Annotated in this window: 57 protein-coding genes (1 of these 57 running past the window's edge); 30 read left to right on the forward strand and 27 right to left on the reverse strand. The window is 39.5% G+C overall.

Annotation, left to right across the window (positions count from 1 at the left end; genetic code table 11):
- Window positions 1-292: 292 nt before the first annotated feature.
- From L1765_RS03590 to L1765_RS03600, 3 genes are all read right to left on the reverse strand, one after another.
- Entirely contained in the window at window positions 293-970 is a 678-nt protein-coding gene (locus tag L1765_RS03590) for a TVP38/TMEM64 family protein (RefSeq protein ID WP_236405088.1), read from the reverse strand.
- Window positions 971-1,150: 180 nt separating this feature from the next.
- On the reverse strand, window positions 1,151-1,447 hold the full coding sequence (locus tag L1765_RS03595) for a DUF1292 domain-containing protein (RefSeq protein ID WP_236405090.1): 297 nt from the start codon (window positions 1,445-1,447) through the stop codon (window positions 1,151-1,153).
- Between the two features lie 84 nt (window positions 1,448-1,531).
- Window positions 1,532-2,689: a cysteine desulfurase family protein gene (locus tag L1765_RS03600; protein WP_236405093.1), complete on the reverse strand. Its 1,158-nt coding sequence runs from the start codon at window positions 2,687-2,689 to the stop codon at window positions 1,532-1,534.
- Between the two features lie 159 nt (window positions 2,690-2,848).
- On the opposite strand from L1765_RS03600, the gene L1765_RS03605 reads away from it, so the two are divergent.
- The 4 genes from L1765_RS03605 to L1765_RS03620 are packed head-to-tail and all read left to right on the forward strand — an operon-like array spanning window position 2,849 to window position 6,913.
- Complete coding sequence (locus L1765_RS03605) at window positions 2,849-4,426, forward strand: L-aspartate oxidase (protein WP_236405095.1); 1,578 nt, start codon at window positions 2,849-2,851, stop codon at window positions 4,424-4,426.
- Window positions 4,380-5,219, forward strand: coding sequence for a carboxylating nicotinate-nucleotide diphosphorylase (gene nadC, locus L1765_RS03610; RefSeq protein ID WP_236405097.1), 840 nt, complete (start codon window positions 4,380-4,382; stop codon window positions 5,217-5,219). Before L1765_RS03605 ends, nadC begins: the two co-directional genes overlap by 47 nt.
- Window positions 5,220-5,247: 28 nt before the next feature.
- The gene (nadA, locus tag L1765_RS03615; RefSeq protein ID WP_236405105.1) at window positions 5,248-6,351 is read left to right on the forward strand and encodes a quinolinate synthase NadA; all 1,104 of its coding nucleotides are present in this window, start codon (window positions 5,248-5,250) and stop codon (window positions 6,349-6,351) included.
- Window positions 6,352-6,406: 55 nt separating this feature from the next.
- Window positions 6,407-6,913 carry a transcription repressor NadR gene (locus L1765_RS03620; protein ID WP_236405122.1) on the forward strand — a complete coding sequence of 169 codons (507 nt, stop codon included), beginning with the start codon at window positions 6,407-6,409 and terminating at the stop codon, window positions 6,911-6,913.
- Window positions 6,914-7,027: 114 nt separating this feature from the next.
- On the opposite strand, the gene leuD is transcribed toward L1765_RS03620, so the two are convergent.
- Window positions 7,028-7,633 carry a 3-isopropylmalate dehydratase small subunit gene (gene leuD, locus L1765_RS03625; RefSeq protein ID WP_236405124.1) on the reverse strand — a complete coding sequence of 202 codons (606 nt, stop codon included), beginning with the start codon at window positions 7,631-7,633 and terminating at the stop codon, window positions 7,028-7,030.
- Between the two features lie 15 nt (window positions 7,634-7,648).
- The gene (gene leuC, locus L1765_RS03630) at window positions 7,649-9,058 is read right to left on the reverse strand and encodes a 3-isopropylmalate dehydratase large subunit (RefSeq protein WP_236405126.1); all 1,410 of its coding nucleotides are present in this window, start codon (window positions 9,056-9,058) and stop codon (window positions 7,649-7,651) included.
- Window positions 9,059-9,259: 201 nt separating this feature from the next.
- Here leuC and L1765_RS03635 point away from each other — a divergent pair, with 201 nt between their 5' ends.
- From L1765_RS03635 to L1765_RS03655, 5 genes are all read left to right on the forward strand, one after another.
- Window positions 9,260-10,156 carry a LysR family transcriptional regulator gene (locus tag L1765_RS03635; RefSeq protein ID WP_236405127.1) on the forward strand — a complete coding sequence of 299 codons (897 nt, stop codon included), beginning with the start codon at window positions 9,260-9,262 and terminating at the stop codon, window positions 10,154-10,156.
- Window positions 10,157-10,464: 308 nt separating this feature from the next.
- Window positions 10,465-10,938: a YugN family protein gene (locus L1765_RS03640; RefSeq protein WP_236405128.1), complete on the forward strand. Its 474-nt coding sequence runs from the start codon at window positions 10,465-10,467 to the stop codon at window positions 10,936-10,938.
- Between the two features lie 197 nt (window positions 10,939-11,135).
- Entirely contained in the window at window positions 11,136-12,626 is a 1,491-nt protein-coding gene (locus L1765_RS03645) for an alkaline phosphatase family protein (RefSeq protein WP_236405129.1), read from the forward strand.
- A 342-nt stretch (window positions 12,627-12,968) separates the two neighbouring features.
- On the forward strand, window positions 12,969-13,262 hold the full coding sequence (locus L1765_RS03650) for an ATPase (RefSeq protein WP_236405130.1): 294 nt from the start codon (window positions 12,969-12,971) through the stop codon (window positions 13,260-13,262).
- A 408-nt stretch (window positions 13,263-13,670) separates the two neighbouring features.
- A complete protein-coding gene (locus L1765_RS03655) occupies window positions 13,671-14,225 on the forward strand; it encodes a hypothetical protein (protein ID WP_236405131.1) in 555 nt (184 codons plus the stop codon).
- 73 nt (window positions 14,226-14,298) lie between these two features.
- On the opposite strand, the gene L1765_RS03660 is transcribed toward L1765_RS03655, so the two are convergent.
- On the reverse strand, window positions 14,299-14,688 hold the full coding sequence (locus L1765_RS03660; protein WP_236405132.1) for an acyl-CoA thioesterase: 390 nt from the start codon (window positions 14,686-14,688) through the stop codon (window positions 14,299-14,301).
- A gap of 697 nt (window positions 14,689-15,385) precedes the next feature.
- Between L1765_RS03660 and L1765_RS03665 the strand changes: the two genes are divergently transcribed.
- Entirely contained in the window at window positions 15,386-15,796 is a 411-nt protein-coding gene (locus L1765_RS03665) for a toprim domain-containing protein (RefSeq protein WP_236405139.1), read from the forward strand.
- Between the two features lie 477 nt (window positions 15,797-16,273).
- Complete coding sequence (locus tag L1765_RS03670; RefSeq protein ID WP_236405141.1) at window positions 16,274-17,299, forward strand: CapA family protein; 1,026 nt, start codon at window positions 16,274-16,276, stop codon at window positions 17,297-17,299.
- A gap of 39 nt (window positions 17,300-17,338) precedes the next feature.
- Here the strand turns inward: L1765_RS03670 and L1765_RS03675 are convergent, their stop codons facing one another.
- Window positions 17,339-18,448, reverse strand: a complete 1,110-nt coding sequence (locus L1765_RS03675; protein WP_236405143.1) for a UDP-N-acetylmuramoyl-tripeptide--D-alanyl-D-alanine ligase — start codon at window positions 18,446-18,448, stop codon at window positions 17,339-17,341.
- Between the two features lie 159 nt (window positions 18,449-18,607).
- Here L1765_RS03675 and L1765_RS03680 point away from each other — a divergent pair, with 159 nt between their 5' ends.
- The 12 genes from L1765_RS03680 to L1765_RS03735 all read left to right on the forward strand — a co-directional run bounded on the left by L1765_RS03680 (window position 18,608) and on the right by L1765_RS03735 (window position 29,712).
- Window positions 18,608-19,693 (forward strand): carbohydrate kinase, encoded by a 1,086-nt coding sequence (locus L1765_RS03680; protein ID WP_236405158.1) that lies wholly within the window; start codon window positions 18,608-18,610, stop codon window positions 19,691-19,693.
- Window positions 19,694-19,710: 17 nt separating this feature from the next.
- On the forward strand, window positions 19,711-20,634 hold the full coding sequence (locus tag L1765_RS03685; RefSeq protein ID WP_236405160.1) for a pseudouridine-5'-phosphate glycosidase: 924 nt from the start codon (window positions 19,711-19,713) through the stop codon (window positions 20,632-20,634).
- A 219-nt stretch (window positions 20,635-20,853) separates the two neighbouring features.
- Window positions 20,854-21,978, forward strand: a complete 1,125-nt coding sequence (gene cobD, locus L1765_RS03690; protein WP_236405178.1) for a threonine-phosphate decarboxylase CobD — start codon at window positions 20,854-20,856, stop codon at window positions 21,976-21,978.
- A complete protein-coding gene (cbiB, locus tag L1765_RS03695) occupies window positions 21,975-22,934 on the forward strand; it encodes an adenosylcobinamide-phosphate synthase CbiB (RefSeq protein WP_236405189.1) in 960 nt (319 codons plus the stop codon). The genes cobD and cbiB overlap by 4 nt, the downstream gene beginning before the upstream one ends.
- A 69-nt stretch (window positions 22,935-23,003) precedes the next feature.
- Window positions 23,004-23,483, forward strand: a complete 480-nt coding sequence (locus L1765_RS03700) for an N-acetyltransferase (protein ID WP_236405197.1) — start codon at window positions 23,004-23,006, stop codon at window positions 23,481-23,483.
- A 413-nt stretch (window positions 23,484-23,896) separates the two neighbouring features.
- Complete coding sequence (locus tag L1765_RS03705; RefSeq protein WP_236405199.1) at window positions 23,897-26,302, forward strand: DUF7408 domain-containing protein; 2,406 nt, start codon at window positions 23,897-23,899, stop codon at window positions 26,300-26,302.
- A complete protein-coding gene (locus tag L1765_RS03710) occupies window positions 26,299-27,234 on the forward strand; it encodes an ABC transporter ATP-binding protein (RefSeq protein ID WP_236405201.1) in 936 nt (311 codons plus the stop codon). Before L1765_RS03705 ends, L1765_RS03710 begins: the two co-directional genes overlap by 4 nt.
- A complete protein-coding gene (locus tag L1765_RS03715; RefSeq protein ID WP_236405222.1) occupies window positions 27,231-28,085 on the forward strand; it encodes an ABC transporter permease in 855 nt (284 codons plus the stop codon). The genes L1765_RS03710 and L1765_RS03715 overlap by 4 nt, the downstream gene beginning before the upstream one ends.
- 47 nt (window positions 28,086-28,132) lie before the next feature.
- Window positions 28,133-28,366, forward strand: coding sequence for a hypothetical protein (locus tag L1765_RS03720; protein ID WP_236405224.1), 234 nt, complete (start codon window positions 28,133-28,135; stop codon window positions 28,364-28,366).
- Between the two features lie 8 nt (window positions 28,367-28,374).
- On the forward strand, window positions 28,375-28,518 hold the full coding sequence (locus L1765_RS03725) for a hypothetical protein (protein WP_236405225.1): 144 nt from the start codon (window positions 28,375-28,377) through the stop codon (window positions 28,516-28,518).
- Window positions 28,515-28,775: a hypothetical protein gene (locus L1765_RS03730; RefSeq protein ID WP_236405226.1), complete on the forward strand. Its 261-nt coding sequence runs from the start codon at window positions 28,515-28,517 to the stop codon at window positions 28,773-28,775. The genes L1765_RS03725 and L1765_RS03730 overlap by 4 nt, the downstream gene beginning before the upstream one ends.
- Before the next feature lie 46 nt (window positions 28,776-28,821).
- Entirely contained in the window at window positions 28,822-29,712 is an 891-nt protein-coding gene (locus tag L1765_RS03735) for a lipoate--protein ligase family protein (protein ID WP_236405227.1), read from the forward strand.
- Between the two features lie 214 nt (window positions 29,713-29,926).
- On the opposite strand, the gene L1765_RS03740 is transcribed toward L1765_RS03735, so the two are convergent.
- Together L1765_RS03740 and L1765_RS03745 are read right to left on the reverse strand one after the other, a co-directional pair.
- Entirely contained in the window at window positions 29,927-31,348 is a 1,422-nt protein-coding gene (locus tag L1765_RS03740; RefSeq protein ID WP_236405229.1) for a DEAD/DEAH box helicase, read from the reverse strand.
- Between the two features lie 148 nt (window positions 31,349-31,496).
- Window positions 31,497-31,694 carry a cold shock domain-containing protein gene (locus tag L1765_RS03745; RefSeq protein ID WP_236405231.1) on the reverse strand — a complete coding sequence of 66 codons (198 nt, stop codon included), beginning with the start codon at window positions 31,692-31,694 and terminating at the stop codon, window positions 31,497-31,499.
- A gap of 259 nt (window positions 31,695-31,953) precedes the next feature.
- On the opposite strand from L1765_RS03745, the gene L1765_RS03750 reads away from it, so the two are divergent.
- The 3 genes from L1765_RS03750 (at window position 31,954) to L1765_RS03760 (ending at window position 35,012) form a co-directional block, all read left to right on the forward strand.
- Window positions 31,954-32,244 carry a GIY-YIG nuclease family protein gene (locus tag L1765_RS03750; protein ID WP_407942193.1) on the forward strand — a complete coding sequence of 97 codons (291 nt, stop codon included), beginning with the start codon at window positions 31,954-31,956 and terminating at the stop codon, window positions 32,242-32,244.
- 50 nt (window positions 32,245-32,294) lie between these two features.
- Window positions 32,295-34,124 (forward strand): translational GTPase TypA, encoded by a 1,830-nt coding sequence (typA, locus tag L1765_RS03755; RefSeq protein WP_236405393.1) that lies wholly within the window; start codon window positions 32,295-32,297, stop codon window positions 34,122-34,124.
- Between the two features lie 84 nt (window positions 34,125-34,208).
- Window positions 34,209-35,012 carry an ABC transporter substrate-binding protein gene (locus tag L1765_RS03760; protein ID WP_236405233.1) on the forward strand — a complete coding sequence of 268 codons (804 nt, stop codon included), beginning with the start codon at window positions 34,209-34,211 and terminating at the stop codon, window positions 35,010-35,012.
- Window positions 35,013-35,170: 158 nt separating this feature from the next.
- Here L1765_RS03760 and L1765_RS03765 read toward each other — a convergent pair whose 3' ends face one another.
- A complete protein-coding gene (locus L1765_RS03765) occupies window positions 35,171-36,520 on the reverse strand; it encodes an aspartate kinase (RefSeq protein ID WP_236405235.1) in 1,350 nt (449 codons plus the stop codon).
- Window positions 36,521-36,741: 221 nt separating this feature from the next.
- Between L1765_RS03765 and L1765_RS03770 the strand changes: the two genes are divergently transcribed.
- Window positions 36,742-37,782, forward strand: coding sequence for a gamma-glutamylcyclotransferase (locus L1765_RS03770; protein ID WP_236405237.1), 1,041 nt, complete (start codon window positions 36,742-36,744; stop codon window positions 37,780-37,782).
- Window positions 37,783-37,948: 166 nt separating this feature from the next.
- Entirely contained in the window at window positions 37,949-38,371 is a 423-nt protein-coding gene (locus tag L1765_RS03775) for a hypothetical protein (protein WP_236405239.1), read from the forward strand.
- A gap of 2 nt (window positions 38,372-38,373) precedes the next feature.
- Here L1765_RS03775 and L1765_RS03780 read toward each other — a convergent pair whose 3' ends face one another.
- The 3 genes from L1765_RS03780 to L1765_RS03790 form a co-directional block, all read right to left on the reverse strand.
- Entirely contained in the window at window positions 38,374-38,559 is a 186-nt protein-coding gene (locus L1765_RS03780) for a DUF896 domain-containing protein (RefSeq protein WP_236405241.1), read from the reverse strand.
- A gap of 218 nt (window positions 38,560-38,777) precedes the next feature.
- Complete coding sequence (locus L1765_RS03785) at window positions 38,778-40,574, reverse strand: nitrite reductase (protein ID WP_236405244.1); 1,797 nt, start codon at window positions 40,572-40,574, stop codon at window positions 38,778-38,780.
- Window positions 40,575-40,859: 285 nt separating this feature from the next.
- On the reverse strand, window positions 40,860-41,156 hold the full coding sequence (locus tag L1765_RS03790) for a LysM peptidoglycan-binding domain-containing protein (RefSeq protein WP_236405247.1): 297 nt from the start codon (window positions 41,154-41,156) through the stop codon (window positions 40,860-40,862).
- 170 nt (window positions 41,157-41,326) lie between these two features.
- Between L1765_RS03790 and lexA the strand changes: the two genes are divergently transcribed.
- Window positions 41,327-41,947: a transcriptional repressor LexA gene (lexA, locus tag L1765_RS03795; protein ID WP_236405249.1), complete on the forward strand. Its 621-nt coding sequence runs from the start codon at window positions 41,327-41,329 to the stop codon at window positions 41,945-41,947.
- A 192-nt stretch (window positions 41,948-42,139) separates the two neighbouring features.
- On the opposite strand, the gene glnA is transcribed toward lexA, so the two are convergent.
- From glnA to spoVK, 4 genes are all read right to left on the reverse strand, one after another.
- Complete coding sequence (gene glnA / locus L1765_RS03800; protein ID WP_236405251.1) at window positions 42,140-43,480, reverse strand: type I glutamate--ammonia ligase; 1,341 nt, start codon at window positions 43,478-43,480, stop codon at window positions 42,140-42,142.
- Between the two features lie 80 nt (window positions 43,481-43,560).
- On the reverse strand, window positions 43,561-43,971 hold the full coding sequence (locus L1765_RS03805) for a MerR family transcriptional regulator (RefSeq protein WP_236405253.1): 411 nt from the start codon (window positions 43,969-43,971) through the stop codon (window positions 43,561-43,563).
- A gap of 78 nt (window positions 43,972-44,049) precedes the next feature.
- Window positions 44,050-45,333 carry a methionine gamma-lyase family protein gene (locus tag L1765_RS03810; RefSeq protein WP_236405254.1) on the reverse strand — a complete coding sequence of 428 codons (1,284 nt, stop codon included), beginning with the start codon at window positions 45,331-45,333 and terminating at the stop codon, window positions 44,050-44,052.
- A gap of 196 nt (window positions 45,334-45,529) precedes the next feature.
- A complete protein-coding gene (spoVK, locus tag L1765_RS03815; RefSeq protein WP_236405256.1) occupies window positions 45,530-46,486 on the reverse strand; it encodes a stage V sporulation protein K in 957 nt (318 codons plus the stop codon).
- Between the two features lie 152 nt (window positions 46,487-46,638).
- On the opposite strand from spoVK, the gene L1765_RS03820 reads away from it, so the two are divergent.
- The gene (locus L1765_RS03820; RefSeq protein ID WP_236405258.1) at window positions 46,639-47,775 is read left to right on the forward strand and encodes a D-alanyl-D-alanine carboxypeptidase family protein; all 1,137 of its coding nucleotides are present in this window, start codon (window positions 46,639-46,641) and stop codon (window positions 47,773-47,775) included.
- Here the strand turns inward: L1765_RS03820 and L1765_RS03825 are convergent.
- The 10 genes from L1765_RS03825 to L1765_RS03870 form a co-directional block, all read right to left on the reverse strand.
- Complete coding sequence (locus L1765_RS03825; RefSeq protein ID WP_268928703.1) at window positions 47,758-48,294, reverse strand: spore maturation protein; 537 nt, start codon at window positions 48,292-48,294, stop codon at window positions 47,758-47,760. The genes L1765_RS03820 and L1765_RS03825 overlap by 18 nt on opposite strands.
- Window positions 48,291-48,890: a nucleoside recognition domain-containing protein gene (locus L1765_RS03830; RefSeq protein ID WP_236405260.1), complete on the reverse strand. Its 600-nt coding sequence runs from the start codon at window positions 48,888-48,890 to the stop codon at window positions 48,291-48,293. The genes L1765_RS03825 and L1765_RS03830 overlap by 4 nt, the downstream gene beginning before the upstream one ends.
- Window positions 48,891-48,903: 13 nt before the next feature.
- Window positions 48,904-50,259: a L,D-transpeptidase gene (locus L1765_RS03835; protein WP_236405262.1), complete on the reverse strand. Its 1,356-nt coding sequence runs from the start codon at window positions 50,257-50,259 to the stop codon at window positions 48,904-48,906.
- 83 nt (window positions 50,260-50,342) lie between these two features.
- Window positions 50,343-51,575: an MFS transporter gene (locus tag L1765_RS03840; RefSeq protein ID WP_236405264.1), complete on the reverse strand. Its 1,233-nt coding sequence runs from the start codon at window positions 51,573-51,575 to the stop codon at window positions 50,343-50,345.
- Between the two features lie 254 nt (window positions 51,576-51,829).
- Window positions 51,830-52,060, reverse strand: a complete 231-nt coding sequence (gene hfq, locus L1765_RS03845) for an RNA chaperone Hfq (RefSeq protein ID WP_236405267.1) — start codon at window positions 52,058-52,060, stop codon at window positions 51,830-51,832.
- 17 nt (window positions 52,061-52,077) lie between these two features.
- Window positions 52,078-53,052 carry a tRNA (adenosine(37)-N6)-dimethylallyltransferase MiaA gene (miaA, locus tag L1765_RS03850; RefSeq protein WP_236405268.1) on the reverse strand — a complete coding sequence of 325 codons (975 nt, stop codon included), beginning with the start codon at window positions 53,050-53,052 and terminating at the stop codon, window positions 52,078-52,080.
- Window positions 53,053-53,061: 9 nt separating this feature from the next.
- Entirely contained in the window at window positions 53,062-53,832 is a 771-nt protein-coding gene (locus L1765_RS03855; protein ID WP_236405395.1) for a class I SAM-dependent methyltransferase, read from the reverse strand.
- 3 nt (window positions 53,833-53,835) lie between these two features.
- The gene (mutL, locus tag L1765_RS03860; RefSeq protein WP_236405270.1) at window positions 53,836-55,677 is read right to left on the reverse strand and encodes a DNA mismatch repair endonuclease MutL; all 1,842 of its coding nucleotides are present in this window, start codon (window positions 55,675-55,677) and stop codon (window positions 53,836-53,838) included.
- Between the two features lie 16 nt (window positions 55,678-55,693).
- Entirely contained in the window at window positions 55,694-56,989 is a 1,296-nt protein-coding gene (locus L1765_RS03865; protein ID WP_236405273.1) for a glycerate kinase, read from the reverse strand.
- Window positions 56,982-57,671, reverse strand: the 3' end of a protein-coding gene (locus L1765_RS03870) for an MDR family MFS transporter (RefSeq protein WP_236405275.1). 798 nt of this gene lie beyond the right edge of the window; the window shows 690 of its 1,488 coding nt (coding positions 799-1,488); its start codon lies beyond the right edge, outside the window; it ends in the stop codon at window positions 56,982-56,984. The genes L1765_RS03865 and L1765_RS03870 overlap by 8 nt, the downstream gene beginning before the upstream one ends.

A 57,671-nucleotide genomic window follows, 5' to 3' on the forward strand; every position in this document is an offset into this window, starting at 1 on the left:
GATCAGAGACAAACAGTAATTTGATATTCGTGCTCGCAGCAACAGGAATTTGTGCTCAATGATCGATGCTGTCCGTTTAGTTCGCGGGGTCTGATATTGCTACCACCATAAAGATTTACGACTTACCATTCCCCTGTTCAATTTCCATTATGAGAAGATGACGATGATACAGTAACTAGGTAACTACTGGATGGAATTATTTTCATGAGAATTTGTGACCCTGCGGGTCATGTATGTTTAGTTCCGTCCATATAAACTTCAGATGGAGAATAAGATTCCACATGAAGTAAGTTCACTTTGCTTTGGAGGGAATGTTAAGTTTTCGTTTAATTACTTTGCTTCCAAAATATAGAACTAGGGTAAAAAGAATTCCAATCAATACGAAGCGAATTTTATTTTCAGCGAAATTGATGGCGTCATAACTGAGCATTGATTCCAGAAAAATAATGGGTGCTTTTCCGATTAAGGTGGCCATTGCGTAGGTTGTGAAGGAGATGGTGGTAACACCGGCCCCCAAATTGACGATCGCAGGCGGAACTACCGGAAATATACGGAATAAAAAGATGATCAGGAAGCCTTTTTTCTTTATCAATTGCTGAATGGTATTCCAGGTGGGGATCTTCGAAAGCTTCTGGTTGGCCCATTCCCTCCCAATGGTTCTGGATGCCCAAAACATGAGGAGAGCCGCAATTACAGCACTTGTCCAATTGATGATAAAACCTGTCCAAAGTCCAAAAATCAGAACATTTGCCGCGGCTAGGAGGATAAAGGGGGAAAAGGGAATAAACGATTGGATGATAATTAGCGAACCTCCCAAAAGAGCCGCCCAATATCCCTTGCTCCTCAGCCAATCCACTAACTGGTCTAAGCTAATTTTTCCAAAAACCGCTTGAAAACCGTAGCGAAACAGAAGATATACGACAACGATCACCATTGGAACAGCAAGCCATTTGACGTATTTTTTCTTCATAAATTAACCTCACTTGCAATTTATCTTTGGAAGGGCTTTTCTGTAAAATCTTTGATATGAAAATACACTTTCATATCAATTTGTGACCCTTTCGGTCATGGATGTTTAGTTCCGTCCTTTTAGTCTATGCATTTCTCAAATAAAAAAAATCCTCCATTTCATAATGGAGGAATCCTATAATTATTCATTGACTTCGCCAAATTCTTCTTCCATAGCCTGGGAAAAGGCAGAAGAAACCTTGCTAAATTCTTCATCGGTTTCAATGTCAATAAAGTCTCCTGACGCTTCATCATAGCGAAGAAAATAAACATCTACATCTACTTCTTCATCTTCATCATCAATATCATCTTCTTCCTGCAGGAATATAACCGCTACATACTCATTTCCATCCACTTCAAGGGTGCTGATGACTTCAACATCCTGTTCTTCATTCTCATCGCTAACTAAAGTAATGATTTCGCCTACTTCAATATCCATGGTATATGCCTCCTTTTATTCACCTTACATGGGTGAATGTCCTATACTAGTATACCGTAAATCTGGAAAAAATAGTGCAATTTTTTAGTTCTTTTTTCTCCAATAATTTACCGATTGAATGATACCTTTGATCAATTTATCTACACTATCCTTCGTCGTTGTCCTTCCCATGGTAATTCTTAAACTTTCCAAGGCATGCTGTCTTGATGGGTTGGTAGCAAGTAAAACATAGGAGGGCTCATGGTCGGTGGAACTGCAGGCAGAACCGCTGGAAGTGGCCAATCCAAGTCGGTCCAATTCCAACATCAGTCCTTGCCCTTCAATATTGTCTACACTGATATTAATCAAATTGGGAAGAGTTTGGGTTGGATGACCATTAATTTTTACGCCAACGATGTTTTTGGTCAGGGTACTGATAAAATGGGAACGAAGCTTAAGTAGGCGTTTTTGCTCATCTTCTAGTTCTTTGGCGGCCAATTCAGCCGCTTTGGCAAATCCAACGATACCAGGAACATTTTGTGTAGCCGGTCTGATGGCGCGCTCCTGTTCACCTCCGAAATATAACGGATCAATTCTGATTCCCTTTTTCATGTAGAGAGCCGCTACACCTTTGGGCCCCCCAATCTTATGGGAATTAATGGAGAGCAAATCCACATGAAGTTCTTGTGCATTTACCGGAATTTTTCCATAACTTTGGACGGCATCCGTGTGAAAAAGAATATTTTTCTCTTTTAAATATCTGCCAATTTCTGAAATAGGTTGTATGGTTCCAATCACATTATTGGCATGCATAATGCTTACCATCAGGGTATCGGTACGGATTGACTTCTTTACTTCATCCAGGTGAACCCTACCATATGGGTCTACCGGAAGATAAGTGACTTCAAAACCTTCCTTTTCTAAATGCTTAAAGGTTTTTAGTACAGATGCATGTTCAATGCCGGTTGTAATTAAATGCTTCCCCTTTTTTAATCGTTGAAGTCTTCTCACGGTTCCCAAAATGGCCAAATTGTTTGCTTCCGTCCCGCTTCCAGTAAAGATGATTTCTCTTGGATTGACGTTGATAGTCCGAGCTACTGTTGCTCTGGCTATTTCAAGGGATTCTTTTGCCTTCAGCCCATATTGATGGAGACTACTAGGATTACCGAAATTTAATGTAAAATATGGCATCATTTCATCAAGAACTTCCTGACGCAGAGGTGTCGTTGACCCATGATCAAAGTAATAACTAGGACTGTACATGATTCTCCCCCTTTTTCTATTAACAATTAACATGACTATTATACATTACATTTGTCTTGACATCATTAACGTTTTTTACCCATAATAGTGATAAGTTTCACATTTTTATAGAACGTTGTTATTTCTGTGGACCCTATTTGTTGAAAGAAGGAATATAGGATGTGGAAAGTTCATAAATCTGATTTGTTGATTATTGGTTCAGGCATTGCTGGCCTTACCCTGAGCTTAATTGCTTCCCAATATGCAAGAGTTACTTTAGTAACCAAATCAAAGCCAGGTGAAGGGAATTCCTACTGGGCTCAAGGTGGAATCGCCGGAGCCTTAGGGAGGGATGATGACCCAAAGTTCCATTATGAGGATACAATAAAAGCAGGAAAAGGCTTATGTGACGAGGAAGCCGTTACAATTCTTGTCGAAGAAGCACCCCATGCCATTCAATTTTTGTTTCAACTGGGAGTTCCCTTCGACACAACCGAAGATGGAGACCTCTCACTGGGGAGGGAAGGTGCTCACAGTCGGAATCGTATTATTCATGCTGGCGGTGATGCCACAGGGAAAAATATTATTGACTCTTTATTAAAGCAGGTTAAGAGCAATCCCAATATTCTTTTGTATGATGGGATACAAATTTTGGATTTGATGATGGCAGATGGGTTCTGTCAAGGGGCCGTTGGATTGTCCCATGGGATGGAAATCCAAGCTTTTCAGGCAAAAATCACAGTATTGGCAAATGGTGGGTTGGGTCATCTTTATCCCTACACAACCAATGCTCATGGGATATTTGGAGAAGGGTACTCAATGGCTTACAGGGCAGGGGCCAGATTAAGGGATTTGGAATTTATTCAATTTCATCCCACTGCCTTGAAAGTGAACCGAAGTCCATTGCCATTAATTTCTGAAGCGGTTCGTGGTGAAGGGGCCGTCTTGGTGAATCAGCTAGGTGAACCTTTTATGGAAAAAATTCATCCATTAAAGGATCTGGCTTCACGGGATATTGTTTCCCAAGCGATTTACCGAGAGATGAAAAAAGGACGGCAAGTATTCTTGGATGCCAGAAATATTAAACAATTTTCAAATCGCTTTCCAACGATATATTCCTCCTGCATGGCTCAAGGGATTGATCCTGAGCAGGATTTAATACCAGTTGTCCCTGCTGCTCATTATGCCATGGGGGGCATTGAGACGGATTTTTATGGCAGGAGCAGTATATCCGGATTATTTGCCCTCGGTGAAGTAAGTTCTACAGGTGTACACGGTGCAAATCGACTTGCCAGTAATTCTCTGCTGGAAGGAATTGTTTTTGCTTTTCGAGCTGCAGAGGCGATCTGGGATTCCCTGACTACCAATTGCCAACCGCATGGAAAAATTTATCTTCCTTATACTATTGAACAATTGCTTCAGGTCAACAGCTTGAACCAGCAAATCTTAGTGAAAGAATTGCAGAATTTGATGTGGGAGTTCGTGGGGATTGTTCGAAACGGTGATGGATTATTAAAAGCAAAACAGCAAATTATTGATTGGTTGAAAGAACAAGGTAATGTTCCCAATTCATATTTGCACCAGCTTACAACCGCCAAATTAGTGATAGAGGCCGCTTTGTGGCGGAAGGAAAGCAGAGGGGCCCATTTCAGAGAAGATTCCCCCGAATCCTTGATCGATTTTAAAAAACATTTTGTTCAGGGGGGGTACCATGAATCCTATAGCCATCAATCGGTTGCTGGAACTAGCACTTCTTGAAGACATCGGACATGGAGATATAACAACCGAAGCCATTTTCTCTCATGTTGATCTGCTGGAGGGCTATCTGATTGCAAAACAGGAAGGGAGGATTGCCGGGCTGGACATTGCCAAACAAACGTTCCAACTTCTTGATCAAGGGATACATTTTACCTTTTATATTGAAGAAGGGGCAGATGTTGAAAAGGGAACCATTATTGCAGAGTTAAAAGGGAAGGCCAGAGCGATATTATCGGGTGAAAGAGTAGCGTTAAATTTATTGCAGCGGATGTCCGGAATCGCTACGGAAACAAGGGATATATGCAAAATTGTTGAAGATCTTCCGGTAAAAATAGCGGACACACGTAAAACTTTGCCTGGATTAAGAATGTTGGATAAGTATGCTGTTTTCATAGGAGGTGGAAGCAATCACCGCTTTGGACTATCTGATGCGGTCATGATTAAAGATAATCATATTTCCGGAGCAGGTTCCATTTCGAAGGCTGTTGAGTTGGTCCGTCAATATGTTGGACACATGGTAAAGATTGAAGTGGAGGCAGAGAATCTTGAGCAGGTGAAGGAAGCCGTTGAAAGTAGGGCAGATGTCATATTGCTGGATAATATGCTTCCTTCCGAGATTAAAGAATCTTTGAAATGGATTAATGGAAGAGCCATCACTGAAGCTTCAGGTGGTATCAATCCGAAAAACATAAGGGAGTATGCATTAACTGGTGTTGACATCATTTCGCTAGGTTGGATCACTCATACTGTCCGGGCTTTGGATATTAGCTTGGAAGTAAAAAATAAAGGATAAAAGAAGGTAAAAGAAAGGGGAGGAAAAAGTGGGTGTAGTGGAAACTGTGGTTTATCAACAAGCATTGCCTGACCGATATCGAAAACTGGACGAAAAGGAGTTAACAAAAGCTATTTGGGAAGCAAAAAAAAGGCTGGGAAATAGTTTAATAATACTGGGACACCATTATCAGAGGGATGATGTGATTCAATTTGCAGATTATAGAGGAGATTCTTTAAAGCTGGCAAGAATCGCTGCCGAACTGAAGCAAACAAAGTATATTGTTTTTTGCGGTGTTCATTTTATGGCAGAAACGGCTGATATTTTAACTACTCCGGAGCAGGTGGTGATTCTTCCCGATTTAAATGCAGGTTGTTCCATGGCAGATATGGCCGAAGTAGATGAAGTGGAAGAGTGTTGGGATATGATTACCCGGGAATTTGGTTCTTCAATCATTCCTGTAACCTACGTCAACTCCTCCGCTGCCATTAAAGCCTTTGTCGGAAAGTACGGGGGACTTACCATGACCTCGTCAAATGCTGATAAAATATTCTCATATGCCCTGCAGGAAAAAGAACGAATTTTGTTCCTACCGGATCAGCACCTTGGACGGAATACCGCCTTTAAGCTAGGTATTCCCTTAAAAGAAATGACTGTGTATGATCCTAAAGAGATGAGTCTGGAGTATCCCCATGGACACGGAAGTTCACGAATCATTCTGTGGAAAGGTCATTGCTCCGTTCATCAGAAATTTGAGCCGTCCCATGTTTGTTACATGAGGGAGACATATCCGGGGATCCGGGTAATCGTCCATCCGGAATGCATGTTTGAAACGGTGCAGCTGGCAGATGAAAATGGTTCAACGGACTACATTATCAAACAGATTGATAATGCACCTGCTGGAACGAAATGGGCCATTGGAACAGAGCACAATCTGGTAAACCGTTTGGCACAGGAACATCCGGACCAAATGATTACCTCCCTCAATCCGATGATATGTCCTTGTTTGACGATGAATCGAATTGATCAGCCCCATTTGTTATGGTCTCTGGAAAGCCTAATCAATCATCAGCCGGTGAATGTAATCCGGGTAGATGATGAGACAGCCAAGTGGGCCAAAACGGCAGTAGACCGAATGCTTGAACTTTCATAGGGAATGTGATATGTAAAAAAAGGAGATTATGGGGAAGGTTATGGAGGTTATTTTTATGGATCGAAAGAAGAAAATTATTGAACTCCTTGAAAAAAGTAACCAGCCCGTGAAAGGTTCAGAGTTGTCCCAAAAATTGAAAGTAAGTAGGCAAACCCTGGTTCAGGATATTGCATGGCTTCGTAAAGATGGCTTCCCCGTTATCAGTACAACCCATGGTTATATCCTTGATTCTGAGTATAAAAAGCATGATCGAGGGGTGCTTGGGATCATCCATACTCCTGAACAATTAAAGCAGGAATTGGAGATTCTAATCGCCCACCACGTAACAGTGGCAGATGTCTTTATTCATCATCCCATCTATGGCCGGATCAGCGGTGAATTAAACATCAGGACTCCCAAGGATATTAAAGTATTCCTCGAGAAAAGGGGACAGTCCACCGTACCCTTATTTTCCGAAGTGACCGGAGGATTACATTATCACACACTGCTGGCAGACGACAAGGAATATATTGATGATGCAAAAGCTGCATTAAGAGATGCAGGCTTTGAGGTTATTGAATAGTAAAACGAATCCTTATCTAATGGAAGCAGCCCTCAAAAACATCCGGGTAATTGTGGCGTTGGAATGTTATTGAGGGCTGATTTCCGTTTGAATAGCCTGTTCCCTTTAGGCTACTTATTTTATCGAGTAATAAGAAGGAATTTGCTCTTCATAGGAACGGATCTCATTCTCATATTTCAAAGAAATTCCAATATCATCCAAACCTCGAAGCAAACATTCTCTCCGATAGGGATCTACTTCAAATGGAATAGACAAACCTTCCGAATCGGTGATCTTGTTTTCTTCTAGATTTACGGTTAATGTATATCCCTCTTTTTGGTACACCTTTTGGAACAGCTGATCAACCAGTTCTTCCGAAAGCTGAATGGGAAGGATGCCATTTTTGAAACAGTTATTATAAAAAATATCAGCAAATGAAGGAGCAATAATCACCTTGAAGCCATAATCCAAAAGTGCCCAAGGGGCATGCTCTCGGGAAGATCCGCATCCAAAATTAGCCCTTGTCAGAAGAATAGATGCTCCTTGGTATCTGGGCTTATTGGGTTCAAAATGTGGATTAACTTCACCGTTTTCATCGAATCTCCACTCATAGAAAAGAAATTGTCCAAAACCAGATCGTTCAATCCTTTTTAGAAATTGTTTTGGAATGATGGCATCAGTATCCACATTGACACGGTCAACTGGGGCGACAATCCCCGATAACTGGGTAAATGGTTCCATAGAAAAGCCCTCCTTTTAGTCGTTATATTTCCATTGTCTTACATCTACAAAATGACCGGCAATTCCAGCTGCGGCGGCCATTGCTGGACTTACAAGATGGGTTCGGCCGCCCCTTCCTTGTCTGCCTTCAAAGTTCCGGTTTGAAGTAGAGGCGCAACGTTCCCCAGGGCTAAGCACATCGGGATTCATAGCCAAACACATGCTGCATCCCGATTCCCTCCATTCAAATCCGGCTTCCAAGAAGATCTTGTCTAATCCTTCCTTTTCGGCTTGAAGCTTTACCTGCTGGGAACCAGGAACAACCATGGCTGAAACATGGGGTGATACTTTATATCCTTTTACCACTTTAGCCGCAGCCCTTAAATCTTCGATACGTCCATTGGTACAGGACCCGATAAATACCCGGTCAATTTTGATTTCTTTGATTGGCGTCCCTGGAGTCAGGCCCATATATTCCAAGGCTTTTTCCGCTGCTTTTCTTGCATTTGCGGTAGGGAGCTTTTCTGGATATGGAATAGCATCAGAAATATTGGCTCCCATTCCTGGACTGGTTCCCCAGGTGACTTGCGGTTCAAGGGTAGATGCATCTAATTCCACACGATGGTCATAAGTTGCATCAGGATCAGTAACCAATTGTTTCCATTCTTCTACTGCTTTATCCCAATCACTTCCTTTTGGTGCATATCTTCTTCCTTTCAGGTAAGCAAAAGTGGTTTCATCTGGTGCAATTAAACCCGCTCTGGCACCCGCTTCAATAGACATGTTACATACGGTCATACGCTCTTCCATCGTCAATTTCTGGATGGCTTCGCCTGTATATTCAATGACGTATCCGGTTCCAAAATCAGTTCCGTATTTGGAGATAATCCCTAAGATAATATCTTTTGCCGTAACTCCCGGCTGTAGTTCCCCTGATACATGTACTTCCATAGTTTTTGGTTTTGACTGCTGAAGACATTGTGTTGCCAGCACGTGTTCTACTTCGCTGGTACCTATGCCAAAGGCCAATGCCCCAAAAGCCCCATGGGTAGACGTATGGCTGTCACCGCATACGATGGTTTTCCCGGGAAGGGTAAGTCCCAATTCCGGACCAATCACGTGTACGATTCCCTGGTCAGGGCTGGATATATCTGCCAATTGTATGTCAAACTCCGCACAGTTTTTCGTTAACGTCTCCATCTGTTGTTTGGAGATGGGATCCTTTACGTCAAAACGATTGGTGGTTGGAATATTATGGTCAACTGTAGCAAATGTAAGGTCTGGCCTTCTAACTTTACGACCATTCATTCTTAATCCTTCAAAGGCCTGTGGTGATGTAACTTCGTGGACAAGATGCAGATCAATATAAAGAAGACTTGGCTTTCCTTCCTCTTGGGAAATCACATGTTTGTCCCAAATTTTTTCAAACATGGTACGCGGTTTCATCCAAAAACCTCCCTTGAATATTCTCTAATCCTGTTTTACCATGTAAAAATCAAAAGATCCAAGATATAATATCTATGAAGATGATAGGTTGTGTCTATAATTATGAATGTATAGATGTGGAACCAAAGATTCACACATCCGTTTGTCGAATTTGTAGTTCCACCCTTATATATTCTTTCTTCAAGAAGGGAGGATGGACAGATGGAGTTTCGGCAAATCCTGTATGCCATAATGGTGGCCGAGGAGAGGAATTTTTCCCGGGCGGCGGAAAAACTGCATATCGCCCAACCCTCGTTAAGTCAGCAAATTGCCAAGTTGGAACAAGAATTGGGAGTCCAGCTATTTGACCGCTCTGTGACTCCGTTAGATATTACCGATGCCGGCAAACGATTTCTCGAAGGAGGAAAAAAAATAATCGATATGATGAATCAGATCAAAAAAGAGATGGAGGACGTAGCCAACCTTAAGAAGAGCAAGCTGTTGGTTGGCAGTCTTCCGATTACCGGTGGTCATATTCTACCGCCAGTATTGTCAAAGTTCCAGGAAATTTACCCCGGGATCGAAGTAGAATTAATGGAAGAGACAACCCTTGAACTGGAAGAACTGACGGCATCGGGAAGTACTGATGTCAGCTTGCTTACCCTGCCGATACAAAATCCGGCATTGGAATGGGAACCATTGCTAGAAGAAGAGATTTTCCTGGCTGTACCGCCCCATCATCCATTGAGTCGAAAAAAGAATATCCATTTAAGGGATGTTCAAGATCAGCCATTTATCTTGTTAAAAAAAGGGCAAGGATTTCGGCAGATCGCATTAAACTTGTGTCATCAGGCGGGATTTCAGCCATCCATCGTCTTTGAAAGCACCAATATTGAAACCGTTCAGTCCTTAGTGGCAGCAGGTATTGGCATTGCTTTTGTACCAAAAATTGTGACTCGCACGAAAAGGACAAATTATAATCCCGTTTATCTATCGATCACTCAACCTAAGGCATCAAGGACAATTGTTATGGCGTATCGGAGAGGCAGGTATTTGTCAAAGGCCGCCCAAGCATTTATACAAACCATGAAAGAAACGGTAAAAGATGAGTTCCAATAGTATTGATTTGATATATATTCATCAGATGAGGCAGATAACCAGTGGAGGGATCTCTTGATTGATCTATGTAAAGATACAACAGAATGGACAATCGAATACATTCCTGTCTGCAGTGATTCGAAACCTATTTCGAATCGTTGATTTTTTACTTCAATTATCTTTTGGGCCGCATCATCAGTTTCTTTCATCCAGAGTGGAAAATACTTTCTACAAACAACCGATGACCAATTCAGTTGGTTGCTCGCCGTTTATATAGAGATTAATGATGAATGGGAGATTGGAGGTAAGGGAAGACTAATATAAGCTAAATGGATCCACTGGTCTTAAAAGATCGAGGTAAGGAGTGCATGGTTATGATTCTCATTCGTTCAGATATTGAGGGGAAAGAAGCGGTTTACAAAGAAATAAAAGAACCCTTTGAAAAGGAGGGATTTTCCCTTGGCGGGGGTTGGGGTTATGAAGGGGGAATGATGGATGCTCCTTTGGGACAGGAAGAAGGCAAAACCATCTATTTGCGAATCCCCATTCAGGTGATTGAAGGAGCATTGGATCATGAAGATGCGAAAATTCGTTTTGGAACGCCGTTTATCGTCAACCATGTTGTTCAAACAGGGACCATGGTTGATCCAACAGAGAACCCTTTTTTCGGTACCGGAGGCATTTCTTCTTTAACCAATCAATTCACAGAACCCCTTGATAAGGATGCCAGGATTGAAAATGAAGGTGAATGGACAACCAAGGCGGAAGAATATCTTTCAAGAATCATCAGACATCTCCAATAAGAAGGAGATGTTTTATTTTTGAAACTTTTTTACGTTTGGATCGGATTTTTTCATTTCTTTTATTATTCTCTGCAACGTCCTGTGGAAAACAAAATTACGTCGAAACCGAGTTTTTCCAAAATATTTTCCAGTTTATTTGGAGAAACTGTTAAGGATGTGAACCATTAAATTTGTAACGATGATATGAGGGAGAACCATTGAAAAAAGTCATTTTTTTATTGATAGATTCTTTTATTCCCCAAGTTTTTGAAAGCTGCCTGAAAAAAGGGAAGGTTCCGGTATTAAAGTTTCTAAAGGAACATGGGAGATATTGGTCCTACTGCGTCACCGCATTTCCAACGATGACCGCTTCGGTGGATGCCTCCTTAATGACAGGAACCTATCCGGATGTCCATAAAGTTCCTGGGTTAATTTGGTATGATCCAGAGGAGGATGAAATCATTAATTATATCAATGGAGGAAAAACGATCTGGAAGACAGGTTTGGTTTCTTGTGCCCGGAATGCATTGTATCGGTTAAATGAAAAACATCTCAATAAGAATCTCACCACCATTTTTGAAGAATTGCATGACAGGGGTTTTTCTTCCGCTTCCATTAATCTAATCCTTCATCGAGGGCGAAATAAACACCTGTTGAGACTACCTTTCTTTTTAAATCTCATGACGGGATTTCAATTGAATGGATCAATTTCAGGACCTGACATATTAACTCTGGGAGCCATGTCTTCCATACCAGAAGCGCGAAAAAATATTGGGAAATTTAAAATGAGATGTTGGAACAATTACGGAATAAACGATACATATGCCGTCGAAACTGCTAAAACCCTTATTCTTTCAGGAAATCAGCCTGATTTTATGATGGTTTATCTACCCGACAATGATCACAGTGTTCATATAACCAATCCCGATCACGCAGAACAGGCCCTGTTAAAAGTGGATCAACAAATCAGAAAGTTATTTGATTCATTTGATACGTGGGAAAAAGCTCTTGAGAAAAATATTTTTATTGTAACGGGGGATCACGGACAAACCCGCATCGGAAATGATCAACAGTATAACATTGATTTGGAGGATATTTTGCAAGAGTTTCATCCTTTAAAGCTGGGAAAAAGGGTTACAGATCAAGTGGGACTCGTCATTTGCAACAATGAGAGAATGGCATATATCTATCCTGTTAAGGATGATCTGGATTCGAAAATCATTTCCCGGTTAAAAAGCGAACAACATATTGATCAAATCGCCTATAAACAGGGAAACCGGATCATTGTTCACTCTGGCGGTACAGAAAAGATGTGCCTATTTGAAAAGGAAGGACCCTACACGGATGTATATGGGAACCGATGGTTTTTCCAGGGGGATCAGTCGATACTTGATATCCAGATTGAAGGAAATTTCATCAAATATGGCGAATATCCCGATGTCCTGTCGCGATTATACGGAGCACTATTTTCTCAGGTTTGCCCGATAATTGTCATTACGGCTGAATCCCGATATGAGTTTAAGACAAAATATTATCCCACCCATCTTGGAGGGGGAAGTCATGGCTCCCTTCATCACTTTGATTCAATCATTCCTTTAATTGTTTCCGGGACTGACCATTTTCTTTCTGAACATCCAAGGATTGTTGACCTGAAAAAATTCATCATTAGTCTATTTGATCAACAGCAAAAGCAGGCAGTCCTATCGTAGTATAATTACGAAGGACTGCTTTTTCTCTTGAAAAAATACATAATGGAAGGGAAATTGCGTATCATCTACAATGAAAGACATCATGCGGGATATTCCTGATTTTCCTGATATGTGATTATTATATCCTTCCATTGAAAAAGCCGTTGGTAAAGTTTCTCATCTATTTGTCATACAAGCCGCAAGGCAAGGAAAGCGATTCGTAGTAGTGCCTGCAAACGGCACATCAGAGATTTTTGAATCAAATGATTTTTATAGAGATATTGATCGCCACTAACATAGTTCTTGACTGGTCTTCACCTCATATGTTAAGAAAATATTAGAGGTGAAAATATGCTTCCACTAATGACTAGAGTGACTATTGTGTCGGATATTCTCAATTTGGGCTTACCGGTAGGAAAAGAAGCGTATATCATTGCACGAGATCGTAGAATTGATGTTGCCTTCCAGTATCTCATCCGTGTTCCAGTAATTAAAAAGGAGTTTTGGGTTGTGGAGAATGATATCAAGCCTTTAACTGAAGCGGATACGGTAGAAGACTATTCCCGTGAAGCGGAAAAAGTAATTATTGATATAGCATTGCAAACCAAGCGCTTTGATATCATAAAGCAATTGAAGGGTGAAAAAAAGGCTGATTGATGGTTGCCAGGCGGTTTTCTTTGTGCTCAAATAGACGTGAAGGGCAAAAAACGAGGGCAAAGATCTTAAATTTTACAGTTCAGTAAATAAATCAAAACGGAAAGGCCCGACTGTAGCTTTGACTACTTCTGAAATTAAAGATTTTGATAGTAAAAGTGATTGAATTAATCGAGTCAGGGGAGGATCCATGGTGAACAGCGACTGTTCATTGTGGATTTTTTTCTGTCAAATCATAGACCGCCAAAGGAAAGTATATCAATTTCTTGAGTTTTAGCTAATTTTTCTAAGTTACAAAGTATTCATATCCCAAGAAAGAGAGCATAAGTTTGAAAACCATGAAGCGATAATTTTTGGAATGCATACATCCAACACAAGGATGACAAAATTCTTACCTCATGGAACGGACTTATGATAGCGGCTCTTTCTTTAGGCGGAAGAATCCTAAGGAACGAAAAATATACGGCAGCAGCAGAAAAAGCCGTACATTTTATCCAAAGAACTCTGGTCAGAGAGGATGGCCGATTATTAGCCAGGTATCGGGATGGATCCGCCGATTATCCAGGATATATTGATGATTATGCCTTTTTGGTATGGGGATTAATTGAACTGTACCAAACTACCTTTAAAACAAAATATCTAAGGGAAGCGGAAAGGTTAAATGAATCAATGATTCGTTTGTTTTGGGACAAAGAAAGAGGCGGTTTTTTCTTCTATGGGGAAGATGGCGAACAATTGATTGCCCGACCCAAAGAAATATATGATGGAGCAACCCCGTCAGGAAATTCGGTGGCCTCATTTAATCTTTTGCGGTTAGCGAAAATGATAGGTAATGAAGATTGGAATCTTCTCGCTGAAAAGCAGTTGAAGGCATTTGCTGGTAAGATTCCAAATTATCCCATTGGTTTTTCCCATTTTCTTATGGCTCTTATGTTTGCCCTCGGTCCAGAAAAAATTCTAATCTAAAGAAGATTCAATCAAGTTCAAGGTTATGTAACAACGAACTCTCCACCGCTTATATTCGGTGGAGAGTTTAACTTTAAAAAAATTTAGTTAATTCTTGAGGAACGGGTACTCCTTTTCTTGTTTTCACATCTATAGTAACACTTGTTACCTGGGCATCAGCCACGACGTTACCATGTTGATTTATAATCTGCTGAAATAAAGTATAGCTAGTCCTTCCCAGTTTTTGGGGTTGTGTATAAATGATTAATTGATCTCCTTGAAATGCCTCTTTTCTGTAATTGATGTTGATATTTACCGTAACCGTCTGCAATCCCATATCTAAAAACGTTTGATAACTAAGATTGGCTTTTTCGTACCATTCTTCGCGGCCCCATTCCAGGTACTCCAGATATTTGGCATTATTTACATGGCCATTCACATCAATTTCTGTAGAACGTACAATGATCGGCAATTCAACTCTCATACATTTTTTCCCTCCATCTTCCATTTTTTTATTTCTTCTTAATCTTAATAGAAAAAATCCGTTTAGAAAACAGAAGAACATTTGGGATGACTAGAAGTTATGACGGTTGAAATAAATCCCCTGTAACAGGGGATTTGGTTAGAAAGATGATTTTTATCCTTTTAACAGGATGAATTTTGGTTGGGAAGTTTATCCTTTTGATATATTGTTAACCCATAGGACAAAATCTCATAAGGACTATATAATTTGAAACCATAAGACGGATCATAATCCAGGGTTAACTGATCATCTACATAGCGCCGGGTGAAACGATCAACAAAAATGGTTGTTTGTTCCTTTTCAATGATTAGGTCATTTTTCCTGGGCTCGTCCAGAGCCAGTTGTATGTCTATAGTAGAACTTCAGCCACCGGTTAATTCAGCATCTATTCGAATACCATAACCTTCTGGGATAGAAAATTGATTCAATTCTTTTAAGGCTGCTTCAGTCACTATTAAGTTCATTGATTACACCTCATTGCGTAAATATAATTTCTAGTTCTATCCTTTATCTTACCTAAAGCCAGGCTGTTCTGTTAAGATAAGAATGTGTTAAAAATTAGAGTGGCATGTAAAGCCTATAACATGCCACTTTTCTGTTTATGGTTTTGAACCATTTTATCCTGAAAGTAAAGCTTATACAATGGGAGAGAATAAAAATGGCCACGAAAAAAGTTATCATTGTTGAAGGAAAAACCGATAAGGAAAGGTTAATGTCTATTCTTAATGAGCCTGTAGAAATTGTTTGCACGTTTGGTACATTAGGTGACGATAAAATTGAGGAAATGATTCTGCCGCTTCAAGAAGAGGAAGTGTATATTTTGGTTGATGCCGATGATTCGGGAAATAAATTAAGAAATCAATTAAAGAGGGAACTGCCAAATGCCCGTCATCTTTATACGAGAAAAATGTATAAAGAGGTAGCAAGAACACCTATTGAGTATTTGGCCAAGCTATTCGCAGAGGCTCATTTTGAAATTAATGAATCCCTGTTAATGGATCTTGGGAGAATTGGAGATCATACTAAAAGAAAAAGTAAAAAAATGACTCCAAAAAAGAAAGGGCAGTAATAAAGAATGATAGCAGGGTTTATAGTTAACATAATATAAATTACGTTAACTTAAAATTATTAAAATTTTGCTCGCGAATGTTTTTTATGTTTCTTTTTTGGAAATGGAGCGAATAAGTGGTTTACCGACCGTGAAAATCTCCTCATTTCAAATTGCTCGAAAGGAATCACATTGTTCCGTTTCACGTGAGGTTTAGATTTTACAGTTAAAGATGTAATCCATGATAAGAAGAGCATGGTGATCACGATCGAAAACAAAATAATAGCGACCCATAGCATACACTTTTCCTCTTTTCAAATATCTTTTATAAATATTTTGGTCATTTGACAGAATAAATATAAGTGGAGTATTTTTTAATCAGCTGGATTTTATTTGTATTTGAGTCTCGATTATTCGAGGCTCTTTTTTATGCTGTTATCGCAGATTAAAGCCTACTTGCATATATTAAAATCATGATAAGGAGGAAAAGAGTATCCTATGACTACAAAGGTTAGAATTGCTGCTGTTGGAGATATTCTCATGTGGCAAAAGCAAATAGACTCCGCACAAATTTCGGGCACGAACCGCTATTCGTTTGATGGTATGTTTAAAGAAGTAGCCTCTTATCTTAGAAAGGCAGACCTTACGATAGGAAATCTGGAAACGACGTTTTCCGGAAGAGAACGATTGTATGAAAGAAAAAATCCTAAAACTCAATATCCCATGTTTAATTGTCCAGATGAATTAGCCGGGTCATTAAAAAGAGTAGGATTTGACGTTTTAACAACGGCAAACAACCATTGTATGGACCGTAGTGAGAGTGGACTTAGAAGAACGTTACAGGTTCTTGATTCAAACGAAATTAAGCATACCGGTACCTTTAGAAGCGTGGAAGAATCTAGAAAACCTTTGATTATAAAAGTAAATGGGATTAAAATTGGCATTTTAGCCTACACTTATGGAACCAATTATTTACCGGTCCCTCAATCGTGGATGGTTAACCGCATTCATGATAAAAAGATGAAAGCAGAAATCTCATATTTGAAATCGAGAGTGGACCTTGTGATTATTGCCCTTCATTTTGGTAGGGAATTCCGCCATTCCCCCGGATATGGACAACGGACATTAGTAGATAATTTATTGGATTGGGGAGCAGATATCATATTGGGGTCACATCCTCATGTGCTTCAGCCCATGTATGTAAAAGATAATAAGAAGTTGGTAATATACTCCTTAGGAAATTTCATTTCTGACAGAATGAGAAATAACATAGATACGGAAAGCAGTATAATTCTATGTATCACAGTAATGAAGGATATTAACGGAAAAGTAAGATTTTCTCGGGTCAGTTATATCCCAACATGGGTTCATCGGTATTACTTAGGTAAAAAGATAAAATTCAGAGTCCTGCCTATTCGATTTTTTTTAAATTATCCCGATAGATATATCACTAAAAAAGACTTGGATACGATGAATAGAGTTTGGGTAAGAACAACCAAACTTATCAAAGGGAGAGCCAAATAAAAATAAAGAAGCCACGCAACATATTTTAATGGCTTCTTTTTACCTTTTCCCCTTTAATCTACGGCTTAAATAGCGCACAATATAATTCATTTTTAATCCGTGGGAACCTTTTACCAGGATTGTTGTATGAGGAATGACCTTTTCTAAAAGATATTTCTGCAATTGTTCCTTGGAGGTAAAATGCTTTACTCTATGGGTAGGAAAACCATTTTTGACGGCACTATCCCCAATCCTTCGGGCTGAGATTCCATAAGTAAAGAGATAATCAACTCTTTTGTTTGCCAAATAATGTCCAACTTCTTGATGTCCTTTTGAGGAATACTTTCCCATTTCTAACATGCTGCCTAAGACGGCAATATTTCTTCCAGTACCGATCTGAGATAAAACATCGATGGCGGCCTTCATCGCATGAGGATTAGCACTAAATGTATCGTCAATAATTTTTATCTTCTTTCTGTAGTGATACACAACCAGACGCTGTTTTGCTTTATGAAAAGTTCTTAATCCAGTTTTTATCTCGAAGGGTGAAAATCCGAGTAGATGGGCAACTGATATTGCGAACAAAGCATTGTAAATATTGTGCTGTCCATAAATCGGAATAAAAAAGTGATGATCTTCACCATCCAGTTTTACTTGAAAGGTCATGCCATGATCTGCATAACGTATATTCTTCGCAATATAATCTCCATTCATTATTCCTACCGTTAGGATTTTCCCTTTAAATCCATCTGTTTCAAGTAACTTTGATTGTTGGTCGTCTGCATTAAGAATCAATATTCCTCGGGAATTCATATGTTTAATCAATTCAGATTTTGCTCTGGCTATTCCTGTGATTTCTCCATTAAAGTTTCCAATATGTGCTGTTCCAACATTAGTGATGATTCCAATGTTGGGTTGGATGGAAAAGCAATGTTTTCTAATGTCTCCTAATCGTTTCATTCCGTATTCCAATACAATGGCTCGATGGGAAGAATTAATTTCTTTCACATACTTCGCTGTATGGGAAAAGTGATTTAAATTCCTTCTTGTTTTAAATATTTTCCATCTTTTGTTGAGAATAGAAGCAATGAATTCCTTCGTTGTTGTTTTTCCGGCACTTCCGGTAACGGCAATAATGGGTGTTCGTAAAATTTTAGCATATTTTCCCAACCACTTCTCTCCCTTCTAAAGAAGATGAATAGTACTTCCACTTTGTTTATTTTATGTTGATCATGGCATTTAGGTGTTAATCAACACGCGATAGTGAGGTTGATTAATTATAAACATTTGTTTATAATAGTAACAAAAGTTTATAAGTTGGGTGAGCTTATGAGTGATAAGGAAAGTCAAATTTTATCATTAATTAAAGAAAATCCGTTTATTTCACAGAAGGATCTGGCTAATAAGCTGGGAATTACCCGTTCAGCAGTAGCAGGTTATATTTCCAAATTAATGAAAGATGGAAAAATTTTAGGCCGTGCCTATGTATTACCAAAGGAAAAACACATTGTGTGTATTGGTGGGGCTAATATTGACCGCAAGATGGAGTCATTAAGTTCTATACAATTTCATACATCTAATCCGGTTCATTCCTCCCAATCCTGTGGAGGGGTTGCAAGAAATGTTGCTGAGAATCTTGGGAGACTAGGGTGCTCCACATCGTTAATTACGGTTGTAGGGAAAGATAGCGAGGGATCATGGTTACTGGATGAAACAAGGAAGCATCATGTCGATATAAGCCAATCCATCACTTTACCTGAACAAAGATCGGGGAATTACACTGCAGTTCTTGATCAAAACGGTGAGATGGTTATTGCTTTGGCTGATATGGAAATCTATGATGCTTTGACTTGGGAAATGATCATGGAGAGGTGGTCCCATATTGCTTCTTCACAAATCATTTTTCTTGATGCCAATCTTCCAATGAATGTCTTATCCAATATGATTCGGAGATGTAAAGAAGAAGGCCTCTTTCTGTGTGTTGATCCTGTATCCATCACAAAAGCGAAGAAACTACCTGATGAACTGGATGGAGTGAACATAATTTTTCCAAATAAAGATGAAGCGGAAATCATGTCAGGAATCAGCATTGAAAGTATTTATGATTGTAAACTGGCCTCCGAGATGATAAGGAAGAGAGGGGTTGAACAAGTCATTCTCACTCTTGGATCAAATGGGATTTATATTGAAGCCGATGGGATTAGTGAGCATGTGGCTGTCCCCAAAATTACTCCCGTGGATGTTACGGGAGCAGGAGACGCGTTAGTAGCGGGTGTCATATTTGGTATTGTTCAAGGGGAATCATTGATTTCGGCTTCACGATTAGGAATAACTGCAGCATCCCTTACGTTACAGACGAAAAACACCGTTTCTAATCTTAATTCGGGAATACTTTATTCCTACTTAAACCAATAGATGCGAGGAGGACAAAAATGAGGCTTGAACAATGGATTGAATATACCGAGGAAGTGAAGGAAGCAAAAAGGTTAGGGAAGCCAATTGTTGCACTGGAATCTACTATTATTTCACATGGTATGCCATACCCTCAAAATGTGAATACGGCTAGGGATGTCGAACAAATCATCAGAGATCACGGGGCTGTCCCGGCTACCATAGGAATTATCAATGGAAAAATTAAAATTGGGTTGACTCGAGATGAATTGGAGTTTTTTGCTGTTAGTCAGGAGATTGAAAAAGTTAGCCGAAGAGACCTTCCATACATCTTGACTATGAATAAAAATGGAGCGACGACGGTTGCTGCTACGATGATCTGCGCAAAAATGGCAGGAATAGATATTTTTGTAACAGGTGGAATCGGAGGCGTACACCTTGAAGGTGAGAATACATTGGATATATCTGCCGACTTGACTGAGTTGGCGCAAACCAACGTAGCGGTGGTTTGTGCCGGGGCAAAATCAATCTTGGATATCGAAAGAACATTGGAATATCTGGAAACCCGCGGAGTTCCAGTAATCGGATATAAAACCGATGATTTTCCAGCATTTTATACTAGGACAAGCGGATTTAAAGTGGATTACAGAATCGACACTCCTAATCAGATGGCAACCCTAATTAAGACAAAATGGGAATTGGGCTTACATGGTGGACTGGTTATCGCAAATCCGGTACCTGAAGAAGACGCTATGGAAGAATCTAAGGTTCAAGAGGCAATTGATACGGCTCTTGAACAGGCAAAGATAAAAGGAATAAAGGGCAAGAAAGTTACACCATTTTTATTGAATAAGGTGAAGGAATTAACAGGTGGAATTAGTCTTCAAACAAATATTGCCTTGGTTAAACACAACGCTGAAGCAGGTGCCAAAATAGCGGTAGCATTAAATAAGTTATCAGGCTAAAGCAACGAATTTTTGATATTTCCCTTCTGATCCATGACTCAGAAGGGTTTTTTGGCTAATAAGAAGTATAAATCTTTTATTTATACTTTCTTATGTCGCATAAGGGTAACTACGCCTTTTTCTTTGCCCATGGGCTCGCCAATCGGCGAGTTTTCTTTATTGACATCTAAAATTATCCTGTTAAATTGTTAATGGAGGGAAAGGAGGAAATTGTTTTTTATGGCTTGGATTGAACAATTTGGACATGGTGGAGATTTGTTTACGGCATCAGAAAAATTTTCTATTGACCCCGATCTATGGATTGATTTCAGTGCCAACATTAATCCTTTGGGTCCACCGCAGGAACTTTTCAGCAGAATTCAGGAGGATTGGAAATGGGTACAGCATTATCCGGATCCGGCCCACCGGAAGTTTACACGTATGTTGTCTGAAAAATTTAAGTTGCCTCAATCTTTCTTTTTAGTGGGAAATGGGGCTGCCGAATGTATGGCTCTAGCTATTCTTGGTTTGGAGCCAAAAACAGTAGGTGTCGTTTATCCGTGTTTTTCAGAATATGAGAAAATGGCAAAAAGCTTTGGAGTCCATGTTATAGGTTGTTTTTCTGACCGTGACACGTTAAGACCCGATTTTAATCAATTATTTAAATTGTTTACGAAATGTGACTTGGTGTTTATAGGAAACCCGAATAATCCAACTGGGGTAACCTATTCCGATGAAGAGTTGAAGCAGATGGCCAAATGGACGGATGAAACCGATACATATCTGGTAATGGATGAAGCTTTTATAGATTTTCTTTCTTCTTCTAAACAATTGGGACTCCTATCGATTTTAGAAATCTACCCCAAGGTGGTCATTATTCGTTCACTAACCAAATTTTATGCCATTCCCGGTTTAAGATTGGGGTTTGCCATTGCATCCCCTGATATGATCAAAAAAATGAAGAATAAACAAATAACCTGGAGTGTTAATCAGCTTGCTCTTGTGGCAGGTGCAGTATGTTTAAACCAAACAGAGTATGAAGAAGAAACCAGATTACTGATCAGGAAAGAAAGAAACTTTTTAATTGAATCGATTAGAAATGATTTAGGATGGCAGGTGTGGCCCAGTGAAGCCAATTTTCTTCTCGTTCGATTGCCTCTCGGATTCACTGCAACTGGTATACAGCAGCAGTTGGGAAGAAAGGGAATATTAATACGCAATTGCTCCATGTATCCTGGGCTGACCTCCCGTGACTTTCGCATTGCGGTCCGTTCACGGGGTGAAAATTGCAAACTATTAAATGCACTAAAAGCCGTGGGTGAGAAGAACGGAATAGTAAAACCTAATAATGGAGGAATGGAATGACATTGGCGTTCATGATTGCAGGGGCATATTTTATAGATATTATCATTGGGGATCCCAGAAATTTCCCCCATCCCGTTGTATATATTGGGAAATCGATTACCTTTTTGGAGAGGATGATCCGGAGAATTTTTAAAAGGGAGGTTTATCTCAAGTATGCGGGAATGCTTTTTCCTATAATTATTGCAGGTGGGAGCTATTTCATTGTATACCTGCTGCTGAAAGCTTTATCCATGGCTCATCCGATCTTATCATGGATTATGGAAATTTGGCTGATTTCAACAACAATCGCCGTTAAGGGACTGAAGGATGTAGGCTTGAAAATCTATGTTTGCCTTCTTAATAAAGATGTAATTGAAGCTCGAAGAACCTTGTCGATGGTGGTAGGTAGAGATACGGAATCATTGGATGAAAAAGAGATTTCCCGCGGTGCGGTGGAGACAGTAGCAGAAAATATGGTGGATGCCATTATTTCTCCTCTTTTTTATGCAATGATTGGGGGAGCACCGCTAGCCATGGCTTACCGGGCGGCTAATACTTTAGATTCTATGGTGGGATACAAAAATGAGCAATATCGAAATTTGGGATGGGCTTCTGCCCGTTTTGATGATGTCTTGAATTTTCTTCCAGCAAGGCTCACTTTTCTTTTGATCGTTTTGGCAAGTTGGATTAAAGGTTATAATTATTCCAATGCATGGAAGATTACTTTAAGGGATGCGAGAAAACATCCCAGTCCCAACAGTGGTTTTCCAGAGGCTGCCGTTGCCGGTGCTTTAGGAATTCAACTTGGCGGAACCAATTATTATCAAGGGATTGCATCCCATCGGGCAAAAATGGGGGATTTACTTCGCACCATTCAACCGGATGATATTGTAAAGTGTGTAAAGCTTATGATTTTGGTTTCGCTGATTTTTATCTTGGTAGTTGTTGTCTTCCTTCTACTTATTTGTAAATTATGAAGAGCAAAATTTACATATTTTCTATTGCAAAAAAATACACTTAAGAGTATTATTATACATTATACTTACATGAAAGGATCGTTGTTAATGCTTACATTTAGAAAGGCGAAAATGAGTGACGTTGAAACAATGCATGAGTTAATCAATCTTTATGCACAAAAAGGATTGATGCTGGCACGGTCCAGAAATTCATTTTATGAAGGATTAAGGGAATTTACCGTTGCTGATTATGATGGCCAAGTGGTGGGAGCAGGCGGTTTGCATTTACTTTGGAGTGATTTGGCCGAAATTAGAGCCTTGGCTATTCATCCTGATTACGCCGGACAAGGTATAGGACGTAAATTAGTCGAAACCCTGGTAAACGAGGCAAAAGAAATGGAACTGCCAAGGGTATTTGCTTTAACTTATCAGCCTGAGTTTTTTTCAAAATGCGGATTTACGGAAGTAGCCATGGATGTGCTGCCGCATAAGGTGTGGCGTGAGTGTATCAATTGCCCCAAGTTTCCCAAGTGTGATGAGCGTGCCTTTGTACTGGATCTTAATGATTAAAGATCCCTTCAATGCAGCGAACCTGTTTAGGGTTTACCGCCACTTACCCATAGATCATATGCGGGAGCATAAGTGGCGGCATCTTTATCGTAATTTTCCGAGTATTTGCTGCTATTCTATTTAACCGTTCAGAAGAAAATGTGTTTGCTCCGTTCACAATAAAATGGATAACTTTCAACCTGTATCTTTTTACAGATACAGGTTTTTTTCTGAAACCCTTCGGTCGTACGATATACTAAGTTTACTACTTGGAAGAAAGTGACTTGATAAAATATAATTTTGTTTCAGGTGTTTTAATCAGGAAATAAATGAAACTTTTATACATTTCCAACCGTCTAATAATAGTAGAGAATAAATAGAGACGGAACTAAAGTTCCACATCTATAGACATACCAAATTCGGGAGGATTTTTGATGAAACAGTGGATCCCTATAGCTGTTATCCTAATATTCATCCTATCTTTTTCACCAGTTGAAGCTGAAGGACTTGTAGATATTAAGGTGGAGATAGGACTTCATGGAAAAATCAAGCAATCCAGATGGGCGCCAATTCATGTGACGATTACCAACCAGGGAGATGAAGTTTCAGGAGACCTGGTTGTTAAGGCTGCCCCTGATGAGCAGTGGTATGGTACTTACACATTTCCAATGAGTTTATCTAAAGGGGGAGTGAAGGAAATCAGTTTATCCCTGCCGGTTGGTTATAACCCCTTTAACCCTAAAAACCTGGAGGTTTCCTTTTATGAAGGAGGATATAAAAAGGGAAAACCTGTGGAATTAGCCAACAAGATACGAATTGTCAGTGATTTCGTTCAACCGGAAGAGCTTTTAATTGGAGCATTAACGAAAGATCCGGATGGGTTAAAATTCTTTTTAACCGTATCAAATCCCATTTCCGGAAGTGCAAGACCGGAAATGGTTTTTCTAAGTGAAAAGGATATACCTGATCATTATCAGAATTTGGATTCATTAGATATTCTGGTTGTTGACCGATTCCCGGCGGATACTTTAACTTCAGTTCAAATGAATGCCATTAAAGAATGGATTCGCTCAGGTGGAGTTATGATTCTTTCTGGAGGTGGATCCTATCGGGAAACAGTCCTGCCTTTTTCAGATATTTCTCCAGTGATCCCTAGAGGAACCAGAGAGAGCAAAGAATTATCATCCTTAAGTTCTTATGCGGAAGAGGAAATCAATTCTCCCCAACCAGTTACGCTGTCTGTCGGTGATCTTGCAGAAGGAAAGGTAATCGTTTCGTTTGAAGAGATCCCCGGGATTACGATTCGTTCATATGGACAGGGTCAAGTCATCTATACGGCCTATGATCTAACGGCGGAACCCTTTTCTTCATGGAAGGGAAATAGCAAATTGTGGAGCAATGTTTTCAAGGAGATAGGTCCGGAATTTTTCTATAAAAAACTGAACTACAGTCGGCTGTTTGATCGGATGTATTCCCTTATGAACGGAGTTGAAAGATTCCCTGATTTAAAGGTTCCATCTGTCAGTCTGCTCATGATTTCCTTTGTCATCTATATTTTGCTTATCACCTTCGGTCTTTATTTGATATTAAAACGATTTGATAAAAGAGAATGGATGTGGGTGATTATTCCATCTGCCGGAGTCCTTTTTTCCTTGATTATTTTTGTAACTGGTGCCTCTGAACGATTGGGCGGTGTACTAAAACATACCCTGGCGGTTGTGGAACTGGATGGAATGGGAAATGGAAAAGGGCGCGCCGCTTCTGCCATTTTTGTCCCCAGAGGAGGGGATTACCGTCTGACTTCTTCGGAACAGATGATTCCCATCAGCAGCAGGTTTATGCAAAATCCGATGGAAAAAGCAAGCTCTATCCTGATCTCCCAAACCCAAAATAAGAGTCAGGTTGAATTCCTAGATGTGGATTACTGGTCAGTACAAAAGGTGTATGCTGATCTCATGCCGGAATCCTATGGTCGGATTGACAGTGATCTTCGCTTGAGCGAGGGAAGGCTGACCGGGATAGTGACCAATGAGACTTCCTTCGATATGAACGATGCCAGAATTCTTGTCGGGCGTAAGTATGTGGAACTTGGGTCGATGAAAAAAGGGGAAAACAAGAAAGTAGATGTTCAAATTGGACTTCAGGGGATTGGCAATCTGTCTCCTGACATGGATCTGGTTTATCAAATGTATAGTCAATATTACAACAGTCCTTACCAGCCCAATGCCAATTATGATTCCCGCAAGGGTTCCCTGTTGGAACAGGTATTAAGAACTAATGATCGAGTAGCCTATGCGACACCGGTAAAGCCTGGAACATTCACGACAAGCCCGAAAGAGAAATTTAACCTGCCAATGATCATTGGTTGGGTGGATCAACCTGTCTTTCAGTATGAAGTAAACGAAAAGGTAAAATCGGATAATCATTTATCTCTTATCTACCAAAACCTGAATGTTTCTATTCAGAATGGAAATACCTTCGCTATTCCCCATGGATATGTCAATCCATCAGTCAATCAATTGACCACTGATTATCAGCCGGAAGGGTTACAAAGGGTATATATGGGTGTGGGAACAGCAGAATTGGAGTTTATGCTGCCAGTCCCTGAAAAGGGAAAAGTGGACCAAATGGAATTGCGTTTGGATAATCCCCCGTTTGTATCATATGACTTGTACAACTGGGGAAAGAACCAATGGGAGAGGATATTTGGCCCAACTGCTAAGTTGGATGATCCACCTTCTTATATCAAGGGAAATCGGGTAAGGATTCGTTTAACGACCACCAGAGACGGTGGGTTTGAAAAGCCTACCATCCAGGTAAAGGGAGTGATTGAGAAATGATTAAAACAGAGGGGTTAACAAAAAAGTATGGAAATTTCACTGCCCTTGACCAATTAAATCTGCAAATCGATAGAGGGGTGGTTTACGGTTTTGTCGGACCAAACGGTGCAGGCAAATCGACGACGATGTCCATTTTGGCCACTCTTTTGGCTCCTACCTCTGGTCGAGCCATGGTTTCCGGATATGACGTGACAACCCATCCCAAACAGGTGAGAAGACATATCGGATACATGCCGGATTTTTTTGGGGTGTATGATCAGTTCAAGGTGTCGGAGTATCTTTATTTTTTTGGGGCCAGTTATGGAATTTCAAGAATAGAGATGAACCAGATGATTCCCCAGCTATTGGAATTGGTAAATCTGTCCCAGAAATCCGATGCTTATGTGGATACCTTGTCCCGGGGAATGAAGCAGAGGCTTTGCCTAGCCAGATGCCTAGTTCATGACCCGGATGTTCTCATTTTGGATGAACCTGCTTCCGGACTGGATCCAAGGGCACGGATTGAGATGAGGAAAATATTAAAGGAGCTTCGCTCCATGGGAAAAACCATCCTGATTAGCTCCCATATTTTACCCGAGTTATCCGAACTTTGTGATCAAATTGGCGTAATTGAAGATGGAAGACTGGTTGCCAGCGGAAAAGTTTCCGAAATTGAGAAACTAAAAGGCAGCCGTTTGCTGCAGATTCGCATCCTTCAACATCTTGAAGCAACCGTCCGGTTCTTTGAAAATCAACCCCTTGTTTCTTCTGTTACTGTAGATGATCAGGATTCTTGCAAAATATTGATTTCATACGAAGGGACGGATGAACAGCAAGCATCCATGCTTTCATTGGCGATTGCACAGAATTTGCCGATTGTCTCATTTTCTGAAGTAAGAACGAATTTAGAAGATATTTTTCTTGAAATTACAAAGGAGGATAGTTCCTCGTGAAATGGGCAAAAATCTGGATTAATCCCGTTCTTGACAAGGAAATTCGGTTGCGTATGCGTTCATTGAAATCTACCCTGGCTATTCTGTTTTATCTCCTGGCCATTGGGTCAGTCGCCTTTGCGTTTATGTATTTAACGATGGATAGGTTCCAAGGAACCTTTAACCCCAATAACAGTAAAGAGTTTTTTATCGTTTTGTCCATCATGCAGATGATTCTGATAGCCTTTGTAACCCCTGGATTAACGGCAGGCGCGATCAGTGGAGAACGGGAGAGGCAGACATTGAACATCTTGCTGACCACCCAACAGTCTTCCACTTCTATCATTTTAAGCAAGCTGTTTTCATCATTGGCCTTTTTGTCGCTGATGATTGTTGCGACTCTGCCCCTCTATAGCATTGTATTTTTATATGGCGGAGTTTCTCCAGGGCAATTGGTGGCCACTTTTGGCATATTTTTGTTTACCATGCTGATCTTGGGAACCTTGGGAATATTCTTTTCAACGTTATTCAAAAAAACCATGGTATCCACGATTGTCACTTATGGGACGGTTCTTTTTATCTTTGCCGGAACATTTTTTCTGGCTATTTTTCTCACTGAATTCTTTAAGGTACCTGGTTCCAGCCAGCAGGCCAACATGATTGCTTTATTTCTCATGGGAGCTAATCCCGGGGCAGCTCTGGTCAGTATATTTGAACCAGATTTTGCTAGGGGAATCGTCAATCGGCAGGTGGATTTTCAACTCTGGCACATATTTTTGGGCTATTACGCCTTGATGATCAGTGCCTTGCTCTTCTTCAGCATTCGAAAGTTGAGACCCAATATGAAACCTTTTCGTATCAAGAAAACTTAATTTAGTGGAGTCGTAAAAGTGAAGATCAAGGTAAAAGGAGTATGATTATGCTACGTCAGAAAGGGTGGAGTGACAAGAGGGAATTGATCTATTTGCTAAAACCCATGAAAAGAAGACTTTGGTTAGAACAGCTCTTTAGAGGGATGCTTTATGCCTCTATTCCGGGTTTTGTTCTGTCATTGCTTTTTGCTGTTATTTCCCGTTTTTATCCCATTATATTTATGAAACAAATCTATCTAGCCATCTGGATGGGGGATTTAAGGAAAAACCGTGGCAGTTAGAATCTATTATGATAGAGGGTAAAACTGTTCAGATTACGATTCAGACCAATGACCTGTTGACCGGGGTAAAGGCCATTATCGATACTCCTGAACTGGTAAAGAAAGAGGTGGAATTGCTTCCGGTGGTGGAGGCAGGTGGGGAAGGGTATTGACCGAACCAGGGGATGTCTTTGATCGTGAAAGCCTGGAAAAGATTAAGGGCTATGAAGATCTTTCCCTGTTTCTTTTACTTTTAGCGTTGCTGCTCTTTCCCCTGGATGTCGCCTTAAGACGGTTCTCCCTTTCGACTCATTGGATAAGAGGGAATAAAAATATAAAAGCAAACCCACTGCCGTCGAAACTGACAGAAGAGAGAATGTCTCGGTTATTGCATGCAAATAACCGAAGGAAAAATAATAGTAAGAATTAAAGTTGCTGTATATATAACAAATCCAGTCTGTGAAGAAGGGTAGATTATGATTGAACATAATGAAATGTTTTTTAGAGACGCGTGGAGAATAATTGATCGTGTGAATCATAACACAAGTGATCTGCCAATACATTCTTTTGCCGTGGATGACACGCTGTGCACATTTGTGGGAAAAAATCTTTCTTCTCCGGTTATTCACATTTGGTCACATGACAACACAGTGGTACTGGGAATTCGAGATGCTCGGCTACCAAGAGTTTATAAAGGAATCAAGTTTTTGCAAGATGCCGGGTACGAAACGATTGTTCGCAATTCTGGAGGAGCCGCTGTTGTATTAGATAAGAATGTATTAAATCTATCTGTTATTTTGCCAGTCAAAGATCCTTTTTCAAATATTAAATACGGTTATGTATTTATGTATCAATTGATTAAGGAAATATTAGAGCCCCTAGGGAAAAGAATTGATGCAGGAGAGATCAAGGGTTCATACTGCCCTGGACGATATGACCTTGGTATTAATGGAATTAAATTTGCCGGTATCGCTCAAAGGCGCCGCCGAGAAGGGGTAGCAGTACAAGCCTTTCTATTGGTATCAGGAAGCGGAATAGAGAGGGCGGAACTTATCAAAAAATATTATGAACTGGCAGGAGAAAGTCACCTTAGCGAAAATCAAATGTCTAATGTGCTTCAAATTGATAGCCATACCATGGGCTCTATAGCTGATTTAACCAATCAGCCTGTAACAGTTTTAGATTTAAAAAATCGGGTGAATGCAATTTTAAAAAAGAACTCTGTTCATTTGACTCTGGATACAGGATTAAAAAAGGATGAGTTAGACGAATACAAAAAAAACTTGCAACTGATGTACGAGAGAAATGAAATACTTAAAGAAAAGGATCAGCCGCATTTATCAGCAGCAGATCCATATCAAGACTAGAGAAAATTAAGTTTTTTATCCGATGACTTTAGATGTGGAATAAAAGATTCGTCGTCCTCTATTCGAGTTCGTCAAGGGAACTGATTCAGGTCCGCTTCAAATCTAAAGAACGGAGCCCTCAAAAACATCTGAGTATCTCAAAGGTGGAGTCAGTTTGAAGGTTAATTCCCGTGCTTTAGCCCCAACGCTAAAGCACGAACTCGAAGGCTGTCCGTTAGTGGCTGAACTGTTTCTTTCTTTTTTTTCCGCCTTGCCGTTGAGAATTTTTTTCTTTTTGTCTGAATGGCCTAAAGTTATTTTTTGACTTTCTGATTCTTAATGGCTCTACTTCAGTTAGGGTGATTGGATCAGTGTTTGGTTGTTTTGTTAACATTTTTAGCGCTGAGGCTAATAGAGTGACTGAGTCATTTTCTTTCAGCAGTTTTTCCGCCAGAGCCTTATATCTGTCAATATTGCCATCTTGTTCTATAAATTGCTCTAATCTTTCCACCGTTAGTCGCTGTTTTCCTTCAATAGCATCATGTAAAGTGGGGACTGGCTTGCGTATTATTTTTCTTTTGGTAAGATGTTCAATGCTTTTGAGATGGTCCATTTCCCGAGGTGTAACCAACGTCGTAGCCAGTCCTGTTTTTCCTGCCCTGCCAGTACGTCCTATCCGATGGATGTAACTCTCGGGGTCCTGCGGAATATCGAAATTATACACATGAGTGACGTCGCTGATATCTAATCCTCTGGCAGCCACATCAGTCGCTACAAGAATATCAATGATTCCTTCCTTAAATTGTCTTAGAACGATTTCTCGTCTGGCCTGGGTAAGATCTCCGTGGAGCCCTTCCGCCAAATAGCCACGCTTGTTAAGTGCTTCTGAAAGTTCATCTACTCTTCGTTTTGTCCTTCCGAAAACAATGGCCAGGTTTGGAGATTGAATATCTATTAGTCGGCAAAGGACATCAAACTTTTGTTTTTCAGGGACTTCAATATAATGTTGTTCAATGGCGGGCAGTGAAACATCTTTTGCCTTAATTTTGATTTGTTTTGGGTTTTTCATAAATTGCTCAGCCAGTTTAGCAATTTGTTCAGGCATCGTTGCGGAGAAAAGGAGAGTTTGTCGATGATCAGGAATTTCCTGAAGGATGGCTTTGATGTCATCTATAAAACCCATATTCATCATTTCATCCGCTTCATCCAAAACGACCATTTTTATCTGGGTAAGACGAATGGTATTTCTTCTCATATGATCCATTATTCTACCAGGAGTCCCGACAATGACAGATGGCTTCTTTTTTAACGATTTAATTTGTCTGTTAATATCTTGCCCTCCATAGATGGGTAGTGTACGCACCCCTCTAAACTCCCCGATCTTGTTTAATTCCTCTGCAACTTGAATGGCTAATTCCCTTGTAGGAGTAATAATTAGTCCCTGAATATGTCCTGACTCAACTTCCATTTTTTCTATTAATGGAATGCCAAATGCAGCAGTCTTTCCCGTTCCGGTCTGTGCTTGACCAATTAAATCTTCTCCTTTTAAAGCGATGGGAATCGTTTGACCTTGTATCGGTGTTGCTTCCTCAAATCCCATGTTGTTGATGGCTCGAATGACAGAATGACTTAATCCGAACTCATAAAATGTTGTCATATTCAAAACTCCTTTAAAAATTACTTACTAATATCTTTTTCCTCAATTTATAAAATTATAATGTTAAGGTATCGATGATGGATAAGATCATAAAAAAAGCACTTTCCGTCATATCGGAAAATGCTTTTTCACATTCTCTGATGATTACTTAAAATCGAACAACATTTGCGGCTTGAGGTCCGCGATTTCCGTCTACAACATCAAACTTTACTTGTTGACCTTCTTCAAGGGTTTTAAAACCCTCTCCTTGTATCGCAGTAAAGTGGACAAAAACATCTCCACCATCTTCCTTTTCAATAAAACCATATCCTTTTTCTGAGTTAAACCATTTTACTTTTCCAATCATTGTATTGGGCCTCCTTAAAAATTATTTTTTGCAAAAAAAGCGGAATACCTATAACAACTTTCGTCCATACCTGTCAAACAAGAGGCCGCAAGATCGTTTAGTTCTTCACATCTTTTTATACTGCTTTACAAGCATATCACAGTTGAAAAAGAAATGCAAATGAATTTAATCGTACTCTAACAGATTTGTTCATTTGCTATTTATCACTAGCTTTGAGAAAATGAAGATTAATGATAAAACAGTGTTGGAGATGATCTTCATGCACTATGTCTATATTTTAAAATGTAAGGATTCAACCCTTTATACCGGATACACCACAAAATTGGCGGAACGAATCCATAAACATAATAAGGGAGAAGGAGCAAAATACACAAGAGGACGTACTCCTGTTAGTTTGGTCCATTTCGAAGTGTTCTTCTCCAAAGAAGAGGCAATGAGACGGGAATATGAAATAAAACAATGGTCCAAGAAGAGGAAAGAAGCATTAATTCAGAAAACATTAAACATACAGTATAATCCGCAAGATCTTTCCTTTCAGAGAAAACTATAGTATATTTTTAGAGTTAAAAATATGGAGAGATAGGAGTACAACTCATGTTTATAAAGAGAGACGATATTAGAAACATTGCGATCATTGCCCATGTTGATCACGGAAAAACCACCCTGGTGGATAAATTGTTGATTCAATCCGGCATTTTCCGTCAAAATGAACAGGTCCGAGAGAGAGCACTCGATTCCAATGATCTGGAGCGTGAACGGGGAATCACGATACTGGCGAAAACAACAGCCATCCAGTATCAAGGGTATAAGATTAATATTTTAGATACCCCTGGCCATGCTGACTTCGGCGGCGAGGTGGAACGGATTATGAAAATGGTGGATGGTGTGTTGCTTATTGTTGATGCCTTTGAAGGTTGTATGCCTCAAACCCGATTTGTACTGAAAAAAGCTCTGGAACAACATCTGACTCCGATTTTGGTCATCAATAAAATGGATAGGGAAAATGCCAGACCAGCTCAGGTGGTTGATGAAGTATATGATCTTTTTATTGATCTTGATGCAACTGAGGAACAGCTGGATTTTCCGGTTATTTATGCTTCTGCAGTAAATGGTGCTGCAAGCAGGGACCCAGAGGATTTGGGGACGAATATGCAGCCCCTTTATGAGGCAATTATTCAAACCATTCCAGCCCCGGAAGTGGAGACAGAGGCTCCTCTGCAAATGCAGGTAACGATGCTTGATTATAATGATTATCTGGGACGGATTGGCATTGGACGGATTCATCGCGGTAGGATTAAAAAAGGGCAGACAGTGGCTCAAATCAAAAGAGACGGGTCAATTAAACAAGTAAGAATTGTCAAACTTTTTGGCTTTGAAGGGTTAAAACGTATTGAAATTGAAGAAGCATCTGCAGGAGACATAATTGCCGTCCCAGGCCTGGAAGATATCCATGTTGGTGAAACTGTGACTGATTTGGAACATCCGGAGCCATTGCCATTGCTAAATATTGATGAACCCACATTAAAGATGACTTTCTTGATTAACAATAGTCCATTTGCCGGCAGAGAGGGAAAATATGTCACATCCCGAAAGTTAAGGGAAAGGCTTATGGCTGAATTGGAAACAGATGTAAGCCTGCGGGTAGAGGAAACAGAAACGGGTGATTCATTTATCGTTTCCGGCCGTGGTGAACTTCATCTTTCCATCCTCATTGAAACGATGCGTCGGGAAGGGTTTGAACTACAGGTGTCCAAACCGGAAGTGATTGTAAAAGAAGTGGAGGGGATCAAGTGTGAACCGTTTGAGTATTTGGTCATTGATGTTCCTGAAGAATATACAGGTGTCGTGATGGAGTCCCTTGGAGAAAGGAAAGCGGAAATGACCAATATGATCAGCAATGGATTCGGGATGACCCGCTTGGAGTATATAATTCCATCCAGAGGACTGATTGGTTACCGGACTGAATTTCTGACTCAAACCAGAGGATATGGGGTCATGAATCACTCATTTGATGGTTATCAGCCGATAACTTCCGGGCAAATTGGAGGAAGACGGGCTGGAGTCCTGGTTTCCATGGAAAATGGGGTTGCAACCACATATGGGTTAATGTCCGTTGAAGATAGAGGAACGATGTTTCTCCACCCTGGAGCAGATGTTTATGAAGGAATGATTGTCGGCGAGCACAATCGGGAAAATGATATTGTGGTAAACATTTGCAAGGAAAAGCATGCAACCAACGTTCGCTCCGCCACAAAGGAAGAAACAACAAAATTGAAAATTCCTCGCATATTGTCTCTGGAAGAGGCCCTTGAGTATATCAACGAAGATGAATATGTGGAAGTGACACCGAAATCCGTTCGGCTTCGCAAAAAATATTTGAATAAGAGTGAACGGGAACGTTATGAGAAGCAACGAAAAGCTTTGATATGAACATATATTTTCATATCAATATGTGACCCGAAGGGTCATGGGCCTTTTGTATGAGAAAATGTAACTTGATGGGAGAGAAAATGTATGGATTATAAAGCTGTGGAGGATCATTTGAATCGAAAAATTTACATTCCCTTTCCACCGAGGAAAATTGTTTCTTTATGTCCGTCTATTACCGAAACATTGTTTGAGCTAAATATTTCCAATGAAATGGTTGGAAGAACGAGATATTGCAAACATCCTTCCGATCAAGTAAAAGAAGTAACCATTGTTGGTGGAACGAAGGAGGTCAAGTTTTCGGTTATCGAAAATTTAAAGCCTGATCTGATCATTGCTGAGAAGGAGGAAAACCCAAAGGAGATTGTAGAAAAATTATCTAGAAAATTTCCCGTATATGTGACAAATGTTGAAAGCTACGATGATGCAATAAAAATGATCAAGGATCTCGGTTCTATAACCGACAGGGAAAAACAAGCCCAGCAGATGATAGAAGCCATATATCATGAGTTTTTGAATTTAGACAAGTTGAACCAAGCCAATAAAATAAAGGCGGCTTATGTGATTTGGCAAAAACCCTATATGGTCGCCGGAAATCATACATTTATCCACTCCATGCTGGAGCAATGCGGTTTGTATAATGTATTTCGGGATTACCCGGTGAGGTATCCTGAAGTGTCACTGGAAGATTTTAAAAAACTTTCTCCAGACCTCATTTTTCTCTCTTCTGAACCATACCCTTTTAAAGAATCTCATAAAGCAAGCTTAGAAAAAATATTTCCTGATACTAAGGTTTTCCTGGTAGATGGAGAAATATTTAGCTGGTATGGTGCTCGCATGATAAAAGCTCCAAAATACCTAAACCAACTGCTGGAGGAAATTACAATTTAATAAGACTTTTGTCATCAAATAAGGATAAACTGGAATGGATAAAACAATAACATTAAAAAAATCTGAGTATCCTATGGCCGAAACAGAACAACTATCGATAATAGAGATGCTGAAACCCAAAATGGGATAGTGATGAGTTATGCAATGTGGATTGAAGTTTATTGATTTTTAAAAAATTCTTCATAGAGGGCAATCACCGCTTTATCGGCATCATTAGCCTTTATACCAAACATAATACTAACTTCGGAAGAGCCTTGATTAATCATTTCAAGATTTACATTTACATTGGCAAGAGCCTTGGCAGCCCTTGCAGTAATACCAACAGAACGTCTCATTCCTTCTCCTACGATCATAACCAGGGCTAAATCATGTTGGATATAAATGTCATCCACTTTTAATTCCGCTTGAATCCGTTCTACGATTCTCTTTTCTGTTTCTTTATCAAATTCTCTTAAGACAACAGAAATATTATCGATTCCTGATGGGGTATGTTCATAAGATAAACCTTCATCTTCCAATATTTGAAGAAGTTTGCGCCCAAAACCAACTTCTCGGTTCATCAGATATTTACTTATATTAATACTGCAAAAACCAACATCGCAAGCGATTCCAGAAACAGGTTGATCAGTTGTCTCCCGTTCAGCTACGATCAAGGTACCCGGTGCGTTGGGATTATTTGTATTTTTGATACAAACAGGGATTTTTGCTTGAAATGCGGGGACCAAAGCTTCATCGTGGAATACAGAAAAGCCGGCATAGGATAACTCTCTCATTTCCGTATATGTTAATTTTTTAATTTCTTTTGGATTCTCCACTATATTTGGATTAACAGAAAAAACGGAGTCTACATCAGTAAAGTTTTCATATAAATCAGCTTTAACTGCTGCAGCCAAAATGGAACCAGTGATATCAGAACCCCCACGGGGGAAAGTGACAAGATCCCCATCGATGGTATATCCGAAGAATCCGGGAAAAATTAATATGCCTGAATAGTTTTTAAGCTTTTTAAGCCTCTCATAGCTTTCCGGTAGAACCTGTCCGTTGCTGTATTCATTACTCACCAGCAAGCCAGCCTCTCGAGGGTTGATATAATGAGCTTCATAACCCATTGTCCGGAGGTACTCGGCTACCAGTTTTGCACAGTTGTCTTCTCCACTCGCTTTTAATGAATCCATAAATTTCTTTTGATTCGTTGTATCCTGAGCAAGACGTTTTTTAAGGTCCTCTTCAATGACATATACTATATGTTCAGGTAATTCCAAACCTTCTGCAATTTCGCGGTATCGCACCACAACATCATTTAACTCTTCCTTTACTTGGCCATCCTTTAGAAATTTACTGGCCAATGCAATTAAAAGATCCGTTACTTTAATATCCTCTTTAAATCTCTTACCTGGTGCAGAAACTACTATGATCTTTCGTTCTGGATCTCCTGTAATAATATGACATACCTTGCGAATCTGATGTGCAGAGGCAAGGGAGGTCCCTCCAAATTTTGCTACTTTCATTCTGTTTTCCCCCACTCACTAGAAGCTCTCTGATTTAAAAAGCCTGATCTTATTAACCAAAAAACCTTTACCTTATATCCTATCTGTTCTATTAAACAGTTGCAAGTCATATTTTATCAATTGGAAAAAGTAAGTATTGTGATGTTAAAATAATTTTTAAAGGGTGATAATACGATGCGGATTTCTAAAAAGATCGTAATCTAAAGTAGTGGCTACAGGAATTGGATAAAACAATAATCATTACTGGGGCGGGCCTGTCATCTGATCTCGTAATTTATGTAAAGGCTGGAGTGATTCTAAAATCCTTTGATTTTGTCCTTGAATTTATCAACATAAATCTATCTACTGAAACGAACCATGTACCTTATGAAAAGGAGGGAAATGTAAAAGTGACAGATCGAGTATTTGTTTATGGAACCCTTTTGAAGGGGGAGTATTACCACCATATAATAAAAGATCAAGTAAAATCTGTGGTACCCGCTACCATTAGGGGATGGATGTTTGATCTTGGTCCATACCCGGCCATCGTGGAAGGCAGCGGATATATCCATGGTCAGATCATCGAACTTCATGATCCAGATAAAGCCTTTCAATCTATGGATTTACTGGAAGGATATCACGATGCTCATTCACCTTTAAATGAGTATGAAAGAGTGTACACTGAAGCATGGACAAATGATCACCAAGTAATGAAATGCCAGGTTTACAGGTATCCAGATGATCGGAAAATTAATTTAATAAAAAAATATCCTTTGATTCTTAATGGCAATTGGAAACAGAGAAAGGTTGAGCCTTGGCATCTTTATTTTGCCTATGGCTCCTGTATGAACCGCCAGTCTTTTTCGCAGAATGTACCGAAGTATAAAGTGGTGGGGAAAGCTGAATTGGAAAATTACCGAGTTGGTTTTACAAGAAGATCGAAGAACTGGAATGATAGGGGAGTAGCTGATATCCTCTATGAAACCGGTTCTGTGACAGAAGGAGTGCTATACTTGATTCCCCATTACCATTTAAAGGATTTGGACATTAGGGAGGGAGCAGGGGAACATCTTATAAATCCTGCATACCGTAGGATCTTGGTAAATATTAAAATTGACAATTTAACTATTCCTGCATACACCTATGAGGTAGTCCAAAGAGAAAAAAATGAAATTCCCCCCAGTGAAGAATATGCCAGAACCATTATTGAAGGAGCGGCTTTATTAAGTAATAGTTATTTAAATCGACTGGTAAAGAAAATTGAAAGGCTGAGGGATTCTTAATCATTCAGGGTTTCCTAAGAGTAGGAGTTTGTTTTGTTGCTTTATTAGTTAACATAATATATATTATCGGACGCAAAAGTTTAAAAAAATTTCCTGCATTTTAAATCTATCTTCTGCTATGATAGATATCATAATCTAACAACTAACTTGCAAGGAGATACGTTAAATGTTTTTGGATAAAATGATGAAACAATGGATAGTTAATAAAACATTAGTAAGACTTTATGTGAATAAAAATAAAAAGAGGATGAACATCCCTTGTCGCATTATTCAGTTCGATGAAAGCAAGGGACACATCCTTATTTATCATGATGATTCGAAATCTACCCAAACCTATTCTTTATCAGAAATTGAAAATATTGAGGATATACACTCCGTTACGAATAATAGCTCTGTAGATTGTAGCATTGAAATTAATAAAAATAATACTTCAGATACTTTCAATGAACTAGCAGTCTTGAAAGAACCAATGATCGACAATCATTCTATGATTGATAGGATTGTCTTTTTAGCCAAACAAATTCAACCTAAAGATTTGGAACCAATCGTGAAAATTATGGAAATCATTGTTAATCAATATCGAAAATAAAATTATGTTTTATCATCAGGATTAATTATTTTTATTGAGTCCAACTGACTTTTTAAACTTTGTCGCATTGTTTTTATGTAAAGTTCTCTTAGTTCTTTCTGTTCTTGTTTTTCTTTTTCAGTAAGACCTTCGGTTTTTGATTTTCTTGCCAGATGATTAATACGCTCAATATGCTCTTTCGTGATCATGTTGAAATCCTCCTACTTATCTACTCCCTTCACTTTACTGAAGTTTTCCTTTAATTTCAACCTCCTTTTCTCCTGTTATCATGTAACATATAGGCGACTTTCACTGTTTAAGCGGTCTTTTAGAACCTGGTGTCAGTTTTAAAAAAAAGAGTCCATATGGAATGTTTCCGAATGGACTCTTTTCATATTATAATTAACGTTCAAGTGTTAATTATTTTTTAAATACCAGGTTCAGCGGCCCGGGCTCCATAGCTGAAAATACCAGTTGGTGTTACAGGTCCATCAATTTTGGTTACAAAATCACCATTAGGTTTAAAAACCAGAACGGCATTTCCTTCCCAAAGAGCTACATATACGAATTTCCCATCTTGTGTATATTCAGGATGGACTGAACGTGTTTTCTGGGGATCAGTGCCTGCGATAGCTGCTGTGTCAATCTCTTTTACCACTTCAAGGGATTCTTTATCAATAACGAAAACCTTATTCCAGTTTGGAGCAAAAGCAATATCTACCCATACATAGTTTTGGGCTTCGCCTTTTCCTTCTATGCCGTTATAGGCGCGAATAAACAAAGATCCGCCGTTCTCTCCTTCTTTACCAAGACGAACTTGCTTGTATACCTCAAAGCCATTTTTTGTTTGTTTCCAGAAAGTTACTAAGTTTTCTCCAATCGCAGGTGTGGCGTAAAGAACTCCATTTTTCTTAGTGTGTATCACTGCACCTGGTCCAGGATGGGGTTTAATTCCGGCAGGTAATTGCGATACCAGTTTACCTTCCTTCATATCAACGATACCCATTAACCCGTTATCAGGTTTTGAAGGATCAAGTAGACTTGGCTTCGTATTATCGCCTTGTGATGCAATCATGAAATAGCGACCGCTATCATCCAAGAATCCATCATGCAGAATACGTCCTACCCTTGGAACATCAACCACAATTGGGAACCCTTTTTCTGCCCCTTCTTTAGATACATCAATCCCCCACACGCGTCCCGCTTCTTTTAATGCAACAACAAACATCTGTTTTCCATCGATGACTGTATCAAGAATTGCCGCAGCACGGCTTTGACTTCCATTCACTCCAACGATTTGTCCATCCGGATCTATACCGTAGGTTGGAAGATATTTAAGCGGGTTTAGATACTTATCAAGTATCATTACGGAGCTTGGCAGATAGTTGCTTATTGCGATGTATTCACCATCGGCGGATACAGCAGTTCCACGAGAATCTAGACCTACACGTACTTTTCTTACGGTTTTAAACGAATACATATCAACTTTAAAGAGCCAACCGTCGCGACCGATTCCATACATATAGCGTCCTTCAGGAGTATCTGCCGGACCAAACTGAATGGTATGTGTACGGTAGGAGCCATCAATCTTTCCAAGAAGCTTATGGTTTTTACCGTCCATTACTGCGTATTTACGGGTTTCACGCTCCATGGCAACCATTAAGTCACCAATTTCAATTTCATTAGGATCCCAGGCGGTTGGTTGTGCTGGTAAGGTTTTTTCATCATTTATAACCTCTAATGAAGCCTTGGCATCTTCTAATGACCAAGTTTGAGCCTCTAATGCAACTGGAGTTTTTAGGTATTCTATCAGTTCCCTAATGGTTGCATCGTCAGAACGGTCCTTTGAAACGGTGTTAAAGGCAGGCATTGGCGTTCCAGGACGTCCTTCTTTTATCACTTTGAAAATATCTTCCTCTTTCATGCCGGAGAAAAGACGCTCAGGCAAAAGGTTTGGCCCGAGGGCCCCAAGTCGGGTTTGTCCATGGCAGCCACCGCAGCTGTCCACATATAGTTTTTCGATATCAGTTCTTTGAACAACCCCTTTTGCTTGTTCACCAGCAACTGGTTCAGACGGCTTGTTAACAGGTTGTTCTGTTGGCTGGGCCTGTTCTTTAGCTGGTTCCGAAGCTTTATCAGATGGAGCAGTGGTCTCAGAAGAACAGGCTGTTAAAATAACGATGAGAGAAAGAAGAAATGCGAATAGTAGACCTCTTTTAAGCATGTAAAAACCTCCTTTTAATCATTTTTTAATCAACTAAACTTACATGACCCGAAGGGTCAAACTGATATGAAAAATATATTTTCATATCAAATAATAGAAAAAGTGCTGGTAAACTTTTACGATCCCCCCTTTATTTTTCCAATCATGTGTAGAAAGTGTGGAGAACCCTTCAACATGGATGCTAGCATGATATGTAACTCTTCAGTGTGATTTATATCACAGAACTAAATTTTAAACAGAAAAAATAAAACCTTGTCACAAAATTGACAAGGTTTTATTTTTGCCTTATGAAATTTCTGGAATCACCAACTGTTGACCCGGATAAATAAGATGATCTTTTAATCCGTTTGTTTTCTTTATGTAATATATCATTTTATATAGATCCACTCCCTTTTTATTCACTTGACTGGCAATTGACCAAAGGGTGTCTCCTTTTTTTACCGTTACGATCAATTGATGAGGTGGTTTTATATGATCAGAGACAGAATTTCCTTCATTTTCAACATAAGCAAAAACATAAGAATAGACACTTCCTAATCCTATGATTAAAACTAGTAAAACAAAAAATATTCCTTTGGACATGTTAATCCCCCCTTAACAATTCCGAAAACAATTCCGAACATTGGTTCTTAAGTCCAATTATATAAGGGAACAAATGTTTTTGCAACTATTTTTCGAACTCATGTTTGAACGATATCACGTTCTGTGTTATGATGAATATAAAGAGTAAATTTAGTATAAGAGGTGATATAATGACGGATTTATCCAATCGACAAAAAGCAATTTTAAATTTTATCAAATCTGAAGTTCGTGAAAAAGGTTATCCCCCATCAGTTCGCGAGATCGGTGAAGCGGTTGGATTAGCTTCCAGTTCAACGGTTCATGGACATCTGGCTCGCTTAGAAAAAAAGGGATATATTAGGCGGGATCCAACCAAACCAAGGGCGATTGAAGTACTCGATCAGGATGACTACGCACCGCATTTAAAAACTGCTTTTACATACGTTCCAGTTGTTGGAAAAGTTACGGCAGGAGAACCCATTACCGCCATAGAAAATGTTGATGAGTACTTTCCTCTCCCCGCCCCGATTGTCGGTGATCAAGAGGTTTTTATGTTAACTGTACAGGGGGACAGTATGATTGAAGCCGGGATATTAGATGGTGATTTTGTCATTGTTAAAAAGCAACAAAGTGCTTCTAACGGGGATATTGTTGTTGCTATGACCGAAGAGGGTGATGCTACGGTAAAGAGGTTTTATAGAGAAAATAATCGCATTCGACTTCAGCCTGAAAACTCGTCTCTTGAGCCTATAATAGTAACAAATGTAGCCATTTTAGGTAAAGTAATTGGGGTATTTAGAACAATTCATTAGTCGCTAAATGTTATGAATTTATAATCTTTCAGAAACCAGCTGATCATGACAAGCTGTATGAATATTTTGGTTCCATTATAAAAGCACCTATCCCTTTAGGAGATAGGTGCTGAACTTTTATGATCAAAAAATTAACGTTTGATATGAAAATACATTTTCATATCAATTTGTAACCCTTCGGGGCATGTAAGTTTAATACAATGAAATATATTGATCTCTTTCCCAATTATGAACTTGGGTACGGAACATATCCCACTCAATTTCCTTTGCTTGAACAAAGTGTTCTAAAGCATGGCCCCCTAGTGCATCACAAATGACCTTATCGGCGAGCAAGCAGTCAATTGCTTCTTTTAATGTGCTTGGGAGGCTTTCGATACCCGCTTCTTTTCTTTCCTGCTCATTCATGATGTAGATATTACGATCAGTTGCAGGCGGCAATTGAAGTTTGTTCTTGATTCCATCCAGACCAGCTTTTAACATAACTGCAAGGGCTAAATACGGGTTAGCAGCAGGGTCAGGGTTTCTTACTTCAATTCTAGTGCTTAATCCTCTTGAAGCAGGAATACGTACTAATGGACTTCTGTTTTTTGCTGACCAGGCCACATAACATGGAGCCTCATAACCAGGAACCAAACGTTTGTAGGAGTTTACGAGCGGATTGGTAATAGCCGCAAAACCGCGTGCATGTTTTAAAATTCCCGCCAAATAATAACGGGCGGTTTCGCTTAATCCTAAACTGTCGGTTTCATCATAGAAAGCATTTCCATCCTTCGTAAATAAGGATTGATGGGTATGCATTCCAGAGCCGTTAATTCCAAAAACGGGTTTGGGCATGAATGTAGCATGTAAGCCATGCTTGCGGGCAATGGTCTTAACCACCAGTTTGAATGTTTGGATATAATCGGCAGCTTGTACGGCATCGGCGTATTTAAAATCTATTTCATGCTGTCCAGGTGCAACCTCATGATGGGATGCCTCCACTTCGAAACCCATTTGATCAAGAACCATCACAATGTCTCGGCGACAGTTCTCACCGAGGTCAACAGGAGCAAAATCAAAGTATCCGCCTTGGTCGTTTAATTCCAACGTCGGTTCTCCTTTTTCATTTGTCTTAAAGAGGAAGAATTCAGGTTCAGGACCAACATTCATTGCAGTAAACCCGAGCTCTTTTGCTTCTGCCAAAACTCTCTTTAGAATTCCTCTTGGGTCTCCTGGGAAAGGTGTTCCATCCGGCATATAAACGTCACAAATTAAACGGGCAACTTTACCTTCTTCAGATCCCCATGGAAAAACAACCCAGGTATTATAATCTGGATAAAGATACATATCGGATTCTTCGATACGTACGAATCCCTCGATAGAGGAACCGTCAAACATCATTTTGTTGTCAAGGGCTTTTTCCAATTGACTTCTTGGAATCTCAACATTCTTGGTAACCCCCAATAAATCTGTAAACATTAATCGAATAAAGCGAACTTCTTCTTCATCAGCCATTTTTAAGATATCTTCCCTGGTATAGTTTCTTCCTGGCACTACAGCACTCTCCTTCCACTTTTCCTTTTAAAAATTTATCTCATATGCAGCCATGGCATGTGAGTTTAATAAGACTAATTTTAGTGAAAAAATCTTGAAAGTTCTCCTTGGATCAAAGATGGGGATGTCCCGGGCCTGTTATGCAGAATTTGGTGCTTTAACATTTGTAATAGTTCGCTTTCGGATAGTTCTTTCCGCTTGCTTTCTGATTTTTTGTCCATCACTGTCAATGGTTCGTTTTGATCTTTATCCTTCGACTGCATCAGCTGCTTTATTCCGGCAATGTTAATTCCCTTCTCAATTAACGATTTAATTTCCAAGAGTCGATCTACATCATTAAAAGAAAATAAACGTTGATTTCCTTTTGTTCGTGCAGGATGAATTAATTCATTTTCTTCGTAATAACGAATCTGTCTTGCTGTTAATTCAGTCAGCTGCATCACAATGCCAATAGGGAAAAGCGCCATGTTTCTACGAATTTGATCGCTCATTTTATCACCTCCAGGCATTCATACCACTATTTTAACTTTCGTAATATTCATTGTCAACGTATGTAATAATAAATTACATTATTTAATCTTTTTTTCTGAAATAATCAATTTTTTTTCCAACATATAATCTAATGCAGTTAATATGCCTATTTTTACATGTGAATAAGTAAGTCCTCCCTGAATAAATCCCAGGTACGGGGGCCTTAATGGTCCGTCAGCGGTCAATTCAATGCTAGCCCCTTGAATAAATGTTCCGGCAGCCATAATGACAGGATCATGATACCCCGGCATAGGGTTGGGCTCAGGAAGAACATTGGAATCAACAGGAGATGCTTTTTGTATCCCTTGACAAAAGGTAATTAAATTTTCCGGTGTATGGAATTGAATTGACTGAATCAGATCTGTTCGCGGTTCATTCCATTTTGGTGATGTAGAAAACCCCAATTCCTCAAGAAGAGCTGATGAAAAAATAGCACCCTTCAATGCTTGTCCAACCACGTGTGGAGCAAGAAAGAAACCTTGAAACATGTCAAGGAGTGTATTTAATGTAGCTCCTCCTTCTGCCCCTATCCCCGGTGCAGCTAAGCGGTAAGAGGCCAATTTAACCAAGTCCCTTTTCCCAACGACATACCCACCAGTTTTGGCTAAACCTCCTCCAGGATTTTTGATCAGAGAACCAGCCATAATATCAACACCTACTTCTGTCGGCTCTCTTTCTTCAGTAAACTCCCCGTAACAGTTATCGGTGAATACGATAAGATCCGATTTGACTTTCTTAACAAAACGAACCATTTCCCCAATTTCTTTAACACAGAAAGAGGGACGATTGTCATATCCCCTAGAGCGCTGAATTCCGATCATCTTTGTTTTAGAAGAAATGGATTTTGACACATTCTCCCAATCGATGTTACCTTCTGAAGTTAATGGGATGGCCTTATACGAAATTCCCCATTCTTTTAACGAACCTTGTCCCTCCCCTCTTTCTCCTATCACTTCCTCCAAAGTGTCATAAGGTTTTCCTGTAATATAAATTAGCTCATCTCCAGGCCTTAAGATCCCAAATAAACAGATGGTAATTGCATGGGTTCCTGAAATGATTTGAGGTCTAACAAGTGCTGATTCTCCCCCAAATACATCGGCATAAACAGATTCAAGTGCAAAACGGCCGGGATCATCATAGCCATAGCCTGTCGATGAAGTAAAGTGAAATTCATTTATTTTATGTTTCTGGAAGGTCTTAAGTACCTTCAGTTGGTTGAAATCCACTAATTGATCTACTTCATTCAAACGTTTTTTAATTTTTTCTTCCACTTTTTTTACGATAGGTTCAAGAAGTGCTCCATGTTGGTAAAACCTAAACATTTTTGCTCTCCAATCTACATAAATTTTATTATGTTAACTATAACAAATTCTGGTCATCTATTATACATTTCCTGATCAATATATTACCTGATCGGAGCAATTTTAAAAAGCTTCATTATGAATAATACGAAATACGGGAACGCTTTTCTGTAAAAGGCATCTTCAATTTCAAGAGAGATTTTTTTACCCCGATCTCTTACATATCAGGATTAATGTCCTGGGGAGTGATCATCATGAGATCTTCCCTGCTTTGGTTTTTTTCCCGAATTAAACGGACAGCTTGGTTTCGAATCGATTTCTCTATTATATTTCGCACAAACCTTGCATTACTGAAATGATGGTAAGAATCATCTATTTCTTTTTGGATCTGTTTTTTTAACATAAACTTTGCTTTCGGTGATAATTTATAGTCCCGCTCATGAAGGATCAAATCTGCAATATCTATTAGCTCATCCACTTTGTAATCCGGAAATGAAATTTGAATTGGGAAACGGGATGGCAATCCAGGATTGGATTGCAGGAATTGATTCATTTCATAGGAATAACCTGCCAAAATCAAAACAAAATCATTTTTGTGGTCCTCCATCGCCTTGACTAAAGTATCGATGGCCTCCCGCCCAAAATCTTTCTCTCCGCCTCTTGCGAGTGAATACGCCTCATCAATGAATAAAATCCCACCAAGTGCTTTCTTTACAAGTTCTCTGGTTTTTAACGCCGTGTGTCCTATATATTCGCCAACCAAATCAGCCCGCTCCACTTCTATCAAATGTCCTTTGCTAAGAACATTCATTTCCTTTAATAACTTTGCCATGATTCGAGCCACTGTTGTTTTTCCTGTACCCGGATTTCCTTTAAAGATCATATGCAATACTTGTGATTCACATTTTAGTCCGATACGCTGCCTGCAATGATTGATAAATAAAAGGGCATAGATTTCATAAATCAGCTTCTTTACTTTTTTTAACCCGATTAATTGATCCAGTTCTTTAATGGCGTGATGCAATGTGTCTTTCGTTGGATACTGTGTGTCTTTTTTTTCTAAATTGTTGATCTTTATTAATTCGGCCAAGGAATCACTTTGGGGCCTTTCGTGGTGAAGTACCACCTGAATTTGACGAGGCGTAGAGGTGGTCAATACTCGCCTGTTACCCATAATATATCACCTCGTTTTATTTGGTCGTGAGATAGTATACGTATGAGCCCAGAAAGAGGTGAAAAAAATATTTCCCCAATTATTCCAGTATCGAAAGCATTTTATTTGAACATCATAAATAAGGTAAATAAAGTAAATTGGGGGCAACAGACGTGTTTTTTAAATCCATTCAACAACTGACGGCAATCTTAACAACAGCTATTTTAATCGGGATTTTGACATTTCCTGCTTCTTCTGTCGCCTTAAGTGCAGAAGCTTCCATTGTAGTGGATGTAGAAAGCGAAAGAGTGTTATACGAGCAAAATGCTGATACTCCCATGCGTATTGCTAGTTTAACAAAAATTATGACTGCTATTGTTGCGATAGAAAATGGAAACCTTGAAGATGTTGTAACCGTCAGTAAAAGGGCCCATGGGGTTGATGGTTCATCCATATATCTTCAATTGGATGAAAAGTTAAAACTTAAACATTTGCTTTACGGAATGATGCTTCGCTCCGGAAATGATGCTGCTACCGCTATAGCCGAACACATAGGTAGCAATGTTGAGGGATTTGTAAAAATGATGAATGAGAAAGCAAAACAATTGAAAATGAAGAATACCAAGTTCATCAATCCCCACGGATTAGACGAGCGAAAAGGGTCCAACTTTTCAACAGCCAGGGATATGGCCAAATTAACAGCCTATGCTTTAAAAGATTCTACCTTCGCCGAGATTGTATCTACAAAATTTTATGAAATTCCATTGAATAATCGTACAAAAGGAAGAAAATTGTATAACAAAAATCGGATGTTGTACTCTTTTGAAGGTGCTGATGGAGTGAAAACGGGATATACGATTTTAGCCAGAAGATGTTTGGCATCTTCTGCAACAAGAGATGGCTGGCAGTTGGCAAGTATTGTTCTTCGTGCCCCAAATTGGTACCAGGATTCTTCCTATTTGCTGAATCAGGCGTTCAAAAAATACCGGAAAGTATGGATCGCAGTAGATCAATCTAATGTTGGGGAAATACCTGTGATTGACGGAAAGAAAGAGCAGGTCACTGCTGTTCTTTCAAGCGGATTTTCATATCCAGTTACTGATGAAGAAGAAAAATATATAAAAAAACAGCTTTTTCTAGAAAAAAAATTATCGGCTCCGGTGGAACAAGGTGAAAAAGTAGGCGAATTACAGATTTATTTTAAAGATCAACTAGTAAAAAAACTAGATGTGGTATCCATTGAGACCGTCGACAGGTTGAACTGGTGGGAAAAAATTCGAAAGAAATGGGTATCACCCTCCAAAAATTAACTTAACGAAGAAAACAGAAGATAAAAATGCCATTACATCTGCGGAAAGTCCAACGATTAGCGCATATCTGATATTTTTTACACCAACGGCACCAAAATATAATGTCATGATATACAATGTGGTATCTGTACTTCCATCAATCGTGGAAGCCATCCTTCCAATGAAGGAATCCGGTCCGTATGTTTCCAACAAATCCATCGTGATTCCAAGGGAAGCTGGTCCCGACAGGGGCCGAACAATCATTAGAGGAAATATCTCTACAGGTATGCCTAATAATTGATAAATCGGGGAAAGAAAAGAAAGAAGGAAAATCAAGGCTCCCGATTCTTTTAGAATACCAAATGCCACATATACGCCAAGGATATACGGAATTAACTTGATGGAAAGGAAAATCCCTTCTTTGGCCCCTTCTACAAAGGTTTCAAATACCTTTACACCTCTGAATTGGCTGATAGTAATGGTAAAAAAAATAAACAGGGGTATGGCCCATTGACTGATAGCAGTGAATACATTAATCATATCGAATGCCCATCCCCTCTTGCACTATTTTTCTTTCGGAAGTAAAAGTCCAACAATACGGCTGTGATCGTAGCAGTGGCCGAGGCTAATAACGTAGTGGATATTATTTCAGCAGGATTTTCCGATCCCAAAGAGAGTCTTATTGCAATGATCGTAGAGGGAATGATTGTTAGACTAGATGTATTCAAAGCTAAAAAGGTACACATCGCCTCAGATGCCGTTTTGGGATCCTGATTTAATTTTTGCAATTCCTCCATCGCCTTTAAACCAAATGGTGTTGCCGCACTTCCCAACCCAAGAATATTGGCACTCATGTTCATCAAAATCGACTGAATGGCAGGATGTCTTGCAGGAATGGAAGGAAAGAGCCAACGGATAAATGGATATAATGCCCTTGCTAATCCCCTTAATATTCCCCCCTTTTCTGCTACCTTCGCCAATCCAAGCCATAAGGTGATAATGCCCATTAACTGAATGATGCGTTCAATGGCTGAGTTTGCAGATTGAATGGCAGCGGTCGTGACAGACTGGATGTTTCCAGTGATGGCAGCTACAACAATACCAAAGGAGATAAGGAAAAAGAATACGTAATTCACCGCAACACCCTCCTTAATCCCGTATGATCACCATCGTTCCCTGCTCCACGATGCTATAAAACCATCTTGCATCTTCTTCGTCAAGCCTAATACATCCGTGACTGGCTGGAAGCCCCAATTTTTTGTGTTCATCTTCTTTGATTTTCCAGTTATCATCCCTGGGAACGGAATGAATCAAGTACTGATCGAACAATCGAACCCAATATGTTGCTCCTTCCTGAAAACGATAGGAGAAAAAACTGGGGCCCTTATCTTTCGTATAAAATACTCCTTTTGGGGTTTCAAGGCCAGGCCGTCCGCCTGATACCAACATTTTTCGCAATAATTTTTTCCCTCGATAAACCGACATCACATGTTTTTCGCCTAGAGAAACATCTACCCATAACCGCTCTCCAATATTTTTGGTTTCAAAAGCAAACTGTAAACTCTCGCTGGGCTCATTAAATTTGCTTATTCCCTGTACCTTTACCAAATACTTGCTGTCAGGAAGAAGAGCATCATCCGGTTTAAATTGAAGGCGATTTTCTACCGCAATGGTTTTACCCAAGATTTCGTAGTTTTCCGTAACATTGAATAATTGAATGATGCCCATTTTCATTTCCTGGTCAAATTGAATATAAATTTGTGAATATACATCTTGATGGGCAGACTGCGGACTTGGAAAAATTTTTATTGGAACAGGTTTGGAAGCGGTCTGAAAAGACCTTACCCTGGTTTCATCCAATGAGTCACCGGTTTTACTGGAAAATCCCTTTGGAAATACAAAGTTGTATACTTTATTATTTTCCAGGGGTTCATTTGCGATAAATTCCCATTCACTTTTATTCAGCACCTTTTTTCCGTTGGGTAAGGTTATGGTGACGGGAGTAAACGTTCCCTTAATGTCAGTCTTGATACTTTTCATACTTGATTCTTCAATCAATGTATTAAATTTAATTCGGACAGGATTTCTTGTTGAAACATTCTTTTCAGGAATAAGGGTGATAGATGAAAGGGAGGCCTTTGGAGTAAAGCTACCTTTTACCGTGATCGGAATAGCGCCAATCCTGGTTTTCTGATTTGAAATGGAAAAATAGATTTTTTGACCTTGAGGCAAATCATTTTGATTCATCCTAATGACCAGGGTTTTCTTATTCTGCCAACTCCCAGTCTTTGAGAAAGACGTTCCTGGGATTTCCGAAATAATGTATATGTCATCTTTTTCTATTTTTTGGTTTTTCATTGGAAAAGGATATTGAATAACCAACAGAAATTCTTTTTCATTCAAGAATTCAACCGTATAATTTGGATTTGTTATAAATGACATAATGGATATGATCGTTACGGTGATCGATAACAAGAAAAAGGTTATCTTTAACCTCCTATTCATAAATATCACCTCAAAAATATACATCTCTTTAATGTCTATTTGTACAACCTGTTAAATAGAACAAAAAAACTTAACCCAAGAGGTTAAGCTTTTTTGTCCAGATAAAAGGCAACAAGGAAAAAAGAGACAGCTCCCAGCAAGCGAATAATGGTTGAAATAGCCATAGCCTGAAACATATTTAATACTTCCAGCAACCAAACCCCTATTTGTGGAGAGACAAAACCAATAAAAGCAATAATAAAATTGTAGTTGGCAAGAAATGAAGTTCGGTCTTCCTCTGGAGAAACGGCAAGCAATTGATTAAAGAGCAGCATGGTGATTCCGGCTACAAAAGATCCTGTCCAAAGGTTTACCGCTGTTAAATAAATAACATTTGTTGATAATACCATCAAAATGGGAGCGGAGGACAATCCTGCCGATGCAATAAACAGCATGGTGGAATTGCCCCATTTATCGGCATAACTTCCCCACCAACGGTAACTGATGATTTGAGAAATTTGGTTAGCTACCGTAAACAGGCTGATCCAAAGAGCAGTGGCATTCGCATAATTGATTTGATAAATAGTAAATAATGGCCAAGCCATTTGCCAACCAAAATTAAAAATAATTGCACTTACCAAAAAAAATAAATAAGATCGGTGTTTAAACATCTGTGCAAAAAAGGAAAATTTAACCTTTCGAACCTTTTTCCTTTTGTCCTGGCGTTTTACGATCTCTATATGTTTTAATAAATAAAAAACTTCCATGAATCCCATCAGTAAAGCAAAAACAAACAGTACCTGATAGGGACCTGCCAGTTTCTTATCAAATAAATCCATCACAAAACCTGACAAGAGAATTGCCGCGGCGGATACGATTGTTACAAAACGGTTTCGGTTGCTGAAGAATTGCCCTCTCTCCCTGTCTGGAATCAGATCACCGATAAGGGATTGCCAGGACAAGTTAGCCGTTGCGAAAGGAATATTCATCAAAGCGTATAAAATAACAAGAAACCATGCTTTATCTGTAAAGGGTAAATAAGGAATTAAAGCAAACCATAAAAAGAAGGATCTGGCAGTGAGGGCTGTATAGGCGGTGAATTCCTTTTTCTTGTGAAGCCGATTAATCCAGATTGCTCCAGGAATCATGGCGATCATGGCCATCAATGATGGGATAGAACTGATCCACCCTACTTGTTGGTTCGTAGCTCCTAATACATGAATGGCATATAGCGGTAAATAACTAGCTACCAAGGTTTGGGCAATCATTGAATAAGCTCCGTTATATATACTGAACTTTTTGTTTTGTTCTATATCATAAGGTGAGTAAATTCCCATTATTGTCCCTTCTTCCCGTTAAAAGAAAATAATATTTAGGTTAACGAAATGATTTTACGCAAATAGTGTAATCCGATTTAAAGGAATAGTAAAGTAAAAATACAAGAATAAAATCTTCTATAAAATAAAAAAAGGACTTAACTCAATTAGAGTTAAGCCAAATCTCTCAACCAAACTTAATTGTTTGATCAATTTTCATTGTAATGGATTTGTAGTGTAAATTCAATGCTCTCTCATTAGAAATTTTTAGCGGATTAATCTTCTTCTGACATTAATGAAATGGAACGTGAAGGCGTAAATGTAGAAATAGCATGCTTATATACCATCTGCTGTTTCCCTTCAGATTCCAAAATAATGGTGAAATTATCAAAAGCTTTTACAATTCCTCTTAATTGAAAACCATTTACTAAATAAATGGTGACGAGAATACCATCCTTACGGATTTGATTCAAAAACGTATCCTGAATATTGATCGACTGTTTCATTAAGGAACCCCCTCATTTTAACTTGATTCATTTATATTCTTCAAAATCGGAAACTTTCCTTCTACAAATTGAGTAATTTTTAAGAGATTGCGATTCCATTCTTTTTCATCGGTTACATCAAACCAATGAATTTCAGGCATTTGCCTAAACCAAGTCAATTGCCGTTTGGCAAATTTTCTTGTACGTGACTTAATTTCTTCTACAGCTTCTTCCAGAGAGATCTCTCCTTTTAAATAGGGGATCAATTCTTTATAACCCAATCCCTGCATGGAAGTATACTCTAATCCATAACCCATATCAAGTAATTTTTTAACTTCTTTGACCAATCCTTCATGGATCATTTGATCAACCCTTAAATTAATTCGTTGATAAAGTTTTTGGCGATCTACGCTTAATCCTATCATCACGAGGTCATATGGGCTTTCTCTAATTTGCTCTTTTTGTTCTTTGATATATTCAGTCATGGTTTTGTTTGTAAGGTGGATAATTTCCAATGCCCTGATAATTCGTCTTTTATCATTCACATGGAGTCGGTTGGCAGTTTCTGGATCTAGTTCTTTCAATTTATGAAGAAGAGTTTCCGGTCCCTCGTCTTTCATTCTCTGTGCCAGTTTTTTACGATATGCTGTATCCTGAGCAGCTTCCGGAAACTGATAATGACGGGTCACAGATTTGATATAAAGACCTGTGCCTCCTACAAGAATGGGAAGCTTTCCTCTTGAATAAATATCTGTAATTAGAGGGATAGCCAGCGCTTGAAACTCTGCCACAGAAAAATTCTCATCTGGGTCTTTAATATCAATCAAGTGATGAGGGATCCTTTTCCTCTCCGCAGGGGATACCTTTGCAGTCCCAATATCCATTCCCCGATAAACCTGCATGGAATCACCGGATATAATCTCGCCATCAAATACCCTAGCCAATTGTAAACTTAGGGCAGTCTTTCCAACTGCAGTAGGACCCACAATCGCCAATAATTTTTCTCTGGTCATTTCTCCCTCCTATAGTTGAATCACACCAAAGGTGACTTTCCCTTTCGTGACTGGTGTGAAACCTAACCGATTCAATTCTCCACTATTTTTTCTTTCTTTGATGACTACTCTCTTTTTAGCCACTCTTTTTGCTTCATTAATGGCATTTATATCAATTTTTTCTTTATTTGCCAATTGGCGCAAGGGGGAAATCCCCGAGGATGAGTAAACAGGTTGACGGAACATTGGGTCAAAATAGACGATATCAAAAGAATGGTCCGGCAATTGTTTTAAATAACTCAAATGATCACTCCAAACCACTTTTAAGCGTTTCATTGCTGAGATTAACTCCTGAGAACCATCTTTCCAATGATGGATACCATATTGTACCAGATAAGCAATCCACCTCTCAGATTCAATTCCAGTTACTTTTCCCTGTTCTCCAACAACATAGGACGCAACAATGGAATCGGAACCTAATCCTAATGTGCAGTCTAAAAAGGTATCCCCTGTTTGTAATTGGCAGGATTCAACCATGGTATCATTATCACCATGTTTTAAGCGCTTTATTCTAAATACGGCAGAACTTGGATGAAAGAAAAAGGGTTGATCCCAATGCAACCCATACAGTTTTAATCCATCCTCTGTCACCACTAAGATTATTTCCGAGTTGTAATCTTTCATCATTTGACGAATAGAGCGATCTCTTCGAGGAACATAGGTAAAGAAGGGTTCAGATTGTAAGTATTCCAATTGCTTCAGTATCTCTTCTGAGATGTTGTGACTGGAAGTAAGTATCATCAATTACATCACTCTTTTAAACATTTTTTTAAGCTCGTAACTGGAAAAGTGTACGATGATTGGTCTCCCGTGGGGACAAGTAAACGGTACTCTCGATTGGCGAAGATCTTTAATCAGATGTTCCATTTCTTCTTTGGTTAAATACTGGTTTGCTTTAATCGCCGCTTTACAGGCCATCATGATGGCCGACTTTTCTCTGATATTTCCCAGGTTCGGGTCCTTCTTATCTTTTATCATTTCAAGAACCTCTTCAATAATTTCTGCCTCTTTCCCCTCTGGAAGCCAGGATGGATGGGCTTTAATAATAAAAGATTGATGACCAAAGGGCTCTATGTCAAAACCCATCTTTCTTAACAGAGAACCTCTCTCTAGAAGCAAACTTGTCTCTTGAACAGTACATTCAAGAGTAATGGGTTCTAAAAGGAGCTGCGAGGAGAAGGACTCATCGGTAAGAAGCCGAAGAAATTTTTCGTAATATATTCGTTCCTGGGCTGCATGCTGGTCAATCAAATAAAGGCCATCTTCTCCTTCAGCGATGATATAAGATCCATGAATTTGCGCCAATGGAGTCAAAGGAGGAACCTTTTGCTGGTTATCCGTTTTGTCTTTATTGGAAGATTCATCTTTTAGCAACTTAATGGAAAGGTCATCCAAGGGAAAACTTTCTTGTACACTCTCCTGTTTTAGATGTTGATCAGTAAGTGGCATGTTTTGTTCTTTAGTCGTGACGACTGATTTAACAAATTCCGGTTTATGATCTTTAATTTGTATATTCTGATCTTCAACGGGAGCATATTTTTTTTTAACCTCGACTGATTGATATTTTTTCTCTGGCATGGAATAGGACGGAATTAATTGCTGTTTATGAAGTGATGATTGAATTCTATCACTGATGAAGGAGGCCAACTCCTTTTCTTTGCTAAATCTAACTTCTAATTTAGAAGGATGAACATTTACATCTACAAGAGAAGGATCCATTTTTATTGAAAGACAAACAATGGGATAGCGGTTCATCGGCAATAATGTATGGTATCCGTGAAGTATCGCTTGATACAAATGATGACTGCGAATATACCGCCCGTTAACGATAACTGTGATAAATGAACGGTTGGCCCGCGTGATTTCCGGCAAAGAAACAAAGCCTTCTAATTGATAATCAATGGTCTCACCGAAAACAGGTACCATTTTTTTAGCCATCCCTGTGCCGTAAATAGAGGCTAATACATGAAGGCATTTTCCATCGCCATTGGTTCGCAGGAGGGTTCTTCCATTATGATTAAACAAAAAGGAAATATGAGTGGCGGATAGTGACAAACGATTGACGTAGTCGGAAATGTGTCCTAGCTCAGTATTGATCGTTTTTAGATATTTTAAACGAGCAGGGGTGTTGAAAAATAGATCCTTTACGGTTACTTCGGTTCCAACAGGAAATCCTATCGTACCAATTTCACGGATTTCCCCGCCTTCAACGTAAACGAAGGTTCCTGTATCGTGATCTGCCGCTCTGCTTTTTAAAGTAAGCCGCGAGACAGCGGCAATACTGGGAAGAGCCTCTCCTCGAAAGCCAAGGGTTTTGATATGGAATAAGTCTTTATCATTTTTAATTTTGCTTGTGGCATGGCGAAGGAGGGATTTCTCACAATCTTCCCTGTCCATTCCTGCTCCGTTGTCCAAAACTCGTATGAGGGATAATCCTCCTTCTTCTATATGGATCTCTATCTTTGTGCTACCAGCATCAATAGCATTTTCAACCAGTTCTTTCACAACGGAAGAAGGACGTTCGACCACTTCACCGGCAGCAATTTGGTTCGCCAGATAATCCTTCAATACAGTGATTTTCCCCATGATGTCACCTCTTACATCATTTTTTTGGCTCTGTCCGAATATTATTCGTTTTAATGGAGAATACTCTCATGATGGATTCCATCCTCTTCTCTACCCAGATCTCTCCCTTTTCCATCGCCACTTGTAAAGGGATAGGGGCAGGAATAATGCTGAAAGCAACATCAATTCCATGTTGATACACTTCTTCATATCCCTTTCCAAGGGAACCAGATAAACAAATCACAGGAATCTGGTATTTCTTTGCCCTTAAAGAAACACCTACAGGTGCTTTTCCCATCACAGACTGTTCATCCGTTTGCCCTTCACCTGTAATGATGAGATCTGCATCCTCAATCTGTTCGTCAAACCGACAAATATCTAAAATAAAATCGATTCCAGGCTGAAGACGAGCGTTACAAAAAGCGATCAAACCTGCCCCCATACCTCCGGCAGCTCCACCCCCGGCAATGGAGAATACATCAACATTTAAATCTCTTTTGATCATGCGGCCAAGGTGCTCCAGTTCTTGATCTAGCTGAATAATCATATCTGTAGTTGCCCCTTTTTGAGGTCCGAAGACAGCTGAAGCTCCCTTTTCACCGCACAATGTGTTTTTCACATCACAGGCAACAGTGAATTCTACATGCTGTATCCGAGGGTCACGATTCGTTGGATCAATACGATGGAGCTTCGGCAGTGATGCTGCACCGAGTGGTAAATGGTTTCCCTCTATATCCAAAAATTGATAGCCAAGAGCTGCCGCCATTCCGACCCCTCCATCATTGGTTGCACTCCCCCCGATTCCAATAATGATTCTTTCAACCCCTTCATCCATAGCTGCTTTAATTAATTCACCTGTTCCATAGGATGTAGCAAGCAAAGGATTTCTTTTGTCAGGGGGGACTAATGTCAGACCCGACGCAGACGCCATTTCAATCACAGCTGTTTTACCATTGTCAATCAATCCAAAAAATGCGGAAACCGGTTTTCCTAGGGGACCCGTTGCCTCTTTTTTTATCAATCTTCCACCAACAGAAGCCACAATGGCTTCAACTGTTCCTTCTCCGCCGTCTGCCAGTGGAATCATTTTCACATTTGCTTCAGGGAATATTTTAAGAATTCCCCTTTTCATTGCCTCAGCTGCCTGTTTAGCGGTCAAACTTCCTTTAAATGAATCCGGAGCTAGAACAATCTTCATTTCTCTACCCCATTTCCTTAAATCAGTTTTATCTATACTGTGAGCATCTATATCTATTAGTTCCACAGGAAGTGGGTGTCTTAATGGCAGTTTGCCATCAGATAAATGGCTTCGATCATCAATTACCCTAGCCACTCATCCGTTTGTTTTCCTGTGGACCGCTCCTAGGAAAGAAATAAGCGATCATAAAACCGATGATTGAAGTAAGAAACATGGCGCGAAATACCCATCGAATCCCATATGTAAACCCTTCTGTAATCCTCTTCAATTCAATTGATGGGATTTCACTGCGTGCATCTTCATTGATCAGTTGATTTAGCAGTTCGGAGATTTCCTGAAAAGAATAGGGTAATTTTAAGGTAATTAAAATGTTTAACAATCCCCCTAAGGCTGCTACCCAGACTGCACTGCCCAACGAACGGGTAAACATATTAGAGCTGGTAGCGATTCCCCGTAAATTCCAAGGGACAGAGGTTTGAATGGAAACAATAAACGTGGTGGTAGAAAACCCCAATCCCAATCCCATAAAAAACATGGAAGCTCCCAAATATACCGGGGAAGTTGAAGGGTTAATATACCAAAGCATCATGCTAGACAAGGTTGTAAAGAAGAAACCTAACATGGCTATTCTTCGGAATCCAAGCCGTATAATCAACCGTCCGGCTAATGTTGAAGCAATAGGCCAGCCGATCGACATGACTGCAAGAGTTGCCCCTCCTATTTTGGCCGAATATCCTAATACCGCTTGAACAAAGGCAGGGATAAAGGTGGCCGCTCCAAGGGTTAAGCCTCCAGCAACTAAAGAAGCAGCATTCGC

This window comes from Microaerobacter geothermalis (assembly GCF_021608135.1).
Lineage (GTDB): Bacteria > Bacillota > Bacilli > DSM-22679 > DSM-22679 > Microaerobacter > Microaerobacter geothermalis.

Coding starts and splice junctions, on each gene's coding strand:
- L1765_RS03590 (WP_236405088.1), bottom strand. CDS start 970: ATGAAGAAAAAATACGTCAAATGGCTTGCTGTTCCAATGGTGATCGTT.
- L1765_RS03595 (WP_236405090.1), bottom strand. CDS start 1,447: ATGGATATTGAAGTAGGCGAAATCATTACTTTAGTTAGCGATGAGAAT.
- L1765_RS03600 (WP_236405093.1), bottom strand. CDS start 2,689: ATGTACAGTCCTAGTTATTACTTTGATCATGGGTCAACGACACCTCTG.
- L1765_RS03605 (WP_236405095.1), top strand. CDS start 2,849: ATGTGGAAAGTTCATAAATCTGATTTGTTGATTATTGGTTCAGGCATT.
- nadC (WP_236405097.1), top strand. CDS start 4,380: ATGAATCCTATAGCCATCAATCGGTTGCTGGAACTAGCACTTCTTGAA.
- L1765_RS03620 (WP_236405122.1), top strand. CDS start 6,407: ATGGATCGAAAGAAGAAAATTATTGAACTCCTTGAAAAAAGTAACCAG.
- leuD (WP_236405124.1), bottom strand. CDS start 7,633: ATGGAACCATTTACCCAGTTATCGGGGATTGTCGCCCCAGTTGACCGT.
- leuC (WP_236405126.1), bottom strand. CDS start 9,058: ATGAAACCGCGTACCATGTTTGAAAAAATTTGGGACAAACATGTGATT.
- L1765_RS03635 (WP_236405127.1), top strand. CDS start 9,260: ATGGAGTTTCGGCAAATCCTGTATGCCATAATGGTGGCCGAGGAGAGG.
- L1765_RS03640 (WP_236405128.1), top strand. CDS start 10,465: ATGGATCCACTGGTCTTAAAAGATCGAGGTAAGGAGTGCATGGTTATG.
- L1765_RS03650 (WP_236405130.1), top strand. CDS start 12,969: ATGACTAGAGTGACTATTGTGTCGGATATTCTCAATTTGGGCTTACCG.
- L1765_RS03655 (WP_236405131.1), top strand. CDS start 13,671: ATGATAGCGGCTCTTTCTTTAGGCGGAAGAATCCTAAGGAACGAAAAA.
- L1765_RS03660 (WP_236405132.1), bottom strand. CDS start 14,688: ATGAGAGTTGAATTGCCGATCATTGTACGTTCTACAGAAATTGATGTG.
- L1765_RS03665 (WP_236405139.1), top strand. CDS start 15,386: ATGGCCACGAAAAAAGTTATCATTGTTGAAGGAAAAACCGATAAGGAA.
- L1765_RS03670 (WP_236405141.1), top strand. CDS start 16,274: ATGACTACAAAGGTTAGAATTGCTGCTGTTGGAGATATTCTCATGTGG.
- L1765_RS03680 (WP_236405158.1), top strand. CDS start 18,608: ATGAGTGATAAGGAAAGTCAAATTTTATCATTAATTAAAGAAAATCCG.
- L1765_RS03685 (WP_236405160.1), top strand. CDS start 19,711: ATGAGGCTTGAACAATGGATTGAATATACCGAGGAAGTGAAGGAAGCA.
- cobD (WP_236405178.1), top strand. CDS start 20,854: ATGGCTTGGATTGAACAATTTGGACATGGTGGAGATTTGTTTACGGCA.
- cbiB (WP_236405189.1), top strand. CDS start 21,975: ATGACATTGGCGTTCATGATTGCAGGGGCATATTTTATAGATATTATC.
- L1765_RS03700 (WP_236405197.1), top strand. CDS start 23,004: ATGAAAGGATCGTTGTTAATGCTTACATTTAGAAAGGCGAAAATGAGT.
- L1765_RS03705 (WP_236405199.1), top strand. CDS start 23,897: ATGAAACAGTGGATCCCTATAGCTGTTATCCTAATATTCATCCTATCT.
- L1765_RS03710 (WP_236405201.1), top strand. CDS start 26,299: ATGATTAAAACAGAGGGGTTAACAAAAAAGTATGGAAATTTCACTGCC.
- L1765_RS03720 (WP_236405224.1), top strand. CDS start 28,133: ATGCTACGTCAGAAAGGGTGGAGTGACAAGAGGGAATTGATCTATTTG.
- L1765_RS03725 (WP_236405225.1), top strand. CDS start 28,375: ATGATAGAGGGTAAAACTGTTCAGATTACGATTCAGACCAATGACCTG.
- L1765_RS03735 (WP_236405227.1), top strand. CDS start 28,822: ATGATTGAACATAATGAAATGTTTTTTAGAGACGCGTGGAGAATAATT.
- L1765_RS03740 (WP_236405229.1), bottom strand. CDS start 31,348: ATGACAACATTTTATGAGTTCGGATTAAGTCATTCTGTCATTCGAGCC.
- L1765_RS03745 (WP_236405231.1), bottom strand. CDS start 31,694: ATGATTGGAAAAGTAAAATGGTTTAACTCAGAAAAAGGATATGGTTTT.
- L1765_RS03750 (WP_407942193.1), top strand. CDS start 31,954: ATGCACTATGTCTATATTTTAAAATGTAAGGATTCAACCCTTTATACC.
- L1765_RS03760 (WP_236405233.1), top strand. CDS start 34,209: ATGGATTATAAAGCTGTGGAGGATCATTTGAATCGAAAAATTTACATT.
- L1765_RS03765 (WP_236405235.1), bottom strand. CDS start 36,520: ATGAAAGTAGCAAAATTTGGAGGGACCTCCCTTGCCTCTGCACATCAG.
- L1765_RS03775 (WP_236405239.1), top strand. CDS start 37,949: ATGTTTTTGGATAAAATGATGAAACAATGGATAGTTAATAAAACATTA.
- L1765_RS03780 (WP_236405241.1), bottom strand. CDS start 38,559: ATGATCACGAAAGAGCATATTGAGCGTATTAATCATCTGGCAAGAAAA.
- L1765_RS03785 (WP_236405244.1), bottom strand. CDS start 40,574: ATGCTTAAAAGAGGTCTACTATTCGCATTTCTTCTTTCTCTCATCGTT.
- L1765_RS03790 (WP_236405247.1), bottom strand. CDS start 41,156: ATGTCCAAAGGAATATTTTTTGTTTTACTAGTTTTAATCATAGGATTA.
- lexA (WP_236405249.1), top strand. CDS start 41,327: ATGACGGATTTATCCAATCGACAAAAAGCAATTTTAAATTTTATCAAA.
- L1765_RS03805 (WP_236405253.1), bottom strand. CDS start 43,971: ATGAGCGATCAAATTCGTAGAAACATGGCGCTTTTCCCTATTGGCATT.
- L1765_RS03810 (WP_236405254.1), bottom strand. CDS start 45,333: ATGTTTAGGTTTTACCAACATGGAGCACTTCTTGAACCTATCGTAAAA.
- spoVK (WP_236405256.1), bottom strand. CDS start 46,486: ATGGGTAACAGGCGAGTATTGACCACCTCTACGCCTCGTCAAATTCAG.
- L1765_RS03825 (WP_268928703.1), bottom strand. CDS start 48,294: ATGATTAATGTATTCACTGCTATCAGTCAATGGGCCATACCCCTGTTT.
- L1765_RS03835 (WP_236405262.1), bottom strand. CDS start 50,259: ATGAATAGGAGGTTAAAGATAACCTTTTTCTTGTTATCGATCACCGTA.
- L1765_RS03840 (WP_236405264.1), bottom strand. CDS start 51,575: ATGGGAATTTACTCACCTTATGATATAGAACAAAACAAAAAGTTCAGT.
- hfq (WP_236405267.1), bottom strand. CDS start 52,060: ATGAAACAGTCGATCAATATTCAGGATACGTTTTTGAATCAAATCCGT.
- miaA (WP_236405268.1), bottom strand. CDS start 53,052: ATGACCAGAGAAAAATTATTGGCGATTGTGGGTCCTACTGCAGTTGGA.
- L1765_RS03855 (WP_236405395.1), bottom strand. CDS start 53,832: ATGATACTTACTTCCAGTCACAACATCTCAGAAGAGATACTGAAGCAA.
- mutL (WP_236405270.1), bottom strand. CDS start 55,677: ATGGGGAAAATCACTGTATTGAAGGATTATCTGGCGAACCAAATTGCT.